The 57,671-nt window shown below is 60.3% G+C and carries 49 protein-coding genes and 1 pseudogene (1 of these 50 running past the window's edge); 7 read left to right on the top strand and 43 right to left on the bottom strand.

The features are described from left to right. From KRR23_RS00005 to tssA (KRR23_RS00125), 25 genes are all read right to left on the bottom strand, one after another. The coding region (locus KRR23_RS00005) for a DUF3304 domain-containing protein (RefSeq protein WP_367880635.1) at nucleotides 1–492 on the bottom strand (492 nt) is incomplete at its 3' end. 129 nt (nucleotides 493–621) lie between these two features. Beyond that, nucleotides 622–3,240, bottom strand: coding sequence for a DUF2235 domain-containing protein (locus tag KRR23_RS00010; RefSeq protein ID WP_216740847.1), 2,619 nt, complete (start codon nucleotides 3,238–3,240; stop codon nucleotides 622–624). Then, the gene (locus KRR23_RS00015) at nucleotides 3,225–3,707 is read right to left on the bottom strand and encodes a DUF3304 domain-containing protein (RefSeq protein ID WP_253911876.1); all 483 of its coding nucleotides are present in this window, start codon (nucleotides 3,705–3,707) and stop codon (nucleotides 3,225–3,227) included. The genes KRR23_RS00010 and KRR23_RS00015 overlap by 16 nt, the downstream gene beginning before the upstream one ends. A 316-nt stretch (nucleotides 3,708–4,023) precedes the next feature. Beyond that, a complete protein-coding gene (locus KRR23_RS00020) occupies nucleotides 4,024–4,560 on the bottom strand; it encodes a DUF3304 domain-containing protein (RefSeq protein ID WP_216741323.1) in 537 nt (178 codons plus the stop codon). 59 nt (nucleotides 4,561–4,619) lie between these two features. After that, complete coding sequence (locus KRR23_RS00025) at nucleotides 4,620–5,426, bottom strand: DUF4123 domain-containing protein (protein ID WP_216740849.1); 807 nt, start codon at nucleotides 5,424–5,426, stop codon at nucleotides 4,620–4,622. An 11-nt stretch (nucleotides 5,427–5,437) separates the two neighbouring features. Then, nucleotides 5,438–7,504, bottom strand: coding sequence for a type VI secretion system tip protein VgrG (locus KRR23_RS00030; protein ID WP_216740850.1), 2,067 nt, complete (start codon nucleotides 7,502–7,504; stop codon nucleotides 5,438–5,440). A 21-nt stretch (nucleotides 7,505–7,525) separates the two neighbouring features. Continuing rightward, entirely contained in the window at nucleotides 7,526–8,533 is a 1,008-nt protein-coding gene (locus KRR23_RS00035; RefSeq protein ID WP_216740851.1) for a serine/threonine-protein kinase, read from the bottom strand. Then, nucleotides 8,530–9,258: a PP2C family serine/threonine-protein phosphatase gene (locus tag KRR23_RS00040; RefSeq protein WP_216740852.1), complete on the bottom strand. Its 729-nt coding sequence runs from the start codon at nucleotides 9,256–9,258 to the stop codon at nucleotides 8,530–8,532. The genes KRR23_RS00035 and KRR23_RS00040 overlap by 4 nt, the downstream gene beginning before the upstream one ends. Next, nucleotides 9,258–12,791, bottom strand: a complete 3,534-nt coding sequence (gene tssM, locus KRR23_RS00045) for a type VI secretion system membrane subunit TssM (RefSeq protein WP_216740853.1) — start codon at nucleotides 12,789–12,791, stop codon at nucleotides 9,258–9,260. Before tssM (KRR23_RS00045) ends, KRR23_RS00040 begins: the two co-directional genes overlap by 1 nt. A 14-nt stretch (nucleotides 12,792–12,805) precedes the next feature. Next, the gene (icmH, locus tag KRR23_RS00050) at nucleotides 12,806–13,681 is read right to left on the bottom strand and encodes a type IVB secretion system protein IcmH/DotU (RefSeq protein WP_216740854.1); all 876 of its coding nucleotides are present in this window, start codon (nucleotides 13,679–13,681) and stop codon (nucleotides 12,806–12,808) included. A gap of 5 nt (nucleotides 13,682–13,686) precedes the next feature. Beyond that, the gene (tssK, locus tag KRR23_RS00055) at nucleotides 13,687–15,018 is read right to left on the bottom strand and encodes a type VI secretion system baseplate subunit TssK (protein WP_071552761.1); all 1,332 of its coding nucleotides are present in this window, start codon (nucleotides 15,016–15,018) and stop codon (nucleotides 13,687–13,689) included. Nucleotides 15,019–15,020: 2 nt separating this feature from the next. After that, nucleotides 15,021–15,521, bottom strand: a complete 501-nt coding sequence (tssJ, locus tag KRR23_RS00060; RefSeq protein ID WP_216740855.1) for a type VI secretion system lipoprotein TssJ — start codon at nucleotides 15,519–15,521, stop codon at nucleotides 15,021–15,023. Between the two features lie 5 nt (nucleotides 15,522–15,526). After that, on the bottom strand, nucleotides 15,527–16,726 hold the full coding sequence (gene tagH, locus KRR23_RS00065) for a type VI secretion system-associated FHA domain protein TagH (protein ID WP_216740856.1): 1,200 nt from the start codon (nucleotides 16,724–16,726) through the stop codon (nucleotides 15,527–15,529). A gap of 17 nt (nucleotides 16,727–16,743) precedes the next feature. Continuing rightward, nucleotides 16,744–16,884 carry a type VI secretion protein gene (locus tag KRR23_RS00070; RefSeq protein WP_216740857.1) on the bottom strand — a complete coding sequence of 47 codons (141 nt, stop codon included), beginning with the start codon at nucleotides 16,882–16,884 and terminating at the stop codon, nucleotides 16,744–16,746. Between the two features lie 321 nt (nucleotides 16,885–17,205). Then, nucleotides 17,206–18,723 (bottom strand): sigma-54-dependent Fis family transcriptional regulator, encoded by a 1,518-nt coding sequence (locus tag KRR23_RS00075; protein WP_216740858.1) that lies wholly within the window; start codon nucleotides 18,721–18,723, stop codon nucleotides 17,206–17,208. A 10-nt stretch (nucleotides 18,724–18,733) separates the two neighbouring features. Then, nucleotides 18,734–21,388: a type VI secretion system ATPase TssH gene (gene tssH / locus KRR23_RS00080; RefSeq protein ID WP_216740859.1), complete on the bottom strand. Its 2,655-nt coding sequence runs from the start codon at nucleotides 21,386–21,388 to the stop codon at nucleotides 18,734–18,736. 13 nt (nucleotides 21,389–21,401) lie between these two features. Then, nucleotides 21,402–22,409 (bottom strand): type VI secretion system baseplate subunit TssG, encoded by a 1,008-nt coding sequence (gene tssG, locus KRR23_RS00085; protein WP_216740860.1) that lies wholly within the window; start codon nucleotides 22,407–22,409, stop codon nucleotides 21,402–21,404. Further along, entirely contained in the window at nucleotides 22,373–24,160 is a 1,788-nt protein-coding gene (gene tssF, locus KRR23_RS00090; protein WP_216740861.1) for a type VI secretion system baseplate subunit TssF, read from the bottom strand. Before tssF (KRR23_RS00090) ends, tssG begins: the two co-directional genes overlap by 37 nt. Before the next feature lie 102 nt (nucleotides 24,161–24,262). Continuing rightward, on the bottom strand, nucleotides 24,263–24,685 hold the full coding sequence (locus KRR23_RS00095; protein WP_216740862.1) for a hypothetical protein: 423 nt from the start codon (nucleotides 24,683–24,685) through the stop codon (nucleotides 24,263–24,265). Continuing rightward, nucleotides 24,682–25,599, bottom strand: a complete 918-nt coding sequence (locus KRR23_RS00100) for a hypothetical protein (RefSeq protein WP_216740863.1) — start codon at nucleotides 25,597–25,599, stop codon at nucleotides 24,682–24,684. Before KRR23_RS00100 ends, KRR23_RS00095 begins: the two co-directional genes overlap by 4 nt. Then, on the bottom strand, nucleotides 25,592–26,110 hold the full coding sequence (locus KRR23_RS00105; protein ID WP_216740864.1) for a PAAR domain-containing protein: 519 nt from the start codon (nucleotides 26,108–26,110) through the stop codon (nucleotides 25,592–25,594). The genes KRR23_RS00100 and KRR23_RS00105 overlap by 8 nt, the downstream gene beginning before the upstream one ends. Before the next feature lie 10 nt (nucleotides 26,111–26,120). Further along, nucleotides 26,121–26,528, bottom strand: a complete 408-nt coding sequence (tssE, locus tag KRR23_RS00110) for a type VI secretion system baseplate subunit TssE (protein WP_054594682.1) — start codon at nucleotides 26,526–26,528, stop codon at nucleotides 26,121–26,123. Between the two features lie 15 nt (nucleotides 26,529–26,543). Further along, nucleotides 26,544–28,019: a type VI secretion system contractile sheath large subunit gene (tssC, locus tag KRR23_RS00115; protein ID WP_054594683.1), complete on the bottom strand. Its 1,476-nt coding sequence runs from the start codon at nucleotides 28,017–28,019 to the stop codon at nucleotides 26,544–26,546. Between the two features lie 26 nt (nucleotides 28,020–28,045). After that, on the bottom strand, nucleotides 28,046–28,561 hold the full coding sequence (gene tssB / locus KRR23_RS00120; RefSeq protein WP_216740865.1) for a type VI secretion system contractile sheath small subunit: 516 nt from the start codon (nucleotides 28,559–28,561) through the stop codon (nucleotides 28,046–28,048). A gap of 32 nt (nucleotides 28,562–28,593) precedes the next feature. Beyond that, complete coding sequence (gene tssA / locus KRR23_RS00125) at nucleotides 28,594–30,150, bottom strand: type VI secretion system protein TssA (protein ID WP_216740866.1); 1,557 nt, start codon at nucleotides 30,148–30,150, stop codon at nucleotides 28,594–28,596. Between the two features lie 505 nt (nucleotides 30,151–30,655). Between tssA (KRR23_RS00125) and KRR23_RS00130 the strand changes: the two are divergent. Continuing rightward, a pseudogene (locus KRR23_RS00130) lies at nucleotides 30,656–31,052 on the top strand (transposase); the annotation flags it as partial. A gap of 109 nt (nucleotides 31,053–31,161) precedes the next feature. Here KRR23_RS00130 and KRR23_RS00135 read toward each other — a convergent pair. The 18 genes from KRR23_RS00135 to tagH (KRR23_RS00220) all read right to left on the bottom strand — a co-directional run bounded on the left by KRR23_RS00135 (nucleotide 31,162) and on the right by tagH (KRR23_RS00220) (nucleotide 50,977). Beyond that, nucleotides 31,162–31,581, bottom strand: coding sequence for a hypothetical protein (locus KRR23_RS00135; RefSeq protein ID WP_216740867.1), 420 nt, complete (start codon nucleotides 31,579–31,581; stop codon nucleotides 31,162–31,164). Further along, entirely contained in the window at nucleotides 31,578–32,003 is a 426-nt protein-coding gene (locus KRR23_RS00140; RefSeq protein ID WP_216740868.1) for a hypothetical protein, read from the bottom strand. The genes KRR23_RS00135 and KRR23_RS00140 overlap by 4 nt, the downstream gene beginning before the upstream one ends. After that, nucleotides 32,000–32,218, bottom strand: coding sequence for a hypothetical protein (locus KRR23_RS00145; RefSeq protein WP_253911861.1), 219 nt, complete (start codon nucleotides 32,216–32,218; stop codon nucleotides 32,000–32,002). The genes KRR23_RS00140 and KRR23_RS00145 overlap by 4 nt, the downstream gene beginning before the upstream one ends. A gap of 91 nt (nucleotides 32,219–32,309) precedes the next feature. Continuing rightward, the gene (locus KRR23_RS00150; RefSeq protein WP_253911862.1) at nucleotides 32,310–32,693 is read right to left on the bottom strand and encodes a hypothetical protein; all 384 of its coding nucleotides are present in this window, start codon (nucleotides 32,691–32,693) and stop codon (nucleotides 32,310–32,312) included. 20 nt (nucleotides 32,694–32,713) lie between these two features. After that, a complete protein-coding gene (locus KRR23_RS00155; protein ID WP_216740870.1) occupies nucleotides 32,714–33,097 on the bottom strand; it encodes a hypothetical protein in 384 nt (127 codons plus the stop codon). 43 nt (nucleotides 33,098–33,140) lie between these two features. Beyond that, nucleotides 33,141–33,527, bottom strand: coding sequence for a hypothetical protein (locus KRR23_RS00160; RefSeq protein ID WP_216741325.1), 387 nt, complete (start codon nucleotides 33,525–33,527; stop codon nucleotides 33,141–33,143). A gap of 207 nt (nucleotides 33,528–33,734) precedes the next feature. Continuing rightward, on the bottom strand, nucleotides 33,735–34,664 hold the full coding sequence (gene tagQ / locus KRR23_RS00165; protein ID WP_216740871.1) for a type VI secretion system-associated lipoprotein TagQ: 930 nt from the start codon (nucleotides 34,662–34,664) through the stop codon (nucleotides 33,735–33,737). 84 nt (nucleotides 34,665–34,748) lie between these two features. Then, nucleotides 34,749–36,440 (bottom strand): SUMF1/EgtB/PvdO family nonheme iron enzyme, encoded by a 1,692-nt coding sequence (locus tag KRR23_RS00170; RefSeq protein ID WP_253911877.1) that lies wholly within the window; start codon nucleotides 36,438–36,440, stop codon nucleotides 34,749–34,751. Nucleotides 36,441–36,483: 43 nt separating this feature from the next. Further along, complete coding sequence (locus tag KRR23_RS00175) at nucleotides 36,484–37,680, bottom strand: ABC transporter permease (RefSeq protein WP_216740873.1); 1,197 nt, start codon at nucleotides 37,678–37,680, stop codon at nucleotides 36,484–36,486. Continuing rightward, on the bottom strand, nucleotides 37,680–38,396 hold the full coding sequence (locus KRR23_RS00180; RefSeq protein WP_216741326.1) for an ABC transporter ATP-binding protein: 717 nt from the start codon (nucleotides 38,394–38,396) through the stop codon (nucleotides 37,680–37,682). The genes KRR23_RS00175 and KRR23_RS00180 overlap by 1 nt, the downstream gene beginning before the upstream one ends. Then, nucleotides 38,396–41,440, bottom strand: a complete 3,045-nt coding sequence (locus KRR23_RS00185; RefSeq protein ID WP_253911863.1) for a serine/threonine-protein kinase — start codon at nucleotides 41,438–41,440, stop codon at nucleotides 38,396–38,398. The genes KRR23_RS00180 and KRR23_RS00185 overlap by 1 nt, the downstream gene beginning before the upstream one ends. Beyond that, a complete protein-coding gene (locus KRR23_RS00190) occupies nucleotides 41,437–42,168 on the bottom strand; it encodes a PP2C family serine/threonine-protein phosphatase (protein WP_216740874.1) in 732 nt (243 codons plus the stop codon). Before KRR23_RS00190 ends, KRR23_RS00185 begins: the two co-directional genes overlap by 4 nt. Then, nucleotides 42,169–42,822 (bottom strand): type VI secretion system-associated protein TagF, encoded by a 654-nt coding sequence (gene tagF, locus KRR23_RS00195; RefSeq protein ID WP_216740875.1) that lies wholly within the window; start codon nucleotides 42,820–42,822, stop codon nucleotides 42,169–42,171. Further along, nucleotides 42,819–46,319 carry a type VI secretion system membrane subunit TssM gene (gene tssM / locus KRR23_RS00200; RefSeq protein ID WP_216740876.1) on the bottom strand — a complete coding sequence of 1,167 codons (3,501 nt, stop codon included), beginning with the start codon at nucleotides 46,317–46,319 and terminating at the stop codon, nucleotides 42,819–42,821. The genes tagF and tssM (KRR23_RS00200) overlap by 4 nt, the downstream gene beginning before the upstream one ends. Further along, nucleotides 46,316–47,614, bottom strand: coding sequence for a DotU family type VI secretion system protein (locus tag KRR23_RS00205; RefSeq protein WP_216740877.1), 1,299 nt, complete (start codon nucleotides 47,612–47,614; stop codon nucleotides 46,316–46,318). Before KRR23_RS00205 ends, tssM (KRR23_RS00200) begins: the two co-directional genes overlap by 4 nt. A gap of 6 nt (nucleotides 47,615–47,620) precedes the next feature. Beyond that, nucleotides 47,621–48,955: a type VI secretion system baseplate subunit TssK gene (tssK, locus tag KRR23_RS00210; RefSeq protein WP_216740878.1), complete on the bottom strand. Its 1,335-nt coding sequence runs from the start codon at nucleotides 48,953–48,955 to the stop codon at nucleotides 47,621–47,623. Nucleotides 48,956–48,970: 15 nt separating this feature from the next. Next, a complete protein-coding gene (gene tssJ / locus KRR23_RS00215) occupies nucleotides 48,971–49,483 on the bottom strand; it encodes a type VI secretion system lipoprotein TssJ (RefSeq protein ID WP_216740879.1) in 513 nt (170 codons plus the stop codon). Between the two features lie 72 nt (nucleotides 49,484–49,555). Further along, nucleotides 49,556–50,977: a type VI secretion system-associated FHA domain protein TagH gene (gene tagH, locus KRR23_RS00220; RefSeq protein WP_216740880.1), complete on the bottom strand. Its 1,422-nt coding sequence runs from the start codon at nucleotides 50,975–50,977 to the stop codon at nucleotides 49,556–49,558. Nucleotides 50,978–51,379: 402 nt separating this feature from the next. Between tagH (KRR23_RS00220) and tssA (KRR23_RS00225) the strand changes: the two genes are divergently transcribed. From tssA (KRR23_RS00225) to tssF (KRR23_RS00250), 6 genes are all read left to right on the top strand, one after another. Further along, the gene (gene tssA, locus KRR23_RS00225; RefSeq protein ID WP_216740881.1) at nucleotides 51,380–52,405 is read left to right on the top strand and encodes a type VI secretion system protein TssA; all 1,026 of its coding nucleotides are present in this window, start codon (nucleotides 51,380–51,382) and stop codon (nucleotides 52,403–52,405) included. A gap of 80 nt (nucleotides 52,406–52,485) precedes the next feature. After that, nucleotides 52,486–52,992, top strand: a complete 507-nt coding sequence (gene tssB / locus KRR23_RS00230; RefSeq protein ID WP_010168268.1) for a type VI secretion system contractile sheath small subunit — start codon at nucleotides 52,486–52,488, stop codon at nucleotides 52,990–52,992. Nucleotides 52,993–52,994: 2 nt separating this feature from the next. Continuing rightward, nucleotides 52,995–54,491, top strand: coding sequence for a type VI secretion system contractile sheath large subunit (gene tssC, locus KRR23_RS00235; RefSeq protein ID WP_216740882.1), 1,497 nt, complete (start codon nucleotides 52,995–52,997; stop codon nucleotides 54,489–54,491). Nucleotides 54,492–54,650: 159 nt separating this feature from the next. Then, complete coding sequence (locus KRR23_RS00240; RefSeq protein ID WP_216740883.1) at nucleotides 54,651–55,139, top strand: type VI secretion system tube protein Hcp; 489 nt, start codon at nucleotides 54,651–54,653, stop codon at nucleotides 55,137–55,139. A 271-nt stretch (nucleotides 55,140–55,410) separates the two neighbouring features. Then, entirely contained in the window at nucleotides 55,411–55,923 is a 513-nt protein-coding gene (gene tssE / locus KRR23_RS00245) for a type VI secretion system baseplate subunit TssE (protein ID WP_216740884.1), read from the top strand. Then, a protein-coding gene (tssF, locus tag KRR23_RS00250) for a type VI secretion system baseplate subunit TssF (protein WP_216740885.1) crosses the window boundary here: on the top strand, nucleotides 55,920–57,671 show its 5' portion. 108 nt of this gene lie beyond the right edge of the window; 1,752 of the gene's 1,860 nt are visible here — the first part of the coding sequence; its start codon is at nucleotides 55,920–55,922; the stop codon falls past the right edge of the window. Before tssE (KRR23_RS00245) ends, tssF (KRR23_RS00250) begins: the two co-directional genes overlap by 4 nt.

Here is a 57,671-nt window from a genome sequence, read left to right on the forward strand (position 1 = left end):
GCCAGGACACACCTTCGGCTCGTCCATGTTCATGGGGTAGTTGTAGGGGTAACCGGGATACCCCGGTGTGATGCCCGTGGCTGAGACACGCACCTGATCACAAGGCAGAAAGTGCACTTTCAAACTGCCTGGGTCATCGTATTGCGGGATATCGACAACAGTTCTGTGGCGCGAGTACTGCCGCCTATGTTCCTTCATCCGTTTCCTCCAAGCATCTGAGTAAGGACGTTCGGTCCACTTACCGTAGGAATAGGGATCAGGATCCGTCTCCCACTCAACAATCGCCCTCAACCCCGGCACCCAATGACGCGGGACCATGCCACAGCACACCTCACTTCCCCCACCCTGATTCGGCCCCACATTCCCACCGCCAGCACCATTGACGCTGAACCGATTGATCGCCGCCGAAGTGTGGTTGTACCCCGTCACCGGCGCGGCCAGCATCTTCGAAGGAGTGTTGCAGGCTGTCAGCGCCAGCAAGCTGAGCAGCAACGCTGCGTGTCTCATCAAGAAACCAGAAATATCGTCGACTCCTTCCTCTGATAACAGGCCCTGTCCCGAGAACCTGAAGATAAAAATGCAAAGGGCGGCTTATCCAGAGTCGCCCTTTTCATCTTGTGATTACACGTTCTTTTCAGACGACTTCAACTTACCCGCCTGATCGGCCACCCTATCCAGCCAGCCACCGGGCTTGTCCTCGTCGTTCGCCGCTTTCGCCACCAAACCGGCCAGCGCGCCAACGTCTTTCTTGCGAGCAGCTTCCACCGCTTCGAGCGCCTGGTGCGCAGCCAGGATCTTCTGCAACGCCGGGGTATTGGCCGTGCTGGCCGTCAACGGTTTCAACGGCGGCAAGGCGGCAACCTTGGCCGTCATATCACCCGGCGCCTTGGTGAATGTCCGCAAAGAGTCGAGGTTGTCGAGCATCGGCAATGCGATACCTGTGAGCGGGTCGAAGGCACTGATCTCTGGCAGACCGACTTTGCCGGAAAGAACAGGACGCACCAAGGATGGCAAGAACAAGCCCAGCAACATGCGAGGGTCTTTCTTCTTGATACTCAGACCGACACTGGCCAAGGCAATTCCAAGTCCGATCACTCGCCCAGCGTTAACCAAGAGCGATAGTCGCTTGTTCGATTCATTATCGAAATGCACCAGACGGATGCGGAAATAGTCCGTAAAGGGTTCACGTGGACCTGCGGCCGAAAAGTTCATGAACCACGCACGAGAGTCGTGGACCTGCTCATCGAACAATGCCACTAGGTCTTCCTCACCTTGCCTAGGCTTATTAGGTGCAATGAACATTTTGTTATAGCGCTTAGTGCCTTCAGCATGAAGATATGCGTACTCCTCTGCCTCGTCTTCTTCATTGATCAGGAACACCGTGCCACCCAGTAACATGTCGGCGACTCCTCCAATGGTGAAACCATCATCCACCATGCCCCATTCTTGTCGGTAGTCATGACGAAACTCGGCAGCAGCTCCACTTAATTGACGATGATCAAGAGGCGGTTCAAATTTTTTCTCCCAGCGCATCTGGTCGACTTTTTCCTGCCCTCCGACAATTTGTATATTCAGTTGATGCTCTTTTTCCTGAGCCTCAGTGTAAGTCGGTTTAGGGAGCCCCTTGGTAGCGGCTTTAACATCGGCATCCTTACGCTCTTCTATGGCCTTCCACGCATCAATTTTGGCCTCTGGCATATCTGCAGGAGCCTTTTGGAAGAACGAATGTTTTTCCACACCGTCGGCATATCGGTCGATTCGCCAAGCGGTAATCAAAGCGTGCTCACGTTTCATCATGTCTTCCAGAGAGCCGGCTTGCCCCTGAGCTTGCCACGCGTTGAAGCGTTTGATGAGTGTCTCTGAGACCGAAAACTCAAGTTCAAGACCTGTACTCATAGCTCGCCAGTCTTCGTGAACTCCTCGTTGCACCGCGGTTTCCGGAACCTGCAATGGTGCGCCAGCCATAAACGCTTCCGCGTACATGTGCTGTAAAGCAATCTGCGACAACACATGGTCTGAACCAGCCGCTGCCTTACCCTGATCATTCGGTGCATACGCACCACCTACGTCCGAATGAACTCCTGGATAAATGTATTCGACTGTGCCTTGCCGATAACTCGATGCTTTACTTTCATCACGGCTGCCATCGGCCGACTTGGGGCGACGTCGTATCGAATCCAGTGGAAAACTTGCACGTTGCTCATGGCCAGAAACCAAATGAACACAACGTCTTAGAAAAACACAGTCATCGGGCAACGCCGTACTCTGGCAAACGGAAGCAGCCTCATCAGGTAGACGCATGGTGCCATCAGCCCAATCCATATGCCCGGCGGCGAATGGAACACTGTCGGCGAGCCCGACAGCCGCGACGGTATCAAATACACCTAGAAAGTTGATGGAAATCGGCAGTCCTGCAAAGCGATACTCGACTGCACCGCTAACACTTTGACAACGAACCAGTGTCTGTAGCCAGTTAATGAAAGTCCGAGCTTCCGCGGCCCCTCGAGAGAAACCATACACATAGAGTCGCATCGCTAAGATATGTGGCTTTTCCTCGGCATCGTTACGCTGCTTCAGCTTGTCCTCAAGCTTTTTAATAGCTGGTCGTAAAGTTGTTTCGCGTTTTTTTTCTCCACTTTCGAGCATTCCTGCACTAAGAACATTCCCGAACCAATTAGTCGCCATAATTTTTAGCATCGCCTTTGTTTCAACAACATCTAGCCTTTCTTCTCCTAAATGTTGCCTTAACGCATCGAGCAATCTAGTTAGAGCCCAGTTAATACGGTTTTCGCCACCGCTTGCCCCAACAAGCCCATTTGAATCTGGAACATATTCCTCAACATCAGGGAATACTGTCCCGACCCCTGGACAGTAGTATTTAAGAAACCCCTCACTTTGCATATCAGGGTCTGAACCCAAACTGGCATGGAACAGCCGCGCGATATTACTGCGTGAATTAGGTGTCGATGCGCCGTCTGCTTGATCGTTGTTATTGGTACCATCAAAAGCCAATGTGATATGTAGCGTTTTACAGCAGGGCATTCCACTGTCTGCCTCACCTTTAGCTTGAAGAAGCTTACGCTGCTGGTTACCAAAAGCCTGTTCGTCTTTTTTTTGCTGCCTTATATTTCTTGACAACTGTCCAGGCTCATTTGGCAGCCGACGCGAAAGAGGAAAACTCGGAGCGACTAATGCACTGTCCGGCGGAGGCGCATCCCCTCCAATCAATGATTCGAACATGTAGTCGACTCCTTAACCTGAAAATAAGCCTTATCTGGATAATTTGGATTTCCAGATGTAAAGCAAGTTGTAGATACTCTTACTTGATCACAAGGAAGAAAGTGAACCTGTAAAGCGCATACTTTCTCTGCGTACCTAGGAATTTCAACCGTAGCTGTATGATGAGAGTAACTAGAAGAATGGCGCTTATAGTCTTCTTTATCAATTTGACCATACTGATCACGCTTGAGTGACTCTCGTGGATTAGGGTCTTTGTCCCACTCGATAATCGCTCTAAGGCCCGAATTCCACTGAACAGGAATAATGCCGCAGCAGACCTCACTCCCTCCGCCCTGATGCGGTGGGATTCGAGGGCCGCCAGCACCGTTAATACTAAACCTGGTAATTTCGGCAGAGGTATGGTTGTAACCAGTTACAGGTGCAGACACCAATTCCGGGCCAGCATGGCAAGCGCTCAAGCCCAGCATGCTGACTAGTAGAACCAGTAACCGAACATGCTTCTCCGGCTTGCTGACTTGTTGCTTAACATGCAGCGTTGACGGAAGCACTTTCAGCAACAACGCCGCAAAAAAATGCGTATTGATACGTGTACTTATGAATGTGAACATACCTTCGGCTCCTCCATGTTCATCGGGTAGTTATAGGGATAAGAGGTGTGGCTGAAGCCCGTCACTGACGTAATCAGAATCTTCAGCCCACGATTAAAAGCGCTCAACATCGGCCATCTCACGAGCGGTGCAAATCCACAAGCACTAATAGCACTCATGCACACCATGTACTTGATCAAAGCACCGGACATGTCGTCGACTCCTTCATCTGGAAATACGCCCTATCGGGGTACTTGGGATTTGAAGGGGTGTAACAGGTCGTCGAAACACGCACCTGATCGCACGGCAGGAAGTGGACCTGTAACGCGCAGACGTTTTCGTCATATTGGGGAATATCGACAACGGCCTTATGGCGCGAGTACGTTTGTGTGTGCTCGTTCATGCGCTTTGTCCAAGCATCGGAGTAAGGGCGCTCACTCCATTTGCCGTAGGAGTAAGGGTCAGGATCCTTCTCCCACTCCACAATCGCCCTCAACCCCGGCGTCCAAACACGAGGCAGCATGCCACAGCAAACTTCCGCCCCGCCGCCCAAGTACGGCCCCAAATTCGGCCCACCCGCCCCATTCACCGAAAACCGATTGATCGCCGCAGAGGTATGGTTGTAACCCGTCACGGGTGCGCCCAGCATCTTCGACGGTTTGCTGCTACATGCCCCCAACATCAGCACGCACACGAATAACCCGGCCACACCCAGCAACACCCGCCCACTCATCCACCGAACAGGCAATGCCTTCCCTGCAAGTGCAATGCGCTGACAGGCGCGAGGACGGTTCATATCAACGGCCTCGGCGGTTCATCAATAACGAAGGGCGAGTTGTCGCGCAGCCATTGTTCGATGAAGGGCTGGCGTTGTTCCGGTTCCTTGAGGCCTTTCTGGTTGGCGGCCAGTTGGCTGTGGAACAGGTGGCGAATCAGGCCTTCCTTGCGGCTCATGCCGTAGTCTTGCGGCATGGCGCAACGGTCGATGCGGTAGGTGTCGGCTTCGGTCCAGGCCAGCAGGTTGGCGACTTGTGGGTGGTCGAACATGATGACCTGGGTAGCCGGCGGCGGTGTGTGGCGCACGTAGTTGCCGGGCAGGCTTTGTGTTTGCTGGTCGCGGTCCAGCCAGTGCCAGGCGATGGCCGGGGCGTGGAAGGCCTGGCTCTGTGCCGGGTTGAGGGTTTCACACACGGGCACAAACATCCGCGGTTCGTAGTAGCGCAACACGCCTTCGGAACGGCCCTGGTTCCACTGCGCCTGGGTGCAGCCGCGCAGGTGTTCGCTGAGTACGTCAAAGTCCCAAGGGCTGAACAGCGCCAGCACATGTTGATTGCAGTCGACGGCGTTGATGAAGGTTTTCAGCCAGGGCTTTTGGGCCTTGTCCACGCGCAGCAGCAACGGCCCGAAATCGGCAATCGCGACCTCCGGGGTGTTGTCGAACAGCTTCGCCAGTTTCGGCGCATCGGGCAGGCTCGCCAGCTCTTCCAGCAGCGGGTAGTCGAGGCTGGTGGCGTCGATCAAGAGGTCAAGGTGGTTGTGGCCCAACTGCTCGGCGTCGGCCCACAGTTGGTCATGCCACTGCGCATTGCTTGCGTACATGAAAGCGTCCTTTATCGTGCCGCCAGGGCTTGGCTATTACGTTTGGCTCGGGCCAGGCATTCCTTGCAAACCGGCGGTGGCGGCATGGGCGTGTTGCCCAGCGCCTGCACCGGCGGCGAACCGGCAAGGTCTTTGTCAGCGGCGCCCGGCAGCTGCGGCGGCTTGATACCGATCCCCGTCCCGCTCCCCGCCGAGCCCCCGGCATTAATCTTCACCACCGGCCCGACCACCGTCACACCCCCCGCATCCAGCTTGATAAAACTGCCACCGCCCTTGATCGTCAGCTCCGATCCGGCCTCGATGACTATTTTGTCGCCGGCCTTGAGGTGGATTTCTCTTCCGACGCTGGTCAGCTGTGCGGTGCCGATTTTGATGTGTTGGTTTTGGCCGATGGTCAGGTGGTCGTCCATCCGCGTTTCAACTTTGCGGTCGGCGAGGGTGGTGCGGTGTTCTTCGGCTTTGAGTTCGGTGTAGGTGTTTTTTTCGACGGTGTCGTGGCGTTCGTTGCCGACGCGGATTTTCTGGTCGTGTTCGATGTTTTCATCCCAGTCGCGCTGGGCGTGGATGAAGATTTGTTCGGCGCCTTTTTTGTCTTCGATGCGCAGTTCGTTGAAGCCGCTGCCACCGGGGGAGCTGAGGGTTTTGAAGACACTGCGGGTTTTGTTCGCCGGCAAGGCGTACGGCATCTGGTTTTCCTTGTGGTACAGGCAGCCGGTCACCAGCGGTTGGTCGGGGTCGCCTTCGAGGAAGGTGACGAGTACTTCCATGCCGATGCGCGGGATGGCGATGGCGCCGTAGCGGTCGCCAGCCCAGCTGCTGGAAACGCGCAGCCAGCAGCTGGTTTTGTCGTCGGCCGCACCGATGCGGTCCCAGTGGAATTGCACTTTCACGCGGCCGTATTGATCGCAGTGGATTTCTTCACCTTTGGGGCCGGTGACTTGGGCGGTCTGGCTGCCGAGCACGCGGGGTTTGGGGTGCAGCAACGCCGGGCGGTAGAACACGTCCCACGGGGTGGCGAGGAAGCGGTTGCGGTAGCCCTGGTTGAAGTCGTCCTTGTTGGCGGTGGTGTCGCTGGTCACCGACTCTTCGAGGACTTGCGGCTGTTTGCCTTCGTGGATGACTTCGGTCAGCAACCAAAGGTCGTTCCACTCGCTGCGCGGGTGGTCGGAGATTTCCAGGAAGTGGCCGCTGACCAGGGCGGTCTGGTCGCCATGGCCTTCGGCTTGCTGGTAGTCGGCGCGGTGGCGTTCCAGCGCCCGCTGGCTGAGGAACTTGCCGCGTGTGCGCTCGGTGAAGCGGCCCGGGTAGTCGTAGTCTTCCAGGTCCGGCTCGTCACTTTTGCCGTCGGGTTTGTAGGCCGCCTCCAGTTGCAGGCGCGGCTTTTCAAAATCGTAGTCGCGGCGCGTGGTGCGGCTGGTGCGGGTTTCCAGGCGCAGCGTGAAGCCTTTGATCACCGGCTCGTCGGCGACCATGCCGCTGCCCTGCACGTAGGCCGTGGGCTGGCCGAGTTTCGGGAACACGGTCTGGTCGTCGCCGAACACCAGTTTGTGGCCGGTGGCCGAGTGCTGGAAGTGGTAGTGAATGCCCTCCTCCTCACACAGCCGCTGGACGAAATGCAGGTCGGTTTCGTCGTACTGCACGCAGTACTCGCGATCCGGGCACGGCTGGCTCAGCTGGAAGCTGTAGGCGTTGCCCTTGATGCCGTGTTCTTCGAGGATCAGCGCGATGATTTTCGGCGCCGACATCTGTTGGTAGATGCGCTGGTTGGTGCGGTGGCGCAGGTATTCGAGTTGCGGCACCAACGACACTTTGTAGCGGGTCAGGCGCTTGCCGGCATCGCCTTGAGCGACGCGGTAAATCTGGCCGTGAATGCCGCTGCCTTTCGGGTCGAACGCCAGAAACGCCTGCTTGTGTAGTAGAGCCTCAAGGTCCAGATCGTGGTTTTCGCTGACCAGTTCCAGGTCGAAACGAAAGGTCTGGCTGATGCCTTCGGTGCCAGTGAACGACAGCACTTGCAGGTCACCCCGGAAGTCAGCCACGGTCAGGCTGAAATGGGTTTCGTTAGAAGGGTTGAACATTGCTTGCTCCCTGTTCGGTAGTCATCCGTTGCGCCGATGCAGCCAGCGTTGCAGCCAGGAGGAAGTGGCGCCTAGGGCGTCACGCAGTTGTACGGCGGTGATGGTGCGTTGCGCCGCATCGAAAGCCAGCGCCGTGCGCAGCGCCGGCCAGCAGTGTTTCGGAAGGTGTTTGGGCGCTTGCAGTTCACGGTCCAGGCGTTCGTCACGAGCCTGGGTCGACGGCAAGCGGCGGAACGGGTGCTTACCGCCCGCCAATTCATAGATCACGCAGGCCACTGCGAAGAGGTCGGCGCTGGCGGTCGGCGGCGCGCCTTCCAGCAGTTCCGGCGCGGCGTAGCCCGGGGTCCAGGCGTTGAAACGGCTGCGGCTCAAATGCGGCAGGCCGGGCAATACGCCCTCCTCTGCCTGGCCGAGGCCGAAGTCGAACAAGCGCACGCCCTCCTCGCTGAGCATCACGTTGCTCGGTTTCAAATCACCATGCAGCACGCCGCGACCGTGGGCATAGGTCAACGCATCAAGCAGCGGCAGCGCGATGTCAGGCAATTCTTGCCACGGCAGGCCCAGGGGCCGTTCGCAAAGCAGTTTGTCCAGGGTTAGCCCGCGCATCAGTTCCATAGTGATGAAGGCGCGCTGGCACTCGGTGTCCACTTCAAAGCTGTGCAAACGCACCACGTTGGCGTGGCGCAGGCGTCGGGTCAGGGCGAACTCGCTGTAGAGCAAGGCGCTGGCGTCCGGCGATTCGGCAAATTCTTCGCTGAGGATTTTCAGCGCTATATACGGGTTGGGGTCGCCGAACTGTTCGTGCAGCAGGTCCCGTGCGCGATACACCGCGCCCATGCCACCGGCACCGAGCAAACGCTCGATGCGGTAACGCCCCGCCAACACGTCCGGCAACGCGCCAACGCTGACCTGGGTCGGCACCACGGCACGCGGCGCCTCATGAGATTTGGCGAAGGCAAAGTAGGTCAGGTTGGCGGTATCGATGTCGCTGACCAGCAGCTCGTCGAGCACAGGATTGAGTTCACTCATTGGCGGATCACCACGGCAGTCAGGTTGTCCCGTGCAGAGCCGCGCAACGCGCCGTCGAACAACCGCTCCAGCGCCACCTGCGGCGCGGTCAGACTCAAGGCGTTGCCCAGCGCGTCGCTGCTCAAGCCCTGGTACAAACCGTCGCTGCACAGCAGAAACGCGTCACCGGGATAAACCTCGAGTTCGAGCACGTCCAGGGTCAATTGCTCGCTGGCCCCGACCGCACGGGTCAAGGCGCTGGCGGTCGGATGAGCCCGGGCTTGCTCGACGCCCATCTGTTGTTCGTCGATCAGTTGTTGCATCAGCGAATGGTCTTTGGACAGCTGATACAAGCGCTGCCCACGCCACAGGTAACAACGGCTGTCGCCGGCCCAGATGCAGGCCGCGCGATTACCGTCCACCAACAACGCCACCACCGTGCTGCCCATGATGCTGTCATGGCGCCCGGCGGTGACGGTCAATTCCTGGCCCAAGCGACGGTTGAGCCAGTGCAGGCACTGGCGCACGCCTTTGAGCCGCTCGTCGAAGCTGTCTTCGACGGGCAACTCCGCCAGGCTGGCGACGATCAACTGGCTGGCGATGTCGCCACCCTGATGACCGCCCATGCCGTCCGCGACCACCCACAATCCCTGCTGTGGGCAGTCGAGGAAGGCATCTTCGTTGCGCGCCCGAACCTTGCCCGGATCGGTACGCGCCGCGCTGCGCCAGGGGCTGGCAACCAGCATCAGAGCTGCACCGGCATACGGAAGGTGCGCAACACGCCCATGTCGAACGGGTTCGGCGTGCGCTGGCTCATCAGCAGGTAGTTGGCACGCAGGCCACCCACATCAGCCTTGAGCACCAGCACGTCGCGACCGGTCAGGTATTCGGTCTGCATCAAATCAAACAGACGGAACAGCGACCATGGGCCGGTGTTTTTCTCGATGCCGATCGGGCGGCCGGCCATTTTTTCGAGGACCAGGCTGGTGCGACCGTCTTGCGCGTCGGTTGGCCATTTGAAGGCCACCGGCACGATCGGGCCATGGCGATATTCCATGGTCCTGTCGCCAAAGCGGAACTCGGAACGGCTGACGGACGGGTCGAGGGTGTACGGCTCCAGTTTGAACTGCACCTGCGGCTCGGCCGGGTTTTCGGCAAAGAAGCTTTGGCGGATCACTTGTGCCGCAGCCATCTGGTCGAGGTAGACCTTGGACATCGGCAGGCTGTGACCGTCGATGCTGCGCAGGCGGTAGTTGCCCGGATCGCCGCTGACGAAAGGCCGCATGTAGGTGTCGAAGAAGCGATCGGCAATACCCTGCGCCTTGAAGAACTCGCGGAAGTCGCTGATCGCAACGTCGCTGGTGCTGTGGGCGTTGAACGGGTAACGCTTGTTGATCGCCTTGCCATAGAAGCTGTACAGCTCGCTCTGGTAGCGCTGGTTGAGGTACTGGTAGGAATCGTTGAGCACCAGACGCCAGGTGTCTTCGGCCAGCACGTTGAACCACACGCTGATCGGGCGCGGCAGGCGACCCGAGGCGTTGCGCAAGTTGCTCAGCGCATCGCGCTGGCCGCTCATGCGGGTCTTGGCCATTTCGAACGCGGCCTGATCCGGGGCACTGGCACGCGCCAGGCTGGACAGTTGCAGTTGCAGGTCGTTCAGCGCTTGCAGCGCCGGGGTCAGGTCGGCAGCCGGGCCGTTGTTGTCATCGAGCAAACGGTGCAGCGGTTCGAAGCGCCGTTGCAGGGATTTCTTCGCGGTGTCCGGCAAGTTTTTGGTGGCCAATGCATCGCCCGCCTTGCCTGCCACGGCTGCAGCGACTTTACCCACCGCACCGCCCTTCTTGGCGAGCAGTTTTTCCGCGGCATCCGTGACATCTTCAGTGTTGTCGACGGCGGCTGGGAAACGGGTGTTCTCGCGCACTTCAACCAGCATCTGCAGGATCGGCGAGTTGGCGGACGTCAGCCCGGCCAGTTGCTCAGCGCCTTCACCGGCATCATTGATTGGCCGCAACGCCACCTGGCCGACCGCTTCGCTCCAGAAGTTGGCGTAGTCGCGGAAGTACAGTTGCTCCAGTTCGACCATCAGGCGGCGCAAGTCCATGCCGCTCATGCCCGAGCCTTCGCCCAGTACCCAGTTGTCACGCAGAATGTCGGTGACCAGTGCAGAGCCCTGGACCGAGAAATACTGCTGATAACCCTGTTGGGTATAGAACCCCGGAATCACGTAGTCGGTGCCGACGAACAGGCTGCCCTGTGGACCAAGGTGTTGGCTGAAGCGGTATTCCGGCAGGTTGCGAGCCTGCTCGCGCAGCATCCGGTAGACCACGGTGGCCAGGGATTCGCTGCGCAAAACCTGACGCGCCTGGGCAACCAATGCGTCATTGAGCGGGTAGATAAACGGCTGCTTGAGCAGGCGTTCGAAGTGCCCGTTCAGGCCGTTCTGCACCGCGGTGTTGCCGGCGTAACGCACGGACCAGTCCTGCGCCAGCCAATCTTGCAGCCATCCCGGGTCGCGACGGTCCTTCATGTTCAGCATCAGGTAGGCGCGCAGGCTGTTGAGCAGGCGATCGCGGTCCTTCATGTTGTTGCGTATCTGTCCTTCGAGCAGTTGCGCCACCCGTGGCAGCAGCTGGGTTTCAAGTTCACGCTGATAGGCGTCCTTGACCAACGGGTTGCTCTCTTTGCCCTGATACAGACCTCCGCGCTCGAACATCGACACGTCGCCTTTCGGCGGGAACACCTTGGTCGCTGCATAGCTGGTGTCGAGGGTCTTGAGCACGCCCATCGCGTCATCGCGAGCGGTCAGCGCAGAACGCTGCTGGTTCCAGGTTTGTGCCAGCGAACGCAGGTGTTCCAGGCGTTCGTAGTTGGCGGAGAAACCGGTAGCCCAGAGCAAACCGAACAACCCCAGCGCCGCCAATGCACCCACGTACAACGCACGCTGGCCCCAATGAATGCGGCTGCGTTCGCGCTTGTCCAGACCGGCCAGATCGGCCTCGGGGAAAATCACCCGGCTGAGCAAATGGTGGATGAACCGCGAGCGACCACTGCGCAAGGTCGGCAACACGCCGCTGTTGATGCCCAGGCTGGCGCCGATGCCGGCGGTGCTCTGGTCCATCTGTTGCTTCAGGTGCGGCGCGCTGGTCAGGTAGAAACCGCGCAACTGGCTGACGCGCTGGTAGCGGTTGCCGGTGAACGCCATGTCGACGAACAGGCACAGGCGCTCGCCGATCTGCCCCAGTTGATGCGGGAAGTCGAGAATGCGACCACGGCGCTGGGTGTCGCGCTCCTGGTGCATGCGCATGATCACCTGGCTGTTGAGGCGACGCAGCAGCTCTTCGAACTCTGCGCGCAGCACGGGCACGTCGGTGCCGCTTTGCTCTTTGCGAAAGCTGGTGCCGAGTACCTGATCGCTTTCTTCGCGGGTCAGCTGATCGAAGAACTCGTCGAAGCCCAGCAACTGGTCGGCCTTGCTCAGCACCAGATAGATCGGCAGGTCGACGTGCAGTTTCTGATGCACGTCTTGCAGGCGCGCACGCACCTGACGCGCCAGGGTGTCGAGGTCTTGCTCGCTGCCACTGAGCAGCAATTCAACTGGAATGGTCACCAACACGCCGTTCAACGGACGGTTGCGACGGCGCTTGCGCAGCAGGTCGAGCAAGGTGGTCCAGGCGCTGCCGTCGACATCCACATCCGGCTGGGTCAGGTAACGCCCGGCGGTGTCGATCAGCACGCCGTGGTCGGCGAAGTACCAGTCGCAATGGCGAGTGCCGGTGGTGTCGCGGGTGAGTTTGCGGTCGATCTTGTTGATCGGAAACTCAAGGCCCGAGAAGTCCAGCAGGCTGGTTTTACCGCTGCCCTGCGGACCGATCAGCAGGTACCACGGCAGATCGTTGCGCCAGCGTTCGCTGCGACCGCGATACAGGCTGGAGGTTTTCAAGGTGCGCAGCGCGTCTTTGAAACGCGCACGCAGCTCCTTTTGTTCCTCGTCGATCAGCTCTTCACGATGAATACGGTCCTGGCCGTCTTCGGTTTCTTCGACGGCTTTTTTGCGCACACCGGCGCGCCAGCTGACGAAGACCATGGTCAGGCCCCAGATCAGGAACAGCACGCTGATGGTCAGCAAGCGCGAGGTCGAGCCTTCCCAGAATCTGTAATCGTTGACGGCCAGCAGCGGTCCGACGAACCACACCAGCAGCGCCACGAACAGCACCAGCAGCAGGGTCCAGACCCAGGTCTTGCGCAAGAACGCGCCGACTTTCTTGAAAAGCTTTTTCATCACACGTCCCTGTTTTACGGCTTCGACAGCGGCTGAACTGCGGCTGGATCAAGCGGCTGATAAGGTTGCAGAACAGTGTCGCGCTGCTCGCCGAGTACCCAGGCAAAACCCGAATACATCACCACCAGGCACACCAGCGTAAACAGCGCCACCATCCACCACGGCACGATACGCACCAGGCTGCGACGCCGGTCGTTGAGGCCTTCCCAGTGCGGCGACAGTTCACGCGGTACGTCGCCGCGCAGCTGGCGAATCTGCCGGTAGAGCGCATCGCGAATGCCGTCGAGTTCCAACATGCCGCGCGCCTGCACCCGGTACTTGCCCTCGAAACCGAGCGACAGGCACAGGTACATCAGTTCCAGCATTGGCAGGTGTTTGATCGGGTTCCTCGACAGGCGATCGAGCAACTGGAAGAACTTCTCGCCGCCAAAGGTCTCGTTGTGGAAGCTGCTGAGCAGGCTCATCTGCGACCACTCGCTTTCGTTGCCCCACGGGGTGGTGACCACTGCTTCGTCGACGACGGTGCAGAGCACGTAACGCGCAGCCATCACCTGGCTGCTCTCGGCGCCGTTGTGCAGCGCACGGACTTCGAAGAGTTTCAGCGCAGCCGTCAGCCGCTCGTTGAGCGCGTGCATGTCTTCGCGGGTGGCGCTGTGCTTGAGCCGCACCACTTCCGACAGCAGGTCGGACGACGCCGCCACCAGCGAGTTGAGGCTGATATTGAACGCTTCCGCCGGACGCAGGCGCGCGGCGTAGATCATCCGTTCTTCCAGTTGCTCGAAACGCGGCGGTGCCGCGAAATCGGTCAGCGGGCTCTGTGCCGGGCCATGGCCCTGACGATCCAAAAGGACGGTTTTGTCATCCTGGCTGTGATCCGTTTCCTTGATCATATCGGTCAGTTCCTGATGGCCCAGAATTTCAGTTCAAGCTCGGCGAATTCGCCGGACACGTGGAACGCGAAGCCGCCGGAGCGCTCCAGTTGTGCCAGGTCTTCGGAACTGAGTTCGAGGATGAAATAGGTTTTGTTCGAGTGGAACGGGATCTGCCGCGGCGCCACCGGCAAGGGTTTGACCTTGATGCCCGGCAAGTGCAGGTTGACCAACTGACGGATGCGCTCCACCGGGCCGACCTTGAGGTGCGCCGGCAGGCGATGACGCAACTCTTCGGAGTCGCAGTTGGCACTGGCCGCCAGCACGAACGACGCCGTGCCCAGCAATTTGTGGTCGTGCAGCGGCGAGACGGTGATCCCGTACTGACGCGCTTGCAGCACCAGTTCGATGGCGTGCTGTTCAAGCACCATCGACAGTACCTGACGAATCGCTTCCATCAATTTGCGGAAGCTCGCGCCCTGGTCGCTGTGCTGATAGCGGCTGTCCAGACGCGGGCGTTTGCTGTCGCTGGCAAAGGTCGACAGATCGCCGAGCATCGACAGCAGCGTGCGGTACAACTCTTCCGGGTGAACCTGTTCCAGGCCCAGGTAATGGCGCAGAACCAGTTCGGTGCGGTTGATCAGTTGCAGCATCATGAAGTCACCGACTTCCGCGCCGCCGACCTTGCCGTTGGAACGAATCCGGTCGGCAATGGTGTCGCCACGGTGACCGAGCATGCTGATGACTTCTTTGAGGCACGACAGCAGGTAGCCCGACGCGTGAGCGTGGATGAAGGTCGGAACGAAGTCCGGATCGAGGCTGATCACGCCGTCGGGCGTGGTGTCGAGGACTTCGCAGATCTTCAGCTTCACGTAAGCCTGATCGCTCTGCTGCTCGCCGAGCAACAAGCGGAAGTCCGGGCGCGCGCAGCTGACCTGGCTGCTGGAGTCATCGCCAGCGTTGGAGTCGGCGACTTCCGCTTCGTACGCGGTGTAACGCGCCAGCACGTCGGATTGCTCCGGACGACGGGACTCGATGTGGTTACCGGTAACCAGCGGCAAGGCCAGGTAAATCGGCGTGTTGCCGGTGTTCGGCGGTACGTCGAGGGCCAGCGGCTCGGTGTTGCCGCCGAGTTCGAACAGGCTGCCGTCCGGGAGAATCCCCGAAGCCTGGCTGATCACCAGTTTGCCCATATTGAGGAACTGCAAGTCGATCTCGAGCCCCAGAAAACCCCAGGTGTAACTGCCCAGCAACTGGGTACGGGTTTTCATCTGGTTGTCGTAGTAGCGATCGTTGTGCTGGAAGTGCTGCGGACGCAGCAACATGCCTTCCTGCCAAATGACTTTATGCACGTTCATGTTCAGTCATCCGCCTTGGCGAGCTTTTGGTTTTTGTCATGGATGCCGGTCTGATCGAGGGTCAGCTCGGCCACGGTCAGATCCGCCGGGGTGACTTGAACCACGTAGCGCCATTGGGTTTCACGCAGATCGCGATACGCCGCGAGCACGCCGACGTAGCGGCTACCGCTGTCGACGCTGAGCTTGAACTCGGCGGTTTCGCCCGGACGCAATTCCAGCTCTTCGCTGGCCACCAGGTCTGGCGACAGGGATTCCTTGGCGCGCTCGTACAGGCTGAAGAAGTCAGCGTTTTCGAAGGCCACCGGGTGTTTGAGCTCAATCAGCCGCACGACAATCGGCGATGGTCGGCCATTCAGGTCCGGGTTGACCTGATCGCTGGCGGTCAGCTTGAGGTTGAGCTTGGTGACGGTGGAATACGGCGAAATCGACGAGCAGCCGGCCAGCAGCACCAGAGCGGTGAACGCTGTCAGCAGGTTGATTATTACGGCCTTGCAGCGAGACATGCGCATCATCCTTGGTGGTCGGTGTGTAGGGTGGAAATCAGGCGGATCTGTTCTTCGTAGGCCTGGGCGAAATCCCGCGCCAGCAGGCGTTCGCTCCAGTCATCGTCCTGACGCAGCGCCTGGTGATAACGGCCGTAGGCTCTCCAGCGGCTGCCCGAGGTGGCGAGCAGCGGCTTGTTGCCGTCGCGCTCGAAACGCAGGGTCAGTTGTTGTGGCGAGAAGTGTTCGAGGGTGCCGCGTACCGCCGCGCGGCTGGCGGTGAGCAAGGCCACCTGGTGCGCCTGCAAATCACGGAACGCCCGCGAAATCGCCTGCCCAACCGGTAACTGGCCGGGCTTGTCGCCCTGCAACAGAATGCCCAGCGCTTCGCTGGCATCGACGGCAAATTTCAGCGGGTTTTTACCGGTGCCTTGAACGGTGGTCTGTGCCAGACGCAGTTCGTTTTTCAGCTCCGAACGGGTGCGCAGGCTTTGCTGCAAACCGCCAACGCTTTGCTTGAGCAAACGTGCGGCGTCGATCGCCAGGGCTTCGCGGCTGTCGTGATCGAGGCCTTTGAGGTCGACGCCCAGCGCATCACCGAAATGCTCCCAGAAGCCTTCGCTTTGACGCTCGATCGCCTTGGGTGCCGGCGCAGGTTCCGGCGCGACAGGTGCGGCCACCAGTTCCGGCACCAACAGGCTTTCCATGTCGATGCGCGCGTAGTCGGCACACTGGCGCGGTTCCTGACGCGGCGCATTGAGGGCGCTCAGGTCATCGATTTCCGAGTAGGCCCGTTCCTGTTGATCGAGCGCCATGAGTGGATCAAGGTCGAGAAACGCATCGTCCGGAATGGTGCTACCGGCCGCTTGCGGGTGGCCGACTTCGGTATCGAAGGTCGCCGGGTCGCGTACCAGCCGCGCACGGATTTCGAAATCCCCCAGCACGTAGACGCTGCCGTGTTCGATGCGCTGCGCTTCACCCTTGCGCAGACGCGCGCCGCTTTCGCTGGCCTGAATACCGTTGCTGCTGGTATCGGTCAGGAAAAACGTGCCGTCGCGGTAGCTGATCAACGCGTGATGGTTGGACAGGTGACGCTTGCGGTCAGGAATGATCCAGTCGCAATCCTCGCCCCGTCCGATCACGCCGCCAGCCTGCTTGAAGGTCTTTTGGCACAAATCCGTAGGCACGAACTGCTTGGTGTTCAGCATTTCGAAAACCAGTTCCATGATGTCGCTCCTTGCGGTCACTTGCCGCGATTGACCGCCTGCGGATCACCCAGAGGGCGATAGATGTTGTCGTTGAATTTGTAATTGCCGCTACAGCCCCCGAGGCCGCATAGAACGACGAGGGTCAACAGGACGGCTTGCCAGTGACGAACAGACATCAGAGGGTCTCCAGGGCTAAACAATGCACAAAACGCCGACCCTTGAGGACGGCGCTGACAGAAGCAAAAGGGGTGGGTGTCAGGGCTCTAGCCTGAGGCCTCGAGCCGATCACCTGTGGCGAGGGGGCTTGCCCCCGTTGGGTCGCGAAGCGGCCCCAAAACCGGCTGCCGCGTTTATTCCGGCATACCGCGTTGACTGGATTGCGACTGCTGCGCAGCCGAACGGGGCGATGCGGCGCTCCGACAAGCCCCCTCGCCACAGAAAGCCTCTCAGCCACAGTGAACATCCCAGCCACAATTTTTGAGTGCCAGGTTTGAGGGTTAACCATCGAAATCACCCAAGTTGATGTTCAGCCGCCCGAGGCGGTACAGCAGCGTGCGCCGTGGCAGGCCGAGTTCACGGGCTGCGAGGGTCTGGTTGCCGTCGTTTTTGCGCAGGCAATCGAGCAACAGACTGCGCTCGACCTGCTCCAGGCGTTCACGCAGGTTCGGGCTGCTTTCCTGCGGCGCGACCTCGATGCGTAGCGAGAAATGTTCGGCCAGTAACTCGCCGCCTTCGCAAAGCAACACGGCGCGTTCGACCAGGCCTTTGAGCTCACGAACGTTGCCGGGAAAGGCATAACTCGACAGATGATCGAGCGCCGCGTCGGACCAGCGCACCGCATCGCGTTGCAGAAAGGTGCAGGCCTTGTCGGCGAAGTGTCGGGCCAGGTCGAGGATGTCGCCCTCGCGCTGGCGCAAGGCCGGCAGTTCAATCGGGAACTGCGCGAGGCGGTAGTACAGGTCTTCGCGGAACTTGCCTTCGCTGACCAGCACCGTCAGGTCGCGGTGAGTCGCAGCGATGATGCGCACGTCGATCTTGTGGGTGTCGTTGGAGCCCAGCGGACGAATCTCGCCTTCCTGCAAAACCCGCAATAGCTTGGCTTGCAGGGACAGCGGCATGTCGCCGACTTCGTCCAGCAACAAGGTCCCGCCGTTGGCCGCATCGAACAGCCCGGCGCGGTCACGGTCGGCGCCGGTGAAGGCGCCTTTGCGGTAGCCGAACAGCTCACTTTCCAGCAGGTTTTCCGGGAACGCCGCACAGTTCTGCACGATGAACGCCTGGGAACGGCGCGATCCGCAATCGTGGATGGCCCGCGCCACCACTTCCTTGCCGGTGCCGGTTTCGCCGCGCAGCAGCACGGTGTACGGGCTGTGCAGCACCTTGCTGATCAGTTGGTAGGTCTGGCGCATCGCCGAGCTTTTACCGATCAAGCCATAACCGCTGGCACTCGGCACGCTGCTGGGCATTGGCGAGACATCGCCCACCGGCCGGCGCAGGCGTTGCAGCAGGTGCAATTGCCCGAGCACGAACGAACCCAGTTGCCCGAGCGAATCGGCGAACCCCTGCAACTCGACCTGTTCGCGGCTGGCGCACAGTAAAAGACCGACCACAGCTTTTTGCGGGTTGAGCAGCGGCACGCACAGCAGTGACTGCCACGGTACGACCCGCTCCGGCAGGAAGCTGGTTTCGTGCAGGCTGCCACTGAGTCCGGTGAGGCTGAGCACACGGTTCTGGCACAGGGAAAACTGCAGCAGTTGCTCGCCGTTGTAGTCGGCCGGCAGGCTCGCGGTTTCCCGTGGCTGCAAGATGCCCTGCAAACACTCGGCGTTCAGCCCGAGGCTGGTGTGGGTAACGTCGAGCAGGTACAGCTGACTCAGCTCACAGCCACTGAGCTCGGCGACCGCGCGCACGAAGTCACCCAGCAGCGCAGCGCCGTCAGCCGCGCACGACAAGCTGGCGAACTTCGCCAGCAAGGCTTCGGCATAGACCAGCGGTTGCGGCACTCGAGTGAACATCACACTCACCTCAGGCGAACTCGCAAGTCACGCATGCGGAGCCATCGAGCGTTGCGTGAACGCGCTTGAGGCTTTCGCCAGTGGCCATCGCGTCGAGCAGTCGATCCGCCACCAACGGCAGCACGTGCAGGTCGAGCAAATGATCGATCAGCCGTGCGCCGCTGTCGCTTTGGGTGCAACGCTCGGCCAGATGATCGACGAAGTTCTGGCAATACGTGAAATCCAGCTGGCGACGGTTCAGGCGTTCGCCCAGACGACCCAGTTTGATTTCGATCAGCTCGCGCAAAACCGGGCCACCGACCGGGTAGTACGGAACCACCCGCATCCGCGCCAGCAACGCTGGTTTGAAGTGTTTGCTGAGCACCGGGCGAATGGTTTCCTCAAGGACTTCGGCGGTTGGCCGTGCACCGTTTTCGCAGAGTTCGCTGATGCGGTCGCTGCCCAGGTTCGAAGTCATCAGGATCAGCGTGTTGCGGAAGTCGATTTCACGCCCTTCCCCATCGTTGGCCACGCCTTTGTCGAAGATTTGGTAGAACAGGTTGAGCACGTCCGGGTCGGCCTTTTCGACTTCGTCGAGCAGCACGACGGAGTACGGCTTCTGCCGCACTGCTTCGGTGAGCATGCCGCCTTCGCCGTAACCGACGTAGCCCGGCGGTGCACCGATCAGGCGCGAGACGGTGTGTTTCTCCTGGAACTCGGACATGTTGATGGTGGTGATGAAACGATCACCGCCGTACAGCAAGTCAGCCAGCGCCAGCGCGGTTTCGGTCTTGCCGACGCCGCTCGGGCCGACCAGCAGGAACACGCCTACCGGCGCATCGGGTTTGTTCAGGCCGGCCGCGGTGGCGCGCATCGAGCGGTCCAGTGCATGGACGGCTTGTTCCTGACCGCGAATGCGGGTGCGCAGGTCGGTGGCGAAGCTCGCAACCTTGGCGTTGTGCTCACGGGCCAGTTGCGCCAACGGCACACCGGTCCAGGCGCTGATCACTTCAGCCACCAGACGCGGGCACACCTCGAAACTCACCAGACGTTCCTTGACCTGAGCATCGGTCAAGGCGCGGTGGGTTTCGTTCAGCGCGGCTTCCAGGGCTTCAACGCTTTGCGCTTGGTCCACGCTCGCCTCGAGGGTTTCGATCACCGTGCCTTCGGCGTCTTCTTCAACCGTGACGGTCGGCTCGACGGCAGCGACTTCACGGGCCTTGGCCAGTTGCTGACGCAGCTCCAACAAGCGCTCGGCCAGTTCTTTTTGCTCGGTCCAGAGGGTTTCCAGGGCGACCCTTTCGTCTTCGGCGGCGTCGAGGCGATCTTCCAGCGCATCGAGCGCTTCGTGGTCGATCAGCAAACCGGCTTCGGCATCACGGCGCAGGGCCTGACGCTGACGCCCGCCTTCGGCCAGTTCGCCACGCAGGCGCTCGAGGCTTTCCGGCGCGGCAGCGAGGCTGATACGCACTCGGGCGCAGGCGGTGTCGAGTACGTCGACGGCTTTGTCCGGCAGCTGCCGACCGGCCAGGTAACGCGCCGACAATTGCGCTGCCGCGACCACCGCGTCATCACGCAGGTAGATGCCGTGGCTCTTCTCATACACCCGAGCCAGACCGCGGAGGATGGTCACCGCTTCGCTGACGGTCGGTTCGTGCAACTGCACCGGCTGGAAACGACGGGCCAGGGCCGGGTCTTTCTCGAAGTATTTTTTGTACTCGGCCCAGGTGGTGGCGGCGATGGTGCGCAACTCGCCACGGGCCAAGGCTGGCTTGAGCAGGTTGGCTGCGTCCGAACCACCGGCATTGCCGCCCGCACCAATCAGGGTGTGGGCTTCGTCGATGAACAGGATGATCGGTTTCGGCGAGGCTTTGACTTCGTCGATCACGCCTTTGAGGCGACGTTCGAATTCACCTTTGACGCTGGCGCCGGCTTGCAGCAAGCCCATGTCCAGCGACAGCAGTTCAACGCCCTTGAGCACTTTCGGCACTTCACCGGCGGCAATGCGCGAGGCCAGGCCTTCGACGATCGCGGTTTTACCGACGCCGGCTTCACCGACCACAATCGGGTTGTTCTTGCGGCGACGCGCGAGGATGTCGACCATCTGCCGAATCGCACCATCACGGCACAGCACCGGGTCGAGTTTGCCGTCGCGGGCTTGCTGGGTCAGGTTGTGGGTAAAGCGTTGCAGCAGGGATTCACCGGGTACGGTCGGTTTGCCAGTCGCCGGTTGTTCCTTCTGCGACAGGGCAAAATCCTTCAGGCGATCAATGTTCAGTTTCGCCAGCAATGGCTGGTAACGGCTGCCGGCGTAGCGCATTGGATTGCGCGGCAGCGCGAGGATCAACGCGGCCTGTTCGACCTGGCTCTGGCCCAGTTCGAGGTTGGCCACCAGCAACGCATCTTGCAGCCACTGCACCAGTTCCGGGGCGAACACCGGGTTGCGCGAGGCGCTGTGTTCAACCCGCGATTGCAACGCAGCGCTGAGTTCACCAGCGTCGACTTCGGCGTCTTGCAGCGCGCGTGCGAGCAGGCCTTGCGGGCGCTCCAGCAGGCCCAGCAACAGGTCTTCGACGAGGATTTTGCTACCGCCACGGGCGACACAGCGTTCGGCCGAACTTTCCAGGTCACGACGGGTTTCGGCGTCCAGCGCCTGGATCAGTTGTTGCAGGTCTACGTTGATCATAGGTCTCACGTCCTTAATGAATTTTGCTACCCAGGGTCACCACGCCGTCCGCGTGTTCGCGGCCCAGCCAACTGGTCCACCCCAGGCGACAGGCGTTCTGCTCACCGATGCGCAGTTCGCGGATTTCTTCTTGGCGCAGGACCAGGCGAATGTCGTAATCGAGCGGGTCACGCAGGGTGAACCGCACCAGCGCACACAGCGGCTGGTAGCCGAAACCGATCGGCAGGAATTCGTGAAAGCGTTGCCAGTCGAGCTCGCGGATGTGAATCCGGAACTTGCCGCTGCGATCGCGCACGCTCTCGCCCAGCACCAGGTCTTCACCGAGCGCGCTGTTGGCACGACCCAGGCAGTTACGCTGTTCGTCGAGGATTTCGACGCGGCGCTCGATGCACTGCTCGATGGTCAGTTCGGCATGCTTGAAGTAGTAACGCAGCACCGCTTCGATCAACGCCGCCGAGTGCGCCCGCAGACTCAACAGGCCGAGGTACGGCAGCAGGCGTTTCCAGTTCAGTTCCTGGGCCTTGCGAATGTCTTCGCCACCCAGGCCAATCAGCGCAAACAACTGCGAGGAAAACGGGTCGAGGGCGCCGCTCTGGAAGCTGGCGCGGTAGCGGTACTTGCGCCAGATCGGCAGCATCAGCCGTTGCAGGCGATGGTGGAACAGGTCGAGAAAATGCCGTGTCGGGTTGCCGTCTTCGCTGTCACCCAGCGCTTGTTCACCGTAGAACGCCGGCAGCGGCGAACCGGAACCGACCAGGCCGATCAGGTTGAAACGCAGGCGCGCGCGCAGCTGCCCGTGCTCGTGGAAAAACTCCACGCGATCGACATCGCTGCCAGGGAAACCCAGGCTCGGGTTGGCCTGGAATTCCAGCTGGTCGTAGAGGTCCTCTTCGCTCAGGTACGGGTGGGCCTCGCGCAGCCGATCAACGACCAGCAGCACGGCCTGAAACAGCGAGTACTCGCGTATTCCTCGGGTCAGCCCGCTTAAAGCAGAGGCTGAAGGCCCATACGTGGTGTCCATTGGTACACCTCTCCCTGTGTGCTTTTTACCCGCAGCTCGTGGTACGAATTGAGACTGGCGTAAAGCGCGAAAAACTCGTTAAGAACCGAAGCGAAAACGAACAGGTCGCCTTCGCCGATATAGCCTTCCGGGTCGATGGTCAGCTCGGTGCGCAATCCGCGCAGCGGCAACCCTCGGTGCAACCGGTCGACGTGCTGGTGTTTGATCGACTTGAGCCCGCCCAGCAGGCGTTTGCTGACCTTCTCCGCGTGCTGGTCGTAGTAGCGCGGCAAGTCGTAGGTTTCGAGAATCACCTTGAGCGCGTCGACGTTGGCCAGCGACAGGTAGTTGAGCGACATGTTGCTGATCAGCTTCCACAGAAAGTCGTGGCTCAGCGGTGGCGCGAAGCTGGAGGTGGCCGGGGTGATGTTGCGGAAACTGAGAAACTCCGGGGTCTCTTCGCAGGCCATGCAGATGTCGCCGAGCTTGAGCCGGCGCGGCAGGTTCTGGTTGGTGCAGATCAGCTCGATCGACAGGGTTTCATGGGCTTCGGTGTGGCGAATGCCAAAGCTCAGGTAAGTGTCGAGGCCGTCGTGCAGCAACGAGGTGCGCTGGCGGATGCTGTAATGCGGACGGCTTTGCGGCACGTCGAAACTCGGGTCGTGCTCGAACGATTCGAACGGCACGTATTCCTGATAACCCAGACCGCCGGGCTTCCAGCCGGTGACGCCTTCAACCGAAAACACCCCGCAGTTTTCCAGGTCGTATTCGGCCGGCAGCAACAGGTATTCGTCCTGCTTGCCATCAAGGCGAATCGGCAAGGCGTCGTGCTTGAACAGGTTGACGATGGGCGTGCAGTAGAGCTTCACGTTGTCCAGGGTCGGGCGCAAACGCTGGATGCCGCTCTTGCGAATGTCGAAGCGCAACTCCAGACCGTGCATCTGCTTGAGGGTGTCTTCGGGCAGCGCCTTGAGCAGGTCCAGACCATTCAGATCGACAAACAGGAACTTGTCCTGGAAGGCGAAATATTCCTGCAAGTAGCGATAGCCACGGAAGGTGTTCAGCGGATACGGGATCAACGCTTCTTCTTCGGCAAAACCCACCGGCTGCACGCGGTCGCCAGGCATCTTGAACGCCATCGGCGTGCCGTTAGCGCCATTGAGCGGCTTGCCGGCAGCGTCCAGCGGAATCAGCTCGATGCCTTCCAGGTTGCGCAGCAGGCTCAGGTAAAGCATCTGGCTGATGTAGCGCTCGCCGGCCAGGTGCAAACGCAGACGACTCAGGTCCAGCTCCCCGATGTGCCCGTCACAACTCATCTCCAGGCGCAGGCTCAACAGCGAACCGTCGCCCTTCACCGAGTACGTCAGCGCGGTCAGGTCCAGCGGCAGGACTTCAGTCGGGTAGCAGGTGCGAAACCGGCAACGCACATCATCGATCGGCACACTCTCGATCGGCGTATCACGCTCGACCTGCAACGCCGGCCCGGAACGCTTCAACGGGTCGAATTGCAAAATACTGAATGCCGGCAACGGCCGCATGTAGTTGGGCCACAGCAAATGCATCAACGAATGGCTGAGCTCCGGCAACTCGTCATCGAGCTTCTGGCGCAGGCGGCCAGTCAGGAACGCAAAGCCTTCCAGCAACCGCTCCACGTCTGGGTCACGCCCGGCCTGGCCGAGGAAGGGTGCCAATGCCGGGCTACGCTCGGCGAAACGACGACCTAACTGGCGAAGTGCGGTGAGTTCGCTTTGGTAGTAGTGGTTAAAGGACATGTTTGACTGCCTGGTATTGAATTCGTTTGATTTCGCTAATTTCGTGCGTGTGGATCGCTACTTTTGAACCCTGACTTCAAGTCATATTTCCTATCGAACAAATCACTTGATAATCGCCTTGTAAAAAGCAATAACCACAATAGAAAAAAAGTAACCCACAACTAAAATATAAGGTGTATATGCCAACCACATAACCATCAGACCAAGACCCGATACACTTCCACTCAGCAAATACAACAACCCGTACAATATCCAAGGAGCCCCATAAAACGGTATGAAAATTACAGGAGCCCACCATGCAAGCCGGACAACATCCCGCTCGGATTTTTTATCGATGACTCGCGATGCCCAGAATGCGAATATGACATAAGCCGCCAATCCAAAACCTAACACATATATCTGAAAAAGCTGTTCCATCCCCGCATTTGGCAGCGGAGAGAAATAAACAGCATCGACAACAAGCAAAGCGGGCAATATAATTGCCGGCACCCACAGCGCCCCTTTGAAATAATTTGAGTATGTCATTTCAGACTCGGCTCGCTTTGGGCATCTGGCATTGGCTCCATCAATATGCCCGAACGACCCTCGCTCGGATCCAGCTTTAAAAAGAAATCGTTCCACTCTTGTAGCGGACGCATTTCCAAACGCTCTTTATTTAATTTCCGCCTGCGCAACTCATTGCCCAAAGTACCTTTAAAATTCCCTTCATCATCAATCTCCAGGCGAATGGCCGACGCAATCATTGGATACTTTTTATCACCGGGCAAAGAAGTGATTGGAGCGCCTTTTCGAACATGCACACCGAGAAAGACAGCCTTACCAGAGGGGTCGGAAATAAACGCCTCGCAGTTCGGGAAGCCATCCCCTGTAATATAAGTAACAATATCGATGTGCTTAGCAACTCGATCAATAGTCATCGTAATGTTATAGCTAACATCAAGACTAGGTACAAAGGTCATACCGATCAGTTTTTTAGCCATTGCCGATAGAGGGAAGGCATGGTTTTCTCCAGCATAACCACCATCAACCCAAATAGTAGTGACGGCTCCTTTTTCCGTTTTAACAGAAGGCCAGCTCCCGCCTTTTGGTTTAAGCGCTCCATCATAATGAGTGTGATCGCCCCCAATCCGCCCAGAATCATTAGACTCAGTTTGCGTATCAAGAACTTCATTCGTAGAGGTTTTAACAAAAAACTTATGCCAGATACGGGAGGTTACTTGAGTTCCTGGAACGCCTGACAGACCACTTGGCTTTAAAGAAAAATGTCGAGCATCGCCTTCATAGTAGAACCCAAGCAGACCAAAGTTTTTCGCCGGATGGAACGACCTGATATTGATTTCATAGGTAACCAATTTCGCCAGTTTTACCGTAGCGACTTGCCCTTCACCATTATGCGACGGCGTTGATGGCGCCTGAGCCAGCACAGTTCCATTAGGCATGAGCTACTCCTGCTGGAGTAATCAGGGAAACCTTGAGCATCTGAGATGATTTTCCTGTGTTCACACACTTGGTATGACCCATTGAGTCTGTCACCCCCTCATAGACTTCACCTGTTTCTGTCTCTATGCGGTAACCATAATTTGCAATCGGATTACCTTCGTCATCCCGCAAAACAAAGAAATCATTGAAGTATCCCGGCATCGGCAATGGCGGAATAAACGGAGCCGGCGAATGGGAGTTCCCAATAATCACCGTCCCCGAACCAGCAGTAACCTTATTGCCATGAGTACCAACGGAGTCGACGGTGGCCGCCGGTTTGCCGTTGATCAAAACGGTACTCGCCAACCCACCGACCATCGCACCACCACACGCGCAGGCATCGCCTTCGCGGGCAGCCGCGAGGCCGTCGAAGAATACGTCGCCGGAACCGGCGGCGATCGGGTTGGTGCTGTGGCCGGGGAGCGGGCAAGCGGTTGGGTCACCGACTCGGGCTGCGGGTTTACCGGACATCGTCGTCTCCTTAGTTGACCTTGACTTGACCGCTGCCATCCAGGCGCGCGGCAAAACTGACCTGACGCTTGAAACCTTCAACTTCCAGCAGGCCTTCGATACTGAAGGTCAGCCTGAGTTGATCGTTGTCTCGCGGCAGGGAAACGACACGCACGTTGGTGAGGCGTGGCTCGTAGGCTTCGATGAAGCGTTCGATGGCCAGGCGGGCCTGACTCAGGGAGTCATGCAGGCTCAGGCGCATGTCGTTGAGATCGGGTAGCCCGTAATCGGACAGCGTTTGCACGCTGCCCGCACGGGTGCTGAGCATCTTGGCCAGATGGGCAGCCACCGACGCCATCGCGGAAACCTCGCGGCTCCAGCCGACGCGTTTGTCCGCGTCGCCACCCAGGCGTTCGAAAAGGCTGCCGTATCCAGTCATGACCCAGCTCCTTGGTTACTCTTTGTCCAGCTTGCCAACCAGCGACAGGGTGAAATCGGCACCCATGTACTTGAAGTGCGGGCGCACGTTCAGGCTGACGCGGTACCAGCCTGGCTCGCCCTCAACATCGCTGACGACGATCTGGGCAGCACGCAGCGGACGACGGCCACGAACTTCGGCGCTCGGGTTTTCCTGGTCGGCAACGTACTGGCGGATCCACTTGTTGAGTTCCAGCTCGAGGTCGGTACGTTCTTTCCACGAACCGAGTTGCTCGCGCTGCAGCACTTTCAAGTAGTGAGCCAGGCGGTTGACGATCATCATGTACGGCAGTTGGGTGCCGAGCTTGTAGTTCAGCTCTGCCGCCTTGCCTTCGGCACTGATGCCGAAGAACTTCGGCTTTTGCACCGAGCTTGCGGAGAAGAACGCGGCGTTGTCGCTGCCTTTACGCATGGTCAGGGAAATGAAGCCTTCCTCGGCCAGCTCGTATTCGCGACGGTCGGACACCAGCACTTCGGTCGGAATCTTGGTTTCGATTTCGCCCATGCTTTCGAAGTGGTGCAACGGCAGGTCTTCAACCGCGCCACCGCTTTGCGGGCCGATGATGTTCGGGCACCAGCGGAATTTGGCGAAGCTGTCGGTCAGCTTGGTGCCGAACGCGTAGGCGGTGTTGCCCCACAGGTAGTGCTCGTGGCTGTTGGCGACGGTTTCTTTGTACACAAACGATTTCACCGGGTTTTCTTCCGGATCGTACGGGTTGCGCAGCAGGAAACGTGGCACGGTCAGGCCGATGTAACGCGAGTCTTCGGACTGACGGAAGCTCTGCCATTTGGCGAATTGCGGGCCTTCGAAGTGATCTTTCAGATCCTTCAGGTCCGGCAGGCCGGTGAAGCTTTCCAGGCCGAAGAATTTCGGGCCGGCAGCAGCGATGAACGGCGCGTGGGACATGCACGCAACGCTCGACACGTACTGCATCAGTTTCACGTCTGGCGAGCTTGGCGACATGAAGTAGTTGGCGATGATCGCGCCCACCGGCTGACCACCGAACTGGCCGTATTCAGCGGTGTAGATGTGCTTGTACAGGCCAGCCTGCATCACTTCCGGCGAATCTTCGAAGTCGTCCAGCAGGTCTTGCTTGGAGACGTTGAGGATTTCGATCTTGATGTTTTCGCGGAAGTTGGTCCGGTCGACCAGCAACTGCAGACCACGCCACGCCGATTCCAGCGACTGGAAGTCCGGGTGGTGGAGGATTTCGTCCATCTGACGGCTGAGCTTGGCATCGATCTCGGCGATCATGCGGTCAACCATGGCCTTCTTGACCGGCTCACCGTTGTTCTGCGGCTTGAGCAGTTCTTCGATGAACGCCGACACGCCGCGCTTGGCGATGTCGTAGGCTTCGTCGTCCGGGGTCAGACGCGTTTCGGCGATGATGCTGTCGAGAATGCTGTATTCGCCGTTCTCGTTACTCTTTTGCTGCGCTGCGCTGGTGCTCATTGTTGGCTTCCTTGACTGATGGGGGCTCAGACGTTTTGGGCGGCGTCCTGGGCTGCGGCGTTCAGGCCCAGCTCACCCAGTACGCGACCGCGCGATTCGTCGTCGGCGAGAACGCCTTCGATGGCTTTGCGGAAGGCAGGTGCGTTACCCAGTGGGCCTTTGAGGGCCACCAGTGCGTCACGCAGTTCCATCAGTTTTTTCAGCTCAGGCACTTGCTCGACCAGGCTGGCCGGGTTGAAGTCCTTCATCGAATTGACGCGCAGTTTCACGGCCAGCTCTTCGGTCTCGACCTCTTCCTGAAGACGGTTCGGCACGCTCAGCGTCAGCTGCAGTTCTTGCTTGGCGAGTACTTCGTCGAAGGTCATCTTGTCGATGCTGATCGGCTTGCGATCTTCAACTTTGCGCTCGTCCGCGCGGTGGGTGTAGTCACCGATTGCCAGTAGTTTCAGCGGCAGTTCAATCTCTTCCTGAGCACCGCCGGTGGCGGGTTTGAAGGTGACGTTGATGCGTTCCTTGGGGGCTACCGAGCCTTCTTTGGCCATGGCTTTTCTCCTTGCGGTTGTGGCCCTGGGGCCTATTCGAGTACCACTTCGAGATCGAGGTGGCACAGCCTGCGATAAATCTCTTCCTTGCGTTCTCGCACTGCGTGGTTCTGCGGCAACAACTCACAGCAGCTATGCAGGAGGTGCAGCACTTCCAGCGCAAGATCAGGCTCCCAGGCGTGCAAGCCTGAGTTCTGTAATTCTGAATCGAGGGTTTCGAGCTGGGTCTTGGCCAGTTCGTATTTCTTGGCCAGGAAGCACAGCCGCGCCAGGCTGAACTGCCAGAAGAACCGCACGCGTCCGCCGTGGGCAGCTTGCAGGCCTTGCTTGAGAATCTGCACCGCGGCCTTGAGGCCGTCCTTGCGCAGCACCGGCAAAACGTCTTCGAGCGCCAGTTCCCAGGCCGGTTGGCTGCTGCTGACATCGACCTTGCGCGGCACGCTGTCGGTTTGCAGATGGGGCATCACGTGGGCGCTGATCCAGGCGCGAGTGCCCGGATCAGCGAACGGCGCGCCATCGTGGTAACGCAATTCGACGATGCCCGGCAGGCGCTGAATCAACAACGCGAAGTGGATTTCCACTTCACGCATGGCCAGATCGGCGTTCAGCCCTTGCAAACATTCCCAGACCAGCCGCTGGCCATCGAACCAGAACGGCGCCTTGGCCAGGCTCGTCTCCAGTTCCACCAACAGGTCGGCGAATTGCCTCTGGTCGAAACGGTCCTGGTAGATTTTCAGCTTGTCGGCCGGCAACCCGCGCAATGCGGTGATTTGCTCGGCGTTGCGCTCGGGCACGGCGTCGATCGGCAGCCACAGCAGGGTGCGATTCAGGCGCAAGGCGCGCAGGTCGGTGGCTTTCTGCTTCAGCCACCAGGCGCACAGTGGGCGCGCATTTTCCTGCTGCTCGCGCAGGGCCTTGTGGGCTTCTTTTTCGTTGTTGATCGGCGCGCCGGGGGTGAACAGTTGCGTCGCGGCCTGCTTGACCTGAGCCACCACCGCACCGACAGCACCGGGCTCCGGCTGGTTGTCGGCGGCACGCTGAACCATGTTTTTCAGGCGGCGGGAGATCGGCAGCAGCAGCGGTGCGTCGTCGCCCAGGTGCTCGGTGCAGGCAGCATCGAGACCTTCCAGGTGCTCGACCAATCGGCGGAACAGCGGCAGTTGCTCTTTGATCGCGACGTTTTCGTTCAGCACCTGCTCGAGACGCGGCACCAGCCAACTGATGGCAGCGGAGCGGGTGCGGGCTTTGTTGGGATGAACCTCGGCCCAGTGGTTCTCGCACAGGTGGTGCAGAAGTCCGAGGCCGGCCAGCAGTCCCTGAAAGGACTCGCGTTGGTACAGGGCCCAGGTCAGCCAGGCACCGACTCGTAAATCCTTGGACTGGGTGCGCAGCAGGTTTTCGCTGTTTTCGCGGATTTTCAGCCAGTCGATCTGACCGATTTCGTGCATGGATTGAGCTTTGCCCAACTCGCTTTCCAGTGCCTCGTATTCGCTCGAAAAACGAACATCCTCGCCCGCGAAATTCTCTTTGGAAACAGAGGCTTTTGCGAGTTCAAGGTAATGGGCAGAAAGTTTGTTTGAGTAGGACATCCGTGGCCTTTAGTTAGAACGACTGCCATCGCCTGTTGGGATTCCAATGGCGCGGGGTTGCATAAAAAACGGCGAAAGCCTTTTCTAATTGAAGCCATGCTTTTTTAAAAGCGGCCGCATCGCAATCACTGCGATGCCCACTGGCAAACACCCAACTAGACAGCAAAATGAAGTGTCTCCGTTGCGCATAGGAATTTTCCACATATGCATCAGGAGAACTCATAGATGTCGGATTAATATTTCATCGTACGATCAACCCGTCCAAAAGCCATTGAAATAGAGACTTTCCTTTGGAGATCTCAGAGCTATTTCCCCATTCATTACTGACCCCCTCCTGATGGGGCGTGAAGCATGCCAAAAATAAAAAGTTATGAATGTAGGAACATTCTTAAACTGAAACCGGACATTTCAGATATGGCTTCTGGACTCTTCCTACTGAACGAGCCCCATGATAGACAGGACACCATTTCCCCTTACGATGGGGGATAGGCAAACGGTTATGTTTATGACTAACCGCAACGATAAGAGTGGGGAGTTTTTGGGCCAGGAGCGGCGTCATCGCTGGAGCCCAGAGCAAAACTGGCCATGGTTCGCGAGAGCTTTGAGCCGGGGAAAAGTGTGTCGGTGGTCGCTCGGCGCAACGGCATCAATGCCAACCTGCTGTTCCTGTGGCGCAACAAGCTGTACCAGGACGGCAGTCTATCGGCCGTCAGTGCTGGCGAAGCCGTGGTACCGGCCTCTGAGCTGAGCGATGCACTCAAGCAGATCCGTGAACTGCAACGGATGCTGGGCAAGAGCACGATAGAGGCAGAAATCCTCAAAGAAGCCGTGGAGATCGCCCGGCCGCGACAATGGACCGCGCACTCACCCTTGTTGCCGGGGGACGACCAGTGAAACTGGTCAACGAACTGCCCAGCTATGGCGCTCGGACGGCTTTGAATTCCGTTGCGAGGACGGCGCCAAACTGAGCGTGACCTTAAAGGACATGGAGTACCTGACTGGTATTGAATCTCATGAATAAAACGTCCTGTAGACCGCTATCGTCAGCCCCGCCACCACATAGCCCACAATGAGCACACACGGAATGAAAACCACCCAACCGAACAGCACTGCAATGTCACTGGAGGAACCGCAGAGCATTTTTGCCAGCCGGAAGATCATCCACGGTGCGGCGTAAAACGGGATGAACACCAATGGTCCGAGCCAGATTCGGTTGAGTATCTGCTGCTCGCTCTTGCCACGCAGAAGGCGCATTTCCACCAGGGCAAAAGCGATGTAGGCGGGAATGCCAAGAGCCAACCCGAAGGTCTCGAACAACTCGACGGTTGTAGGTAAATCGCTCAGCCGATCTTCCAGCACCGTCAGCAGGAGTACGAGCAGCGGAATCCACAGGGCGGTGACAAGCAGTCGGCGGCGGCCTGCACTGATCATGCGATTGCCCCTTTAACAGGATTCGCAGGTGTTGCCCGTCGCATGAAGGTGCGCCTTTCCCAGCGCAACTCAATGACTTGCGTCGCCAAAATCGCCAACAACGTGACACATCCCTGAGCCACGCTATAAAACAGCGCCCTTAGCGGATTTTCAGGCAGCATCCAGAGCAAGATGAAGCCGACCATCACGCTCAGCAGCAGGAGCTTGGCCACGAGATTCGGTATCAGTGCAATCACCAGATTGACGACCAGAAATATATAAAAGAGCGCGTAACTCGCCATTCCGATACCAACACCATGCGAGGTGAAACCTTGGTTCAAAGCTTTGTAGGCAATCACCACCGCGTCATTCAGAAACGCGTAGGCAACACAGCCCAGGGCGTGGAAAAACAGGCACAGGGACAGGCGGACGTTTTTGTTCATGCCGGATTAATATTCCCGTAGTAGGAACCCGCGACGTGCATGGCGACAACAATCGCTAATGCAATGAACGTCAGTGCTCGGTGCACGCGCGACTCTCGGATGCCCCGATGCAGTGCCGTCAAGAGCAGTACCAGACAGAACATGGCCAGGCTGCCGAACAAATCATTGTCGGCCACAACGGCCAGGTAACCTTCTATTTCACTTGGCATCAGCATGTCTGTCAGTTTTCCATGTGTGTATAAGGTGTATTACTGATGAATACGTTCAGCCAACTTTTTTCCCACCGCGGCATTGAAATAGTGAATGTCATGGGCAAAAAGATCGGTCATCAATCGTCCATGAACGAACCGCTTTTTCTTCGACTTTTTCGACCCTTTTCAAAGCCGAGCGCAACGTCTGCGCATCGATGGTTTTGACGGCGCGGGCGGTTTTAATTGACAGGCTGTACTGGTCGCTTACCTGGCGCGACACGTCCTTCCCCGCCGACGTGTAGTTGGCGATAGAACGGCGTTCGTCCGGGCTTAACGTGAAGCTGCGGGGTTGATCGTCGTAGTTGGAGTCATGGACCAGAGAAAGTTCGAGCGGCACTGCGCAGGTGTTCAGCAAGTACACGTCGTTGCGGTAGACCTGCTGCGCGGCGCAGGCAGTCAATGACACGAAGAACGCAAAAAGACCGGTCCACTTAATCATTGATTTCATCCTTGGCAGCTTCATGGGCAGATCGACGCATCGTTGATCGTCCACTCACGCTGAGTGCCGTCATTAATCTTTTTTACACCGCTCAAGCGCTGTCGCAGCTGAGCACCGTCAACCACCTTGGTGCCGACGGCATCGGTGATGGTCAGCGAATAGTTGCCCGGAATTTGTTCGATCACGTCTTCGCCATAAGAGGCAAAGCTCGCCACCAAGGCGCGCGATCCTGCTTCGGCCTTCACGTTGCGCTCCAGTGAATGCAGATTGGAGCTGTTGGAAATCTTCATTTCCAACGGTTGGTCGCAGCGGTTTTCGACATAAACATGGTTGTTGTAAACCTGTTGTGCCGCGCAGCTAGTCAGGGAGATGAAGAGCGGGAGGATGCCAGCGAACTTAATCATCGCTTTGGTCGTAGCGGTTAAAGGACATGGGTTGGCTGCCTGATCATGAATTAGAGTAAATTTTCTGCCGGGGCATTTGTCGATCCACTATTAAACGAGTGACCAGCGCCAAAATGCTCATACTGAACGTAAGCCCGCTATAGGCCATTGCACGAACCGGATTTTCGGGAAGGAAATAGAAAAGCACGATAGCGACCATCAGCACTATCGGCACAATTTTTGCCACCAGCGTCGGCATAACAAATACAACAATGTTCACGAAAATAAAAAAATAAAATGTCAGTTCCGCAGTGCCACCTATTGCGACCCCTCTCGCTGTAAATCCGCCCATATGAGCCTTATAAAAAGCAACTCCATAATCATGAACAAAGAAATACAGAGCCGCCACCAACAGATAAATAATTAAACCTAAAGCAACTCTTAAAATCATGGCGTTCACGTTGGATGTTTGCCAGTGGTCATCGCAGCGATTGCGATGCGCCCACTTTGAAAAAAGCCTGCATCGACAAATTCGGTATCTCCTTTGGAAGTTGGTAAGGAGAGCAAATACGATGGCGGCGCATAGCGCCAAGGCGTAGCCCGTACAGATCGTTCCCACGCAAAGCGCAGGAACGATCAAAGGCCTACAACAACTCAATCAAGCATTCGGGCAAGGCACCGGTGCCCAGTCGCCCAGGTCCGCGTTTTTGCACATGCTGTTGACCTGAGTGGTGCCGGCACTGGCGACCTGCTTGCTTTCAGCCTGTTTGGCTTGGGCGGTCTGCAGGGTTTTCTCGGTGCTGACCGCTTCTTTCGGCACGGTTGGCAACACTGGTTTTTTCGCCGGTTTCACGGCTTTTTTGCTCTTGGTCGGAGTCACGACCGGTGTGGTGTCGGCGGTCGCCACGGTGACCACGTCGGTGCGCTGCACGCCGACTTGTTGCAGGTCTTTTTCGTAGGCCTGGGTGTAGTTGTTCAGGTCTTCGCTGGCTTTGCCGTTAACCGCAACGATCAGGTCGTTGGACTCTTTGAGGCCCGCGACGATTTCTGCCAGGCGCTTGCGGCCTTCGGTGTCGCTGACGGTCTTGGCCTTGCGGTCGGCGACCAGTTTGGTGAACGCGCTCTGGTAGCACTGCTGCGAAGTCTTGGCGTAAGCGGTGCTGCGGTCGATGTCGGCGGCGCTTTTGTTGACGTCGGTGGCATAGGACGCGATGCGCTGGTTGTCATCGGCGATCTGCTTCTGACGCTCGGTGTAGTAACCGGCCGCGCCGCCCGCCAGGGCACCGCCCGCTGCGCCGATGGCGGCGTTGCGGCCACGGTTCTCGGAATCGGTCAGGGCGCCCAGCAGTGCACCGCCGACAGCGCCGACGGCCGCGCCGGTGACGACCGACTTGGTCATGTTCGAATCGGTGGCACGCAGGTGCTGCACCGGCTCGTAGCAGTTGGGGTAGTACTCGACCTTGGTGCTCGAGGCGACCTTGGAGGTCGGCGACGTGGCGCAACCGGTCAGTACGGTGCTGAAGCCGACGGCAATCAGCACCAAGTGACGCTTGGAAAGCGAAGCAAAAGGTTTACGGGAGGAAAGCATAGTTGTGTTCTCTTTTAAGTTTGACCAGCTCAGCACGGCCCATCGCCGCCTGAGTCCCTTCCAAGCTTGCTGTACAACGAACGATCAAGACCGCTGAGCGTTCGATGCGAGCAATTCCTTTAATATCGCCGCCGGGTCGGCTCGTCGTTGCTGACGATAATCACCGACATGGCGCACGAATAACGTCGCGCGCGTGACCAGGCTCTTACCCAGTACTGGCTTGCGATCCAACTCTTCCTTGATACGTTGAAACTGCGCCTGGATCACGGCATCGGTGTAGCGCGTGCCGGTTGCCAGGTTGTCGATGTAGATCGCCACCGCGCCGTCCAGCGCACTGCGGCCGTTGTCGATGGCCGTGGCGAACAGCTTGGCGCTGGCCTCGTCCTTGGCGTCCACGGCCTGCTGGCGACTCTTCTGCAAATTGGTCAGGCGAATGTTGTAGTTGTTGACGGTCTCGGCCACCAGGGCCGCCGACTGGATCAGGTTGCCGGCCGCTTCCTCGCGCTGCTGGGCGATCAGCGAGACGTTGCGCTTGAGCTCTTCGTTGACCAGCCCCAACTCCGCTTGCAGGCGCGGGTCGATACTGGCGGAGATGATGCTGTCCAGGCGTTTGGTCGGGTCCTGGGCGTCGTCGATGGCATCGGTCAGCGAAGCCAGCCGACCTTCTTTCTGCCATTGGGCAAACAGCTCCTTGTAGCGCGAACGTGGCGCCGACAACGCGCCAATCGCGACCCGGAACCCGGTGGTTTCGTTGCTTTGCTCGGTGCCGTCGGCGGCGAACAGCGGGTACTCACGACGCATCCCGGTGAACAAGGTGCCCTCGCCTTCCAGGTAGTTACCGCCCTTGACCACGAAGCCGCCGTAGGCGCCTTGGCGACGTCCGGCGTGCACGAGCTGGAAGGACTCCTGGACCATCTCGGCGGCGTTGCCGATCACGTCGAACAGGCCGATAGGGTTAGGCAGTTTGGTACCGATCGGCATCAGCCGCGCTGCCTGGCCAGTGCCACCGGCAACCTGGTTGAAGACCGCCCAGTCCGCCAGTGGCCCGTCGCCTTCGCTGCCTTCCAGACGACGGGGAAACAGGCGCCCTTCCAGTTCCTGGCGGCTAACGGCCTGCCCGCCACGGGCAGCAAATTCCCATTCGACCTCGGTCGGCAAGCGCACAAAACCCAGCCCGCCCTCTTCAGCCGAAGTGCCGCGACCACTCACCGGTAGCAGGTCCTTGTGGTATTTCGTCAGCCAGGCGCTGTACACCGCAGAGAAGCGTTCGGCCTCGAATCGCGACAATTTCACCTTGGGCAAACGCCCGGCCATGCCTTGCGGGACCTCGGCTTGCAAGGCCTCGCAGGCCGGTGCCGGCTCGCCGCTGGCCAACGATTGCGCCTGGGCCATGACCTCGGCGTATTGGCGGGCGGTGACCTCGTATTTGCCGATGAAATAGAGCATCGGTTTGAGCGGGGTCTTGCTGTCGGTCTTGGGCATCATCGGCGTGATGGTCTTGCCCCAATCCTTGGGTAGATCCTTGAGGGTGAACTGGCCGTTGATAAAGTCCCGGCGGTAACCGGAGATGAACGACTGTTGATAACCGGCCTCGTCCTCACTGAATGGATAGCCGAGGCTGATCTCGCGGTCGTCCAGAGTGCCCTGGGCCAGGATGTAGACGTAACGAAACACCATCTGCCCTTCGCACGGCAGCGGCAGGCTGACGTCATCGGCTAACGGCTTGGGGTTGTCCAGTTTGTCTGTGCTTTCATCGGCACTCGCAAAACCAGCCATGCCCAAGCTGGCCAGGCTCAGCGCCACGGCGGCGCCCAGTAACTTATACATCTCGGATTCCTTCAAACGCCTGGATACGCGCCACTCGCCAGCCACCACAAGCCGCTGCCACGGCGCTGACGCCGAGCACGGCCACGAAGGCAAACGCGTAGTGACGCGCCAGCAGATGGCTGGCGTACTCGCCTGGCATCTGCACAAATAAATGGTTCAGGCCCGATTGCGCCAGGCCATACAGCCCGACACTCAATAGGGCGGCAAGGCCGGCGCTGTACAGCGCCTGCAACACCACAAACAAAAGCAACGCCGCCGTGGAAAACCCCAGAAGGCGCAACACTGACAAGTCTCGGCGTTTGCGCTCGACCGCCGCCAACGCGCCGGCAAAAATCGCCGCGAACGCTCCCGCCAAGGCCAATCCGGCGATGATCCAGAACACGATCGACAGGTTGCGGCTCAGCGATTGCACTTGGGCGATGGTCTGGGCCTGGGTCGAGACCAGCAGGTTCTGCGCAGCAAAGTACTGGCGCAGCGGCTCGACATCCTTGAGGCTGCGGGCGTACAGGCGAAACGCCGGATACACCCGCTGCTCCGACACGCCCACCGCATCGCCTGGCCAACCGAACGCCGGCACGGCGCGGCCGTCCCGGTAATCTTCAGCCGCTTCCAGTAACGTCAAGGGCGCGAACAATCCGTCCCGGGCGAAGGCTTCCAGCGGCAGAACGTGCAGCACCTGGACGCGAGTGCGTTGCGCTTCGCCACGACCGGCCACCTGCCGGCCGACACTGGCCACCAGCCAATCACCGGCCTTGGCCCCGAGCTTTTCCGCGGCGGTCTGGCTGAGCAGTACCTGATCCAGCCCTTGGGGCACCGGAAGACTGCCGAGCAAGGGGTCGTTGGCGGCGGTGGGGATCATTTCGACGGTCACCGTCGCGGCGCCAGCGGTCAGATCCGCCGTCGCGGCAATCTGTCGAGTGCGCGGCAAGGCGAAAGCCACGTCACTGCGCTGGCTCAACTGTGCGATAAACGTGGCACTGAACCGGCCGCCACCCAGGGGGATGATTTCCCGGGTGGCCGGGTCGTTTTCCAAGCGTTCGGTCAAACTGCTGACCAGGCCGAATTTCAAGCCGAACAGCACCAGCAGCGGCGCGACCACCGCCACCAACGCCAATACCGAACAGGCCGACAGCCACACATCGTTGCGGTAATCCTGCCAGGCCAGGGAAGCCACTAGCGTATTGCGCATCAGCTGGCCTCCCCGAGGGTGGCGGTGACACCGCCATCGACGTCGCGACGACAACTGATGCGCCGCACCTGCAAGCCGCTGGCGCGTGCCAGCGACTCGTCGTGGGTGGCGACAACGCAGCACACGCCGTGTTCGCGGGCCTGGGTCACCAGCAACTGCATCACTCGCGCAGCGTTCAGCGGATCGAGGGCGGCGGTCGGTTCATCGGCCAGCAGCAGACGCGGCCCATGGGCCAGGGCGCGGGCGCAACTCACCCGTTGCCGTTGTCCGACGGACAAGTCACCCGGTTTTTTGCCCAGTTGATCGGCGATATCCAACGCCCCGGCCAGACGATCCACGCTGCCGTCGTCTTTCAAGCCGAGCAGTTTGCGCGACAGGTCGATGTTGCCGCGCACGTCCAGAAAATCCAGCAGGCCACCGGTTTGCAGTACGTAGCCCAAGTGCCGGCGGCGCAGGTCCGCCAAGGCGCTTTGCGCATCTGCGCGCCACAGCCCGCTAATGTCTGTCCTGGTTTGGCCGGGCGCAAAATCAAACTGCCCGGCCTGATCCGGAGCCAGCACCAGCGCCAGCAAATCCAACAACGTGCTTTTGCCGCAACCGCTGGGACCGACCACCGCCAGTTGTTCACCGGCACGCAGTTGCAGCCGTGGAATCACCAGGCTGTAGCGCTGGCTGCCGGCGCCCCGGCTCTTGTGCACCGCGCTCATGTTCAGCATCACGGCAGCGTCGACAACGGAACGCGGTACAAGGCATCCCCCGGCTCGGCTTCGCCGAAACGCACCCAGTTGGCCAAGTCGTTATGGAAGGTTTCGTAGAGGCGGATTTTCGAATCCAGCTCGTCGATAAAGTCTTCCTGCTCGGCCACGCTCAGGGAAAGCCACAAGTCCTGGGTCATGCCCAACGACTTGCTGCGGTAGGGCAGCCCCTCCAGGTACTCACCCAGAACCCCGCCATCGGCCAGGTTGCCGCCCTTGCGCAAGGCCGAAGGATCACGGCTCATGTAGGCACTGGCACTGGCGATTTCCTGGAAGAAATTCTTCGGCGAGGTCTGGGTCTTGCGGGCGGCATCGACGATCACTTTCAGCGATTGCTGCAAGTCGTTGAGCTGCAATTTGGTCAGCATCACGCACACCTGGAACGCCGGCAGTGCCGAGTTGGTCAGGTCGCGGTCGGCGGTCCAGGCGCTGACCAGTTGTGGCGCCTGGCTGGCGGCTTTACGCCCCAGGAAGTCCATGTGCATCGCGTAGCCGACGGCTGCCGATTTGTCGGTCAGGCTCGGCGCGGCGCTCAGCAGCGGCACCGTTTGCGGCTTGTTGCTGCGCACCTGATGCACCAGGTCGGCAAACACCGAACCGATCTCGTCCACCCGCTCACCCAACTTGCGCACATCGGCGCCCGGTACCGGAATGTACAGGTCGCCGATCTGCGGGTTGGCGTCGGCGGTCAGGGTGCGATATTGGCTTTGCGCACCGGCGTGGGTTTTCTTGCCAGCGTCACTGAGCAAGTGCAAGGCGTAGATTTTGATCTGCTTGCCTAGCGCAGCCTGACGCACTTCGGCCTCGTTCATTTGTGTGGAGGCATACGGGTCGTTCTTGCGCAGGGCACCAGCATCGGTGACCAACAGAATCAAGCGCCCACCATAACCGGACCAATCCATGCCCTCGACCGCTTCCATCACACCGGCAAACGCATCTTCGTTGAACGAATGGCTCGAGACCGTGGTCGCCTTGACCTGCCGCGCCAAGTCCATGAAGCGCTGTGGGTCGCGACCCTGTTCCAGGGTGATCAAGGTTTTAGCGACGTATTCCAGACCCGGTGTTTTCTTGATGCTGTTGCGAAACCCCACCAGGCCGAAGCTGACGCTGTCCTGCTCGCCGCGCTCGGCGATGCGGGTTTGCAGTTCGTGCACGACCTCGCGCACCTGATCGATGTAGGGTTGCATGGACACGGTGGTATCGACCACCAGTACCACGGCGGTGCGGAATGCGTCAGCGTTGGCGGTAGTGATTGGCGTGTTGCTGGCGGCAGCCTTCGGAGCACTACCGGGGTCGATGGACGCCACGTTCAGCAACTGCACGGGCTGGCCGTTCTCATCGAAGCTCTCGCGCGAATCGAAGATCGGCAACAGGTAAAACTGGTTCTGCGGCACCGCGCTAGCGGCCGGTTCCAGGGCCAACACGCGTTGATTGTCTTCGTGGTTTTGCTGGGTCTTGAGCAGCAGGTTTTTTGCCGCTGACGGGTCGGCCAGCAGCTTCTCCACATCGCCGGCCTGACGCAGAAACATCACCGGCGCACGGCCGGAGCGTTCGGTGAACTTGAGCACCAGGCTTTGCTTCCAGTCGCTGACCTGCGCGGCCGGTAACCAGCCGTCACTGCGCCCATCGGTCGCCGCGCCGACACGCAGCCAAGGGCTGCCATCAACCTCTTTGCGCTGATAGACGTAAAGCACGGAAAACGCCGGCAAGGCCTTGCCAGTCGCGGCCCCCGCTTCGCTGGCGAGCGTCGCACCCGGCTTGCTGAGCACCCGCTGGAACAAGGTTTTTTTGCCGGCCATCAGCAGCGGACGCTGACCGCCATCGACCTCCATCGCCGCCACGGCGGGCGGCGTATTGACCAGGGGTGTAGAGGTTGGCGGCGCGGAAACCAGCGGCGGCTTCACGTCGGCATCGACTTTAGCATCACGGCCCAGCCACCAATAACCCACGCCGCCCAAGGCCAGCGCCACGGCCACCGCGACGGCAGCAAGTGCGAACATGGGGCCCTTTCGCTGCTCCGAGATCGAGGACTGCGGCGTCGGCTTCACGGTTGGTGGAGTTGGCGTGGGTCGGGGTTGCGACTGCACAGGGCCGCTGGGTATGTCGATAGACACCGGCGTCAATCCTGCCAGGTCATCGCCGGTCGACTTCAGCGACGCCGGAATCGGCAACGGCCGGATCGTGGTTGCTTCAACCGATTCCCCGGGCAGATTATCCAGCGCCCGCAATAGCGCCGCCGCATCCGGGAAACGGTCGGCCGGATCCTTGGCCAACAGCTGGCGCAGCACCTCTTGATAACGACCGTGGTGCACCGGCAGCTCCGGCAAGGGTTCGGTCAAATGTGCCAAGGCCGTGGAGAGCGCATCGTTGCCGGTGTACGGCAGTTTGCCGACGAGGATTTCGTAGAGCACCACGCCCAGGGCATAAAGGTCGGCCCGGCCGTCAATGTCCTGGCCGCGCGCCTGTTCCGGGCTCATGTAGCTGGGCGTGCCGACGGCGAAACCGGCCTGGGTGAACTGGGTACGGTCGTCCAGGGACTTGGCGATGCCAAAGTCCGAGAGCACCGCCGTGCCATCGGCACGGAACAGAATGTTCGCTGGTTTGACGTCACGATGAACCAGTCCCAGCCCATGGGCATAGCCCAGGGCCGAGGCGATCTGGCGGATGTAGATCAGGCCCTGCTCCGGCGTCAGGCCGGCAGCGATGCGCTCCTTGAGCGTGCCGTTGGGCAGGTATTCCATGGCCATGTAATACAGCTCACCGACATTGCCGATGTCATGGATGGTGACCGTATGTGGGTGAGACAGGCGCGCCAGGGTTTTGCCTTCTCGCAGGAAGCGCTCGCAGAAGCTCGGGTCGGCCGCCAGCGCGGCGGCCATGATCTTCAATGCCACCTTGCGCTCCAGCGAGCGCTGGGTCGCCAGGTAAACGCTGGCCATGGCGCCTTCGCCGATCTCACCGTCGATGTCGTAGCCCGGGATCAGAATGTTCACGGTGGGGTTCATGAAGGCACCTTCACGACGATGACGGTGATGTTATCCGGAGCGCCGCGCATCAGGCCCAGGGACACCAGACTGCTGGCGATTTCTCCGGGCTCGTCGTGGTTCAGTACCTCGGCGATTTCATGGTCCTCGACGGTCTTGTTCAGCCCGTCGCTGCACAACAGGTAACTGTCGCCGGGCATCAACAGCAGCTCAACCATCGCCAAGTCCAGTTGCGCATCGACCCCGATGGCGCGGGTGACGATATTGGCCCGTGGATGCACCCGGGCTTCGGCTTCGCTGAGCAAGCCGCTGTCCTGCAAATCCTGAACGTAACTGTGGTCCCGCGAGATGCCTTCGAGCAGGCCGTCACGCAGGCGATACAAGCGGCTGTCGCCCGCCCACAGACACACCCCGCGCAAGTCACGCGTCGCCAGCAACACCACAGTGCTGCCCATCATGGTCACGCCACGGTTGGCGGTTTCTTCGCGCACGGCGGCGTTGACCCGCAGCAGGTCGTTTTTCAGCGCCGCGGCGTATTCGTCCAGCGATCGGCCCACGGCAATGCTGCGCACGCTGTCGACGATCAGACTGCTGACGTAGTCGCCCGCCGCGTGCCCGCCCATGCCATCGGCGACCACCCACAGGCCGTTTTCCGGCAGGTCCAGGCAAGCGTCTTCATTCACCTGGCGGACCATACCGACATGGCTTTTGCTTGCAGACTTGAACGTCTTTCCAGCGCTTGGACGCATCTACACAACACCTTCTTGGCCGAGCAAAAATTGCGCAAAATCGGCGGCGACAGGCAGGCCCTGACACCGCAATAAAGCGGGGGCGATACGCTCCGAACCCTGGCCCCACCACAGACTTGCGCCTTCGCAGGCTTGTTCGGCAAGCGCAGTCATTCGCGCCTTCGGGTCGGTGGCATCAAAGCGATGCAGGCCGGCAAAACGGCTGCTTGGCGTGCGTGGCAGGCACGCCGGACTGCCCAGTGTCGTAAGGCCTGCACCGAAGGCTTCGAAGCTTGCCTCCACGCTCAACGTGCTCAACAGCAATTGCTCAACCTGTTCAAACCAGACATCCGAACTGCCCACCACCGACGCTGGGTCAGCGTCGTGATCCAGCAGCACCGCGACGGTCAGCGGAAAATACCGGCCAACTCGATCGATGCTCGGCATCACCACGCCAACGGCGGCCTGCGGCCCACATACACCGGACCCGACCATAAAGCGCCACAGCGGACTGACCAGATAGGCGTCCAGCCAACGGTCCCCGAGGCTGGTCTGGCTGGCGAGCAGACCCGCCGCCAGCCACGAATCCCAGGGGCCGATAAAACTCTGCGGCAAGCCACGGCTGACAAAGTCCCCGCGACTGGCTAACTTTCCATAGAAACCCGGAGTGCTCATAACCGCTCCGGCAGGCTGAAACCACTAAGCACACGGCTCTTGAACGGGTTGAAGGCGCTGTTGGCCCGCAGCTCGTAAGAGGCGCTGGCGCCGTCGACCCGCAGCCGCAGGTTGAAGCGATCCGGCGAGTTGCCGGCGGTCAGGTCTGATTGCTCCAACAGGCGGAACCAGGCCCAGGGGCCATCCAGGGTGATGCCGGACCGACCACTGGCCGAGGGCGGCATGATCGAGATCCGCACCACGCCGATGCTGCCGGCGTTGGGCCATTGCATGGCGGTCGGACGGCTCGGGCCGTGGTCGTAGCTCAATTGCTGGCCATCGAGGTCAAGTAAAAACTGAGTGATGCTGGCGTCCATCGCCACGGGTTTGAGTTCGAAGCGCACCATCGGCTGGGTGCCGCCGGAACGGAAAAATGCATCCCGGATGGTCGCTGCCCGCTGGAAGGTTTGCAGCACGCCCGGGGCGATGCCGAGCTTCTGCGCGGCGCCCGGTTGCCAGCGCCAGGCCTGGGTCGAGGTATCCACATACGGCTGCAGGTACTTGCGGAAGTAGTTGTCCATCACCCCGCCCACGCCGAAGAACTGGCCGAAGTCGTCGAGAGTCGCGTCTCGCGCACTGCCTGGCGACATCGGATAACGCCCGGCCAGGGACTGGCGATAGATGTTCAGCACTTCGCTGGTCCAGGCCGCGTTCAGTTGATTGCGTACCCCGCCCATCATGGTGTTGGTGGTGGAGTTGACCACCGACTTGACCAGCCCTTGCACCAACGCCGGTTGACGCTCGGCGTTGAGGCTGACCCGTGTCGCGGCCGCTGCGGCCTGGTTCTTGGCTTCGCCAAGCAAGGCGTCGCCGCTGGCGCCGACCATGGCGCTGACCTGCACATACAACGCATTCATGTCGGCCAGCAGGCCGTCGATGACCGCCGGCTCGCCTTCGTTTTTGCTGACGATGCTATTGAGTTCAGCAAAATGCGCGGTGATGGGATCTTCGCTGGACACAGGTGTGTTTTGCGCCGCCTGCTCATGGCCGAGCAAGGTGCCCAGGCGCTCCTTGAGCTTGTCGACCCCGCCGTCCACCGGCGCACCCTTGGCGGCCAGCAGGCGTTCTTCCTGTTGCAGGTCGGTTTCCTTCGCCACCGCCACCAGCAGTTTTTTCAACGGCGAGGTCGGGCCGGAAATCACCCTCAGCACATCGGCGGCCTGGGCCACGCTGGTGATCGGCACGAAGTCGATATCAGCCAGCAAGGCGTCCCACTGGCGCTGGTAATCCTGGAAATACAGGCGACGCACGTCGGCGGCCAGGCTGGCGACGTTCTGCTGTTCTGCCTGGTCGCGACCGAGCACCCACTGCTCCTCAGCCAGGGTGCCGGTCTGGTTCAGGCTGGTGAGCAAAAACCCTTGGCGATAACCCTTGGCGGTGAAGAAGCCGCTCAAGGGTTCGCCCAACGGCTTGCCGCTCTTGCGGCTGAACACCAGCGCCGCATCGCGCCCGGCCGCTTCGCTGATACGAAAATCCGGGATGCCGTCCGGCAGTTTCTGCCGCTTGACCCGGTCGTAGACACGCTGGGCCACCGGCAGTTGTTGCAACTGCCGGCGCAGGTCGTCGATCAGGCGCGGGTCCAGACGTGCAGTGGGCGGATGGCGCTCGAACAGGGCCTGCAAGTGCTCCGCCAGGGCCATACGCTGCTCGGACGGCAAGTCGCGCGGCAGATTGCGGTCCCAGTCCAGGGCGATCCACGCTTTGATGAAGTCGGCATCGTAATGCTCGCTGTCGGCGAGCATCAGGTAGGCCTTCAAACCTTCATAAAGGAAGTCCGAATTGCCGCCGCCATGCAGTTGCTCTTCGATGCGCGTGAGCAAGCGTGGCGCAAAGACCGCGATCAACAGCTTGCGATAGACGCTACCGGACTCGGCTTCAAGCATATCGCCCTGATACAGGCCCAGGCCTTCGGCCCAGCTCGGCGCGTCGCCGGCCAGGTGCTTCACCGCGTTGAGCAACGGCAATACGGCGAGCACGTCCCGCTGGGCCGGGCTGAGGTTTTGCACGGTCTGGCCCAGGGGCACGACTTTCTGATCGACTTGCGCAATATACGCCTGGTTGGCGCGGTAGCTGACCACCCACAAGGTCCCGACCACCAGCACCAAGGCCACAGTCGAGGCCAGCACACCCCGAGTGATCCACTTGCGCCGACGTTCGACTTTCGGGTTCACCCCCACCAGCCCACGCTCGGCAAAAGCCACGGCGCTGAAGAGTTTTTCGATGAAGTAACTGCGCCCGGTGCCGTTCTGGCGCGCCAGATGTTGGCGGTCCAGGTTCATGCTCTGGGCCATGGAGCCGATCAGCCGGTCAATCGGGCTGCCTTCCTGGGTGCCGCTGGTGAAATACACCCCGCGCAACAGCACCCGCTCTTCAAAGGCGTTGGGTTTGAATACGCCCTCAAGGAAGCTTTGCAGGCAATCCTTCAACGCGCCGAACTGTTGCGCGAAGCCGTAGATCAGCTCGCGCCGCGCCGGGTCGCGTTCCTGTTGCAAACGCTCCACCAAACGATCGTTGAGGCGCTGTTCCAGGCCGGCGAATTCGCTTTGCAGATGGGCCAGCGGGCTGTCATTGCTTTTACCGTCGTCCAAGGCAAAGGTCATGCCCCAGACCTGGGTCCGCTCTTCCTTGCTCAGGGTATCGAAATACTCCATGAACCCCGGCACCAGATCGAGTTTGGTCAGCATCAGGTAGATCGGAAAACGCACGCCCAGTTGGGTGTACAACTCCTGGATACGCAGGCGGATCGCGGCGGCATGAGCGGCGCGCTCGGCGTCGCTGCCCAGCAGCAGATCGGAGAGGCTGATGGCGATAAACGCGCCGTCGATCGGGCGACGGGCCCGCTGTTTTTTCAACAGGCCGAGAAAGCCCAGCCACGCGGCTTTATCCACCGTCGCGTCGCTGTCCTGGGTGGTATAGCGCCCGGCGGTGTCGAGCAGTACGGCCTGATCGGTAAACCACCAATCGCAATTGCGCGTACCACCGACGCCGCGTACAGCACCGGCGCCCAACTGCGCCGCCAACGGGAAATGCAGCCCGGAATTGACCAGCGCAGTGGTCTTGCCCGAACCCGGCGGGCCGATGATCACGTACCAAGGGAGTTCGTAGAGATTGCGACGCTCATCACCGCCCAGCTTGGCTTTCTTCAACAGCGCCAAGGCTTCGTCCATGCGCTGGCGCAGGGTTTCGAGCTCTTGCGCCGTGGCGATGCTGGTCGGGTCGGGTGGGGTTTGCGCCGCCAGGCTGCGCATGACTTCGGCGGCCTGACGGCGGGCCTGAATGATGCGAAACACCCGGTAGGCGATCCACACCGCGAACACCAGAACGATCAGCGCCCAGCGCCGGCCTTCGGGCACCAGGAATTCGAGCAGCGGCCCGATAAACCAGATGATCAGGCTCAGGGCTATCAGCCCCAGCAACGGAATGACCCAGCGGATGATAAAACTGAAAAACGCCTTCACTCGACCCCCTCCGCCAATACTGTGATTTCGACCCGACGATTGCGTGCGCGGCCCTCTGTCGTAGCGTTCGAGGCCAGCGGCTCGGTATCGCTGCGGCCTTCGGCGCTGAAGCGCTCGGGCTGGCCGGTCTTGGCCGAGAGGATTTGCAGCACCGACGTGGCCCGTGCCTCGGACAAGGCCCAGTTCGATGGAAACCGCAGGGTGGCAATCGGGCGATTGTCGCTGTGGCCGGTCACCCGGACCTGGCCCTTGACCATGCGAATGGCCTCGGCGATGCGCAGCATCAGCGGCTGGAAATTGTCGACGATGCTGGCGCTACCCGAAGCGAACAGCTCATCGCCACGGATGGTCACCACGGAACGATCAACGGCATCTTCCACGGCCACCCGACCGGCCTTGATTTCATCGGCAAGGAAGCCCGCCAGGCGGGGGCGCTCGATCAGTTTCGGTTGCACCACCGGGCGGTCGATCGCCTGCACCGGGATCTCGCCCAGGGCATGGATATTTTTAAACACCGGCTCGGCATCGGCGGCCAGTTTCAAGCGCAGGCCGAACAGCAGTGCCAGCAGCAACGCCACGCCGATGGCCACGGCGATCCATGGCGGCATGAATTGCGCCAGCCGGTCGCGGGCCACGGCGACGCCGCGCCAATGGGGCGACAGTTCACGTTCATAGTCGCCACGGGCACTGCGGATGACCGCACTGGTGCGTTCACGCAAGGCCTCAAGTTGGCTGCGACCGTCGTTGATGACCCGATAACGCCCTTCGAAACCCAGACACATGCACAGGTACAACAGCTCCAGCAGATACAAACGTTCGCGGGGGCTTTGCAGGCAATGCTCCAAGAGCTGGAACACCTTCTCGCCGCCCTTGGCTTCGTTGTGCACGGTGATCAGCAAACTTTGCTTGCCCCAGTCGCTGCTGCCGCCCCACGGCGTACTCAACACCGCTTCATCCAGCGCAGTGCACAGGGCGTAACGGGCCAGCAACACATCGTTGCGCACCACACCGGCGGCCTCGGCGCGTTCCTCGAACTGGCGCAGGTAGGCCAGTAATTGCGCCCGCAGGCTCGCCGGCGCCGGGTGGGCAATGGTGTTGCGCAAGCGGGTCATCAAAGCCAGCAGCGGGCCCGCGGCGCTCTCCAGAGGGTTGAGACCTTCAGCTTTACCGGTCAACACCGGCGCGGCCGGCATCGAAAGCGGCGCGGACTGGGCGCGACCAGGATCCGGGCGGGCCGGGTCGGCGCCACGGCCACCGGGTGTCGGCATGAACTGGGTACGATCGTCGTTGTTCATTGCGGTTTATCCTCGGATCGCCCAGAAAGCCAGGTCCAGCCCCGGGAATTGCCCCGCGATGTAGAACGCAAAACCGCCGGAGTTGGCCAGTTGCTGCCAATGCTCGCTGCCCCGGTCGAGTTCGTAATAGGTGGAGCCTGCGTGATACGGGATCTGCCGTGGCGCCACCGGCAGCGGCAGCAGGCCGATGCCCGGCAATTGCAGGTTGACCAGGTTGCGGATGTGCTCCACCGAGCCGACCTTGCTCTGTTGGCCGAAGTGGCTGCGCAGGGTCTCGGCAGGCACGTCGGCGCGCACCACCAGGATGAAACTGGCGCTGTCGAGCAGGGCCTTGTCAGCCAGCATTGCCACATGAATGCCGTAGGCTTTTTCGACGATCGGAATCGGCGTGGCCTTGCTGTCGATCAGCATCGACAGCGCCTCGCGCAGGGCTTGCATCACCGGCGCAAAACTCAGCGCCAGGTTGTCGTGCTGGTACTGCGGGTTTTCCTGCGGTCGCCGCCCGGAAGCGGTAAAGGTCGAAAACTCACCGGCCAGGCTCACCAACTCGCTGTAGAACCGCTCGGGGTGCAACGGGCTCAACTGGCTCAAGTGCTGGATCAACGGCTGAGCGCGGTTGACCAGTTGCAGCAGCATGAAGTCGGCAATTTCCGAGGCACCGCCAGCACCGGAAGCGACCACCCGCCCGGCGAGGGCTTCGCCGCGTTGATGAAGCAGGCCCAGCAGTTCGCTACGAAACGCGGCCAGGGGTTTGGAGGCGGATACATCCATCAGCGGTGGGATGTAAGTGTCGTCGAGCACCAGGGCGCGGTCGGCGCGCTTCTCTTTGATTCGCACCAGGCCGATGGCGGCATAGTCGCTGATGCCATCCTCGGCAATCAACAATCGCAGCGCCCTGGAAGCCACTGCCACCGGTGCACGGTTTTCAAACGGCGCGTTGTCGTCCCGTACTTCGCGCACCTGGCTCACGTAGCGCGCAGCGCCCGGGGTTTCGCCTTCATCAACGGTGTCACGCGCTCCGGCACGCTTGAGCGGCAAGGCCAGGTACACCAGGCCATCGCGCAGGTCGGCATCGATATTCAGCGGGCTCGGCGCCAGGTCATCCTGGGGAATGTTGAATGGCGTGCCGTCCGGTAACAGGCCCCGCGCCGAGATGATTGCCAATTTGCCCTGGGCCAACAGCCCCTGATCAATCAGCAATTCGGAAAAACCCCAGGCGCCGGCCGACAACGGGCGGCTTCGGGCGTCGATGAGGTTTTCCAGATAACGGTCATGCTGCTGGAAGTGCTGCGTTCCAATGAACATGCCTTCCGACCAGACCACGCGATTGTTCCAGGACATGGGGGCTCCGATTGCTTATTGGGCAGGGCTGGATGGGGGAACAACGACGGCGCTGCGCACGGCGCGCACATCGAGGCTGATCTGGTATTCGGTGTATTGGCGTGGCGGAACATTCATCACCGTGCGCCACTGCGCCTGATCCAGTTCGCGATACCCCACCAGCACGCCGATGTGGCGGGTGGCTGGGTCGAGGTCGCGTTGCAAGCTCAATTGCTGGCCGGGCTCGACCAGCACTTCGTCCTGGTCGAGCAGATCCGCGCCGAGCGTCGCCTGGGCCCGTTCGGCCAGGGCGAAATAATCGGAACGGCCGAAGGTGGCGGCATTTTTCAATTCGAAAATGCGCACCCGGACCGGGGCCGGCTGGCCGGTGCTACCGGGGTTGAGCCCGGCGATGGCGTGGAAGTGCAACTCGACGGCGGCGGTGTCGGCCTCGGCCTCAGCCACTTCGGGCTGGGGTTTGGCCGTATCCTTCGCACACGCGGTCAGCAGAAGCGCGGTGGCAACTGCGAGTAAAAACCTGGGAATCATCCTGCGTCCTCAATGACGTTTCAGCTATCCATTGTTCCGTTCGTTGCTGTGTATGGCGTTATGAGTCGGTGCTCAGCCGCGGCGCGGCCTTGTACTGTGCTCTTCGTAGGCGCGGCTGAATTCCCGACCGAACAGGTCCTGGAAATCCTCTTGGGCCTCGCGGGAAATCTTGCTGTAGAGCTCGGTGAACTGCTGCCAGTACTGGGCCTGTCGCGAGCCATTGAAAATGCTCGACAGGCCACCGGGCTTGCCCATGCGCTCTTCCAGTTGCGCCGGCTCGAAGCGCGCCAGCAGGTGCTTGATCGCTGCTTCCACACCGGCCATCACCGCCAATTGGTGGGCACGCAAGTCATCGAAGCTATCGCGCACCGCCAGGTCCGGCGCCATGAACGCCTGATTGCTGTGGCGCAGCAGCAACAGCAAGGCTTCATCGACGTTGGGAGCGAATTTCAGCGGGTTGTTTTCCACGGGTTGAATCATCGTCTGCTGAATGCGGAACTCGCCCTTGAGGCTACTGCGGGCGCGCAAGACATCGATCAGGCCTTCGACCATCAGCCGATAACTGCGGCCAATGCTTTCCATCTGCGCTTGCGCCTGGGCCTTGTCCAGGCGCAACTGATCCAGCCCTGCGCCGCGCAGGAAGGCTTGCAACAGGTCGGGTTGAGCATTGTCGTCCGGGCTGACCGGATTGACCTCGCGTTCGACGATGGCCACGGGCGGTTCACGCAGGGGGGCCGGCGCGATCGGTGTGCTGATTTGAGGCGCGGGTGACGGCGTAACCTCTGCAACAGGCAAGGGGGCGACAGGCAGCGGGGCAACCGCAACCGGCGCAGACTTATCGCTGAACAGGTCCCAATCTTCCGGAATCACCGAGGCCGATGCCAACGGTACAGGCACCGCCACGGGCGCTGGGTTGGGAATCGGGGTCGGTGGGCGGAAGTCATGCTGCTCGGCCGGGACATGGTCGGGCTGGGTGGCAGGCGGGACGCTGGTCGGTGAAAGAAAGTCGAAAAGGTCCGATACTGTGTCCATGGCCGACCCGCCCTGGAAATGTGCAGGCGGTGTTATGGGCAACGACGTCGGCGTATTCGCAACAGCGCCCTGGCGCCCCATCAGGGCCTCAAAGCTGTTGGACGAATCGGCGAAAGGGTTGCTGTCAGTCACCGGCAGACTGAAATCGATGCGCGCCTGGATGTCATAATCGCCGATACGGATAACTTCGCCATCCTGCAACGGCTCGCTGCTTCCCTTGCGCAGACGGATGCCGGCCTTGACCAATTCCACACCATTAGTGCTGTTATCGGTTAAATAGTAGCGGCCATCTTTGTATTGAATAACGCAATGTTTGCCGGAAATAAGGCGCTGAGGGTCAGGCAATACCCAGTCATTGTCAGAATTACGGCCAATTGCCATCACGCCCTGATCCATGGATTTTTCAGAGCACTGACCTGGGGTAATTTTGTGATAACTAGTGATAGTCAAACACAGCGACATCTTGCCTCCTTGCTGAACACTTTGCGCGCAGGCGAGTGAGGGCCTACGCCCGAGTGACTCGCCGACATACCTTGCAAACAACGTCGAAAACGCCTTTCTACCAGCATGATTGCTGATTTTAACCGGCTTGCATGACAAAAAACCTGCATGAGTGCCCGCCTCGACCCACCGGTCGCGCGGGTTGTTAAGCACCTCACATCTGTCGCACAGGATAATAGCTTACCTTGACAAGGCATAAGTACTACACCAAAAATGCGCAAGTTCTTGAATACGTGCGACGGCACTTCAAGATCACTGCCCCTCAAAAGAGCAATTACCGTCAAGGAAACATGTGAAGTTCCATCGCGAACTCACGTGTGAAATGCCCGACTCTGTCAGCGGGCGATAGGGAGATCAAATTCAGTGGAAGTACCTTCGCTGCTCGCCGCCGTTTCCGAGACTTCGCCTTGCGGTGAAGATCTGGAATATGACCAGGCATTTTTGCGCCTGGAACGCGACTCCCGCGGCCAGCCCGAGCGCAGCATGGGCGATTCGATATTGCCTGCCGAACCCCCTGAATGGCGCAGCATCCAGCAGCAAAGCGTGGATTTGTTGCAACGCAGTAAAGACCTGCGTATCACCCATTTCCTTTTGCAAAGTTCCCTTGCCCTCGAAGGCGTCACGGGCCTGGCCCGCGTCCTGACGCTGATCGGCGAATTACTCAAGCAATACTGGGCTGACCTGCATCCGCGACTGGATGCCGATGACGACAACGATCCTACCGTGCGCATCAATGCCCTTGCCGGCCTGACGTCGGACACCACCATCCGCCTGCTGCGCGAAAGCATCCTGGCCCGCTCGCGTACCTTTGGCCCTGTCAGCCTGCGCGCCGCCGCCAACGCCAGCGGCCTGCAAAGCTTCCCTGACGAAAACCTCGGCTCCGAGCAGCTCGCCGGGGCGTTCCTCGGCAGCGATCCCGAGCAACTGGAAATCACCCGCGCTGCCTTGCACGAGGCCCGCAATGCCGCCGAGACCATTGAGCAACAGGTTAGCGAATACGTCGGTTCCGCCCAGGGCGTTGACCTTGGCCCGTTGAAGCAGCCGATCAAAATGGCCCTGCAGATCCTCGGTCAGTTCGCCCCCCAGAGCGGCGACGGCCCCCTGCCCGATGCCATCAGCGACGACAGCGCCGCGCCAGTTGAATACGCCACCGCACCGAGCGCACCGCGCAGTACCGGCACTGGCGAAATCAACAACCGCGACGACGTGCTGCGCAGCCTGGACCGGATTCTTGCGTACTACACGCGTCAAGAGCCTTCCAGCCCGCTGCCGGTACTGTTGAACCGGGCAAAGAATCTGGTGCACGCCGACTTTGCGGCCATCGTGCGCAACTTGATTCCCGACGGCATGAGCCAATTTGAAAACCTGCGCGGACCAGACAGCGAATAAAAGCGAAAGGATCACGCAGTCACGTCACCGGTACCACCGATGACGCCAACACCGTCGCTTGAGCGACCAGGAGCAGCAACGTGGCGAAGCAAAGTTCTCAGAAATTCATCGCGCGCAACCGTGCGCCTCGAGTGCAGATCGAGTACGACGTCGAGCTCTACGGCGCCGAAAAAAAGGTCCAGTTGCCCTTCGTGATGGGCGTTATGGCTGACCTCGCCGGCAAGCCGGCCGAGCCCCTGGCCCCTGTTGCCGATCGCAAGTTCCTTGAAGTGGACGTCGACAACTTCGACTCGCGCCTCAAGGCCATGCAGCCACGCGTCGCGTTCCACGTGCCCAACGAGCTGACCGGCGAAGGCAACCTGAGCCTGGACATCACCTTTGAAAGCATGGACGACTTCAGCCCCGCCGCCGTGGCGCGCAAGGTCGACTCGCTGAACAAGCTGCTCGAAGCGCGCACCCAACTGGCCAACCTGCTGACCTACATGGACGGCAAGACTGGCGCTGAAGAAATCATCATGAAAGCGATCAAGGACCCGGCATTGCTGCAGGCCCTTGCGAGCGCGCCGAAGCCGGCAGGGGACCAGTAATCATGACCGAGAATACCGCACGCGAAGGCGCTCAAAACCTGGGCGCCACCGAAGAAGCCAGCGAGTTCGCCTCCCTGCTGCTGCAAGAATTCAAACCCAAGACCGACCGCGCTCGCGAAGCCGTCGAGACCGCCGTGCGCACCCTGGCCGAACAGGCCCTGGCGCAGACCGACCTGGTGTCCAACGACGCGATCAAGTCGATCGAGTCGATCATTGCCGCCATCGACGCCAAGCTCACCGCTCAGGTGAATCAGGTCATCCATCACCCGGACTTCCAGCAACTGGAAAGCGCCTGGCGTGGCCTGCACTACCTGGTCAACAACACCGAGAGCGATGAGCAGTTGAAGATTCGCGTGCTCAACATCTCCAAGCCTGAACTGCACAAGACCCTGAAGAAATTCAAGGGCACTGCGTGGGACCAGAGCCCGATCTTCAAGAAGATGTACGAAGAAGAATACGGCCAGTTCGGCGGCGAACCTTACGGTTGCCTGGTGGGCGATTACTACTTCGACCAGTCGCCTCCCGACGTAGAGCTGTTGGGCGAGCTGTCGAAAGTCTGCGCCGCCATGCACTCGCCGTTCATCGCAGCCGCCTCGCCGACCGTGATGGGCATGGGCTCGTGGCAAGAACTGTCGAACCCGCGCGACCTGACCAAGATCTTCACCACCCCGGAATACGCCGGCTGGCGCTCGCTGCGTGAATCGGAAGACTCGCGCTATATCGGCCTGACCATGCCGCGCTTCCTGGCGCGCCTGCCCTACGGCGCCAAGACCGACCCAGTGGAAGCCTTCGCCTTCGAAGAAAACACCGACGGCGCCGACAGCTCCAAGTACACCTGGGCCAACGCCGCTTACGCGATGGCGGTGAACATCAACCGCTCGTTCAAACACTTCGGCTGGTGCTCGCGCATTCGTGGTGTGGAATCTGGCGGCGAAGTGGAAAACCTGCCGGCTCATACCTTCCCGACCGATGACGGCGGCGTAGACATGAAGTGCCCGACCGAAATCGCCATTTCGGACCGCCGTGAAGCGGAGCTGGCGAAGAACGGTTTCATGCCGCTGCTGCACAAGAAAAACACCGACTTCGCCGCGTTCATCGGCGCCCAGTCGTTGCAGAAACCGGCTGAATACGACGACCCGGACGCCACCGCCAACGCCAACCTGGCCGCGCGCCTGCCCTACCTGTTTGCTACCTGCCGTTTCGCCCATTACTTGAAGTGCATCGTGCGCGACAAGATTGGCTCCTTCAAAGAGAAGGACGAGATGCAGCGTTGGTTGCAGGACTGGATCCTCAACTACGTCGACGGTGACCCAGCGCACTCCACCGAAACCACCAAGGCCCAGCACCCATTGGCTGCGGCCGAAGTGATCGTCGAGGACGTGGAAGGCAACCCGGGGTACTACACCTCCAAGTTCTTCCTGCGTCCGCACTATCAGCTCGAAGGTCTGACCGTGTCGCTGCGCCTGGTATCCAAACTGCCTTCGGCCAAGGGCGCGTAACACCGCCCTTGATGTGATCGTTCCCACGCAGAGCGTGGGAATGCCGCCCAGGACGCTCCGCGTCCCAGTGACGCAGAGCGTCACCCGATGCGTTACCACGCAGAGCGTGGGAACGATCAGCAAAAACACAATGTGGTAGAGACCACACAGGGAGAAAACATGGCTGTTGATATTTTCATCAAGATCGGCGACATCAAGGGCGAGTCCATGGACAAGGCCCACAAGGATGAAATCGACGTCTTGAACTGGAGCTGGGGCATGTCCCAGTCCGGCAATATGCACACTGGTGGTGGCGGTGGTGCGGGCAAGGTGAATGTCCAGGACCTGTCGCTGACCAAGTATGTCGACAAGGCCTCGCCGAACCTGATGATGCACTGCGCCGCCGGCAAGCACATCGACAAGGTCAAACTGACCGTGCGCAAGGCCGGCGGCGAAAGCCAGGTCGAGTACATGATCATCAACCTGGAAGAAGTACTGATCACCTCCCTGAGCACCGGCGGCTCGGGTAGCGATGATCGCCTGACCGAAAACGTCACCCTGAACTTCGCCAAGGTGCTGGTGGACTACCAGCCGCAGAAAGCCGACGGCACCAAAGACGGCGGCCCGGTCAAGTTTGGCTGGAACATCCGTCAGAACGTCAAGGCGTGATCGAAGGTGCCCCCGACGTTATGCGTCGGGGGTGCTTGAAGGCGCGTAGCGGCGACCCTATCGATCTATGGAATCGCGGCAGGGTCACAACTTCGCTGATCAAGCGCATCGCTCAAAGCAGGTCTGGTTCTGGGAACTGAAATGATCAAACGAACGCTGCTATCCCTCTTGTCGAGCTGTCTGCTATTGAGCCTTTATGCCTGTACCAAACAAACGGCGGTCGTTGCATGCTAGGCGCCGTTGACCAGAAAAATTTCGTGGGCCTTTTTTCGTGGTAACCGAAATCGCCACCCGCGATCGTCTGCAACCGTCCCTACTGGATCGGTTGACCGACGACGATCCGAGCAATCTCAAGGAAAGCGCCGACAAGCGCGTGCTGTCCCTGACCCAATTGAAAGCCTCGGTGCTGCGTGATCTGGCGTGGCTACTCAACACCACTTCATTGCTCAGCGCCGATGCGACGTTGCACACCCCGGCCGGTACTTCGGTGGTCAACTTCGGGTTGCCAGCCCTGGCCGGCAACAGTGCGTCGAACGTCGATATCGCGGCGCTTGAAGCGCTGATCCACCAGGCCATCGCCACGTTCGAGCCGCGGATTCTGCGCCATACCCTGCGCGTGCGGGCTCGGGCATCCGCCGAAATGAACCACAACGCCCTGAGTTTCGAGATTGAAGGCGATCTCTGGGCCCAGCCGGTGCCGCTGCGGCTGATGCTACAAACCGACCTGGACCTGGAATCCGGCCATGTGCGGGTGGTCAACGCCGAACAGCGGAGACGCTCATGAACCCGCGCCTGCTGGAACTATACAACCAGGAGTTGCTCCACGTGCGCGAAAGCGCGGCGGAGTTCGCCCAGCAATACCCGAAAATCGCCAGTCGGCTGACGTTGTCCGGTATGGACTGCGCCGACCCGTACGTCGAGCGCTTGCTGGAAGGGTTCGCCTACCTGACGGCGCGAGTACAGCTCAAGCTCGACGCCGAATACCCGACCTTCACCCACAATTTGCTGGAAATCGCTTACCCCCATTACCTGGCGCCGACACCGTCGATGACCGTGGTGCAACTGCAGGCCGACCCCGATGAAGGCTCGCTGAGCAGCGGCTTCCCGCTGCCCCGCGACACGGTCCTGCGTGCCGCCCTGGGTCGCGAAACCCAAACCTGTTGCGAGTACCGCACCGCCCACGCGGTGACGTTGTGGCCGCTGCAGGTCAGCCGGGCCGAGTACTTCGGCAACCCGTCCGCCGTGCTCGGACGCCTGGCCGCCAGTGAACCCAAGGCCAAGGCCGGCCTGCGCCTGACCCTGCGTACCGGGGCCGAACTGCCATTCAACAGCCTGACCCTGGACAACCTGCCGCTGTACCTCAGCGGCGCCGACGAGCAGCCCTTCCGCCTCTACGAACAACTACTGGGCAACACCTGCGCCGTCTTCGCACGTCAGCCCGGCGGCGATTGGGTAGAACGCCTGCCGCAGGATGCACTGCGTTCCGTGGGATTCGACGATACCGACGCCGCGCTGCCAGTGGTCTCGCGAGCCTTCCAGGGCTATCGCCTGTTGCAGGAATACTTCGCCCTGCCCCACCGCTTTCTGTTTGTCGACTTCACCCAGTTGAACCGTGCGGTCAAACGCTGCGACGGCCAGGAACTGGAGTTGATCGTGCTATTCGACCGTCACGATCCGAGCCTGGAAGGCAGTGTCGGTGCCGCGCAGTTCCTGCCGTTCTGCACCCCGGCAATCAACTTGTTTCCCAAGCGCCTGGATCGCATCCACTTGTCGGAACGGGTCCATGAACACCATGTGATCGCCGACCGCACCCGGCCGATGGATTTCGAGATTCATTCCCTGACCACCCTCACCGGCCATGGGACCGGGTCAGAGCAGCCTTTTTTGCCGTTCTATACGGTACGTGATCCGTCTCGTTACGGCCGCGATCAGGCCTGGTACACGGTGCGGCGCGAACCACGTGTGCTGTCCAGCGGCCAGCGGCGCAACGGCCCGCGCTCGACTTACATCGGCAGCGAAACCTTCGTCAGCCTGGTGGACAGCCAACAGGCACCCTATCGCCACGACCTGCGCCAACTGGGCGTAACGGCGTTATGCACCAACCGCGACCTGCCGCTGTTCATGAGCGTGGGCAATGGCAAGACCGACTTCACCCTGGCAGACAGCGCACCTGTAGCGGCGGTGCGTTGCGTGGCAGGCCCGAGCCGCCCACGCCCCAGCCATGCCCATGACGCCAAGGCCTGGCGGTTGATCAGCCAGCTTTCGCTGAACTACCTGTCCCTCAGCGAGCAAGGCCAGGGCGCCGCCGCCCTGCGCGAACTGCTGCGCCTGTACGGCGACAGCAACGATACGGCGCTGCAATTGCAGATCGAAGGCCTGCGCGAAGTCAGCAGCAAGGCCTGCACCCGACGCTTGCCAATGCCGGGCCCGATCGTGTTTGGTCGTGGCCTGGAGATCACCCTGGAATTCGATGAAAACGCGTTTCGCGGCACCGGGGTTTTCTTGCTCGGCGCAGTGTTCGAGCGCTTCCTG

Source organism: Pseudomonas sp. CVAP#3, assembly GCF_018986375.1.
GTDB lineage: Bacteria > Pseudomonadota > Gammaproteobacteria > Pseudomonadales > Pseudomonadaceae > Aquipseudomonas > Aquipseudomonas helvetica.

Coding starts and splice junctions, on each gene's coding strand:
- KRR23_RS00010 (WP_216740847.1), bottom strand. CDS start 3,240: ATGTTCGAATCATTGATTGGAGGGGATGCGCCTCCGCCGGACAGTGCA.
- KRR23_RS00015 (WP_253911876.1), bottom strand. CDS start 3,707: ATGCTGGGCTTGAGCGCTTGCCATGCTGGCCCGGAATTGGTGTCTGCA.
- KRR23_RS00020 (WP_216741323.1), bottom strand. CDS start 4,560: ATGAGTGGGCGGGTGTTGCTGGGTGTGGCCGGGTTATTCGTGTGCGTG.
- KRR23_RS00025 (WP_216740849.1), bottom strand. CDS start 5,426: ATGTACGCAAGCAATGCGCAGTGGCATGACCAACTGTGGGCCGACGCC.
- KRR23_RS00030 (WP_216740850.1), bottom strand. CDS start 7,504: ATGTTCAACCCTTCTAACGAAACCCATTTCAGCCTGACCGTGGCTGAC.
- KRR23_RS00035 (WP_216740851.1), bottom strand. CDS start 8,533: ATGAGTGAACTCAATCCTGTGCTCGACGAGCTGCTGGTCAGCGACATC.
- KRR23_RS00040 (WP_216740852.1), bottom strand. CDS start 9,258: ATGCTGGTTGCCAGCCCCTGGCGCAGCGCGGCGCGTACCGATCCGGGC.
- tssM (WP_216740853.1), bottom strand. CDS start 12,791: ATGAAAAAGCTTTTCAAGAAAGTCGGCGCGTTCTTGCGCAAGACCTGG.
- icmH (WP_216740854.1), bottom strand. CDS start 13,681: ATGATCAAGGAAACGGATCACAGCCAGGATGACAAAACCGTCCTTTTG.
- tssK (WP_071552761.1), bottom strand. CDS start 15,018: ATGAACGTGCATAAAGTCATTTGGCAGGAAGGCATGTTGCTGCGTCCG.
- tssJ (WP_216740855.1), bottom strand. CDS start 15,521: ATGTCTCGCTGCAAGGCCGTAATAATCAACCTGCTGACAGCGTTCACC.
- tagH (WP_216740856.1), bottom strand. CDS start 16,726: ATGGAACTGGTTTTCGAAATGCTGAACACCAAGCAGTTCGTGCCTACG.
- KRR23_RS00070 (WP_216740857.1), bottom strand. CDS start 16,884: ATGTCTGTTCGTCACTGGCAAGCCGTCCTGTTGACCCTCGTCGTTCTA.
- KRR23_RS00075 (WP_216740858.1), bottom strand. CDS start 18,723: ATGTTCACTCGAGTGCCGCAACCGCTGGTCTATGCCGAAGCCTTGCTG.
- tssH (WP_216740859.1), bottom strand. CDS start 21,388: ATGATCAACGTAGACCTGCAACAACTGATCCAGGCGCTGGACGCCGAA.
- tssG (WP_216740860.1), bottom strand. CDS start 22,409: ATGGACACCACGTATGGGCCTTCAGCCTCTGCTTTAAGCGGGCTGACC.
- tssF (WP_216740861.1), bottom strand. CDS start 24,160: ATGTCCTTTAACCACTACTACCAAAGCGAACTCACCGCACTTCGCCAG.
- KRR23_RS00095 (WP_216740862.1), bottom strand. CDS start 24,685: ATGACATACTCAAATTATTTCAAAGGGGCGCTGTGGGTGCCGGCAATT.
- KRR23_RS00100 (WP_216740863.1), bottom strand. CDS start 25,599: ATGCCTAATGGAACTGTGCTGGCTCAGGCGCCATCAACGCCGTCGCAT.
- KRR23_RS00105 (WP_216740864.1), bottom strand. CDS start 26,110: ATGTCCGGTAAACCCGCAGCCCGAGTCGGTGACCCAACCGCTTGCCCG.
- tssE (WP_054594682.1), bottom strand. CDS start 26,528: ATGACTGGATACGGCAGCCTTTTCGAACGCCTGGGTGGCGACGCGGAC.
- tssC (WP_054594683.1), bottom strand. CDS start 28,019: ATGAGCACCAGCGCAGCGCAGCAAAAGAGTAACGAGAACGGCGAATAC.
- tssB (WP_216740865.1), bottom strand. CDS start 28,561: ATGGCCAAAGAAGGCTCGGTAGCCCCCAAGGAACGCATCAACGTCACC.
- tssA (WP_216740866.1), bottom strand. CDS start 30,150: ATGTCCTACTCAAACAAACTTTCTGCCCATTACCTTGAACTCGCAAAA.
- KRR23_RS00135 (WP_216740867.1), bottom strand. CDS start 31,581: ATGATCAGTGCAGGCCGCCGCCGACTGCTTGTCACCGCCCTGTGGATT.
- KRR23_RS00140 (WP_216740868.1), bottom strand. CDS start 32,003: ATGAACAAAAACGTCCGCCTGTCCCTGTGCCTGTTTTTCCACGCCCTG.
- KRR23_RS00145 (WP_253911861.1), bottom strand. CDS start 32,218: ATGCTGATGCCAAGTGAAATAGAAGGTTACCTGGCCGTTGTGGCCGAC.
- KRR23_RS00150 (WP_253911862.1), bottom strand. CDS start 32,693: ATGATTAAGTGGACCGGTCTTTTTGCGTTCTTCGTGTCATTGACTGCC.
- KRR23_RS00155 (WP_216740870.1), bottom strand. CDS start 33,097: ATGATTAAGTTCGCTGGCATCCTCCCGCTCTTCATCTCCCTGACTAGC.
- KRR23_RS00160 (WP_216741325.1), bottom strand. CDS start 33,527: ATGATTTTAAGAGTTGCTTTAGGTTTAATTATTTATCTGTTGGTGGCG.
- tagQ (WP_216740871.1), bottom strand. CDS start 34,664: ATGCTTTCCTCCCGTAAACCTTTTGCTTCGCTTTCCAAGCGTCACTTG.
- KRR23_RS00170 (WP_253911877.1), bottom strand. CDS start 36,440: ATGGCTGGTTTTGCGAGTGCCGATGAAAGCACAGACAAACTGGACAAC.
- KRR23_RS00175 (WP_216740873.1), bottom strand. CDS start 37,680: ATGCGCAATACGCTAGTGGCTTCCCTGGCCTGGCAGGATTACCGCAAC.
- KRR23_RS00180 (WP_216741326.1), bottom strand. CDS start 38,396: ATGCTGAACATGAGCGCGGTGCACAAGAGCCGGGGCGCCGGCAGCCAG.
- KRR23_RS00185 (WP_253911863.1), bottom strand. CDS start 41,440: ATGAACCCCACCGTGAACATTCTGATCCCGGGCTACGACATCGACGGT.
- KRR23_RS00190 (WP_216740874.1), bottom strand. CDS start 42,168: ATGCGTCCAAGCGCTGGAAAGACGTTCAAGTCTGCAAGCAAAAGCCAT.
- tagF (WP_216740875.1), bottom strand. CDS start 42,822: ATGAGCACTCCGGGTTTCTATGGAAAGTTAGCCAGTCGCGGGGACTTT.
- KRR23_RS00205 (WP_216740877.1), bottom strand. CDS start 47,614: ATGAACAACGACGATCGTACCCAGTTCATGCCGACACCCGGTGGCCGT.
- tssK (WP_216740878.1), bottom strand. CDS start 48,955: ATGTCCTGGAACAATCGCGTGGTCTGGTCGGAAGGCATGTTCATTGGA.
- tssJ (WP_216740879.1), bottom strand. CDS start 49,483: ATGATTCCCAGGTTTTTACTCGCAGTTGCCACCGCGCTTCTGCTGACC.
- tagH (WP_216740880.1), bottom strand. CDS start 50,977: ATGTCGCTGTGTTTGACTATCACTAGTTATCACAAAATTACCCCAGGT.
- tssC (WP_216740882.1), top strand. CDS start 52,995: ATGACCGAGAATACCGCACGCGAAGGCGCTCAAAACCTGGGCGCCACC.
- KRR23_RS00240 (WP_216740883.1), top strand. CDS start 54,651: ATGGCTGTTGATATTTTCATCAAGATCGGCGACATCAAGGGCGAGTCC.